55 protein-coding genes and 1 tRNA gene (2 of these 56 running past the window's edge) are annotated in these 57,671 nt (G+C 43.8%); 30 read left to right on the forward strand and 26 right to left on the reverse strand.

What is annotated here, in order from left to right; genetic code table 11:
* Both R7E42_RS13975 and R7E42_RS13980 read right to left on the reverse strand, forming a co-directional pair.
* Positions 1 to 334, reverse strand: the 5' portion of a protein-coding gene (locus R7E42_RS13975) for a hypothetical protein (protein WP_213908086.1). It extends 146 nt beyond the left edge of the window; 334 of the gene's 480 nt are visible here — the first part of the coding sequence; its start codon is at positions 332 to 334; its stop codon lies beyond the left edge, outside the window.
* Entirely contained in the window at positions 331 to 1,494 is a 1,164-nt protein-coding gene (locus tag R7E42_RS13980) for a dsDNA nuclease domain-containing protein (protein ID WP_318072770.1), read from the reverse strand. Before R7E42_RS13980 ends, R7E42_RS13975 begins: the two co-directional genes overlap by 4 nt.
* Positions 1,495 to 1,768: 274 nt before the next feature.
* Between R7E42_RS13980 and R7E42_RS13985 the strand changes: the two genes are divergently transcribed.
* Positions 1,769 to 2,791, forward strand: a complete 1,023-nt coding sequence (locus R7E42_RS13985) for a tyrosine-type recombinase/integrase (RefSeq protein ID WP_213908087.1) — start codon at positions 1,769 to 1,771, stop codon at positions 2,789 to 2,791.
* 236 nt (positions 2,792 to 3,027) lie between these two features.
* Here R7E42_RS13985 and R7E42_RS13990 read toward each other — a convergent pair whose 3' ends face one another.
* Positions 3,028 to 3,363 carry a Grx4 family monothiol glutaredoxin gene (locus R7E42_RS13990; RefSeq protein WP_017635833.1) on the reverse strand — a complete coding sequence of 112 codons (336 nt, stop codon included), beginning with the start codon at positions 3,361 to 3,363 and terminating at the stop codon, positions 3,028 to 3,030.
* 285 nt (positions 3,364 to 3,648) lie between these two features.
* On the opposite strand from R7E42_RS13990, the gene sodB reads away from it, so the two are divergent.
* The 3 genes from sodB (at position 3,649) to R7E42_RS14005 (ending at position 5,769) form a co-directional block, all read left to right on the forward strand.
* Positions 3,649 to 4,233 carry a superoxide dismutase [Fe] gene (sodB, locus tag R7E42_RS13995; protein WP_005396533.1) on the forward strand — a complete coding sequence of 195 codons (585 nt, stop codon included), beginning with the start codon at positions 3,649 to 3,651 and terminating at the stop codon, positions 4,231 to 4,233.
* Positions 4,234 to 4,387: 154 nt separating this feature from the next.
* The gene (locus tag R7E42_RS14000) at positions 4,388 to 4,891 is read left to right on the forward strand and encodes a VC2046/SO_2500 family protein (protein ID WP_033907342.1); all 504 of its coding nucleotides are present in this window, start codon (positions 4,388 to 4,390) and stop codon (positions 4,889 to 4,891) included.
* A 134-nt stretch (positions 4,892 to 5,025) separates the two neighbouring features.
* Complete coding sequence (locus R7E42_RS14005) at positions 5,026 to 5,769, forward strand: SDR family oxidoreductase (RefSeq protein ID WP_005380732.1); 744 nt, start codon at positions 5,026 to 5,028, stop codon at positions 5,767 to 5,769.
* Positions 5,770 to 5,912: 143 nt separating this feature from the next.
* On the opposite strand, the gene adhE is transcribed toward R7E42_RS14005, so the two are convergent.
* On the reverse strand, positions 5,913 to 8,615 hold the full coding sequence (adhE, locus tag R7E42_RS14010; protein WP_005380731.1) for a bifunctional acetaldehyde-CoA/alcohol dehydrogenase: 2,703 nt from the start codon (positions 8,613 to 8,615) through the stop codon (positions 5,913 to 5,915).
* A 650-nt stretch (positions 8,616 to 9,265) separates the two neighbouring features.
* Here adhE and R7E42_RS14015 point away from each other — a divergent pair.
* Both R7E42_RS14015 and R7E42_RS14020 read left to right on the forward strand, forming a co-directional pair.
* Entirely contained in the window at positions 9,266 to 9,904 is a 639-nt protein-coding gene (locus R7E42_RS14015; protein ID WP_005380729.1) for a YchE family NAAT transporter, read from the forward strand.
* 35 nt (positions 9,905 to 9,939) lie between these two features.
* Positions 9,940 to 10,803: an ion transporter gene (locus R7E42_RS14020; protein WP_005380728.1), complete on the forward strand. Its 864-nt coding sequence runs from the start codon at positions 9,940 to 9,942 to the stop codon at positions 10,801 to 10,803.
* A gap of 57 nt (positions 10,804 to 10,860) precedes the next feature.
* Here R7E42_RS14020 and asd read toward each other — a convergent pair whose 3' ends face one another.
* Positions 10,861 to 11,976, reverse strand: a complete 1,116-nt coding sequence (gene asd, locus R7E42_RS14025; protein WP_005380727.1) for an aspartate-semialdehyde dehydrogenase — start codon at positions 11,974 to 11,976, stop codon at positions 10,861 to 10,863.
* Between the two features lie 431 nt (positions 11,977 to 12,407).
* Between asd and nhaC the strand changes: the two genes are divergently transcribed.
* Entirely contained in the window at positions 12,408 to 13,841 is a 1,434-nt protein-coding gene (nhaC, locus tag R7E42_RS14030) for a Na+/H+ antiporter NhaC (protein WP_005380726.1), read from the forward strand.
* Between the two features lie 91 nt (positions 13,842 to 13,932).
* On the opposite strand, the gene R7E42_RS14035 is transcribed toward nhaC, so the two are convergent.
* The 3 genes from R7E42_RS14035 to yejK form a co-directional block, all read right to left on the reverse strand.
* Positions 13,933 to 15,096: a chemotaxis protein gene (locus R7E42_RS14035; protein ID WP_213911059.1), complete on the reverse strand. Its 1,164-nt coding sequence runs from the start codon at positions 15,094 to 15,096 to the stop codon at positions 13,933 to 13,935.
* 104 nt (positions 15,097 to 15,200) lie between these two features.
* On the reverse strand, positions 15,201 to 16,529 hold the full coding sequence (locus tag R7E42_RS14040) for an Hpt domain-containing protein (protein WP_238844206.1): 1,329 nt from the start codon (positions 16,527 to 16,529) through the stop codon (positions 15,201 to 15,203).
* A gap of 82 nt (positions 16,530 to 16,611) precedes the next feature.
* Entirely contained in the window at positions 16,612 to 17,610 is a 999-nt protein-coding gene (gene yejK, locus R7E42_RS14045) for a nucleoid-associated protein YejK (RefSeq protein ID WP_005380723.1), read from the reverse strand.
* Positions 17,611 to 17,695: 85 nt separating this feature from the next.
* Here yejK and R7E42_RS14050 point away from each other — a divergent pair, with 85 nt between their 5' ends.
* From R7E42_RS14050 to R7E42_RS14060, 3 genes are all read left to right on the forward strand, one after another.
* The gene (locus R7E42_RS14050; RefSeq protein WP_005380722.1) at positions 17,696 to 17,923 is read left to right on the forward strand and encodes a YejL family protein; all 228 of its coding nucleotides are present in this window, start codon (positions 17,696 to 17,698) and stop codon (positions 17,921 to 17,923) included.
* Between the two features lie 22 nt (positions 17,924 to 17,945).
* Positions 17,946 to 19,754 carry a DUF3413 domain-containing protein gene (locus R7E42_RS14055; protein ID WP_005380721.1) on the forward strand — a complete coding sequence of 603 codons (1,809 nt, stop codon included), beginning with the start codon at positions 17,946 to 17,948 and terminating at the stop codon, positions 19,752 to 19,754.
* A gap of 154 nt (positions 19,755 to 19,908) precedes the next feature.
* A tRNA-Ser gene (locus R7E42_RS14060) sits at positions 19,909 to 19,999 on the forward strand.
* Between the two features lie 194 nt (positions 20,000 to 20,193).
* Here R7E42_RS14060 and R7E42_RS14065 read toward each other — a convergent pair.
* Positions 20,194 to 21,117, reverse strand: coding sequence for a histone deacetylase (locus tag R7E42_RS14065; RefSeq protein WP_213880849.1), 924 nt, complete (start codon positions 21,115 to 21,117; stop codon positions 20,194 to 20,196).
* A 271-nt stretch (positions 21,118 to 21,388) separates the two neighbouring features.
* Between R7E42_RS14065 and R7E42_RS14070 the strand changes: the two genes are divergently transcribed.
* Positions 21,389 to 22,078 (forward strand): SDR family oxidoreductase, encoded by a 690-nt coding sequence (locus R7E42_RS14070; protein WP_054575561.1) that lies wholly within the window; start codon positions 21,389 to 21,391, stop codon positions 22,076 to 22,078.
* A 183-nt stretch (positions 22,079 to 22,261) separates the two neighbouring features.
* A complete protein-coding gene (locus R7E42_RS14075; protein WP_005380717.1) occupies positions 22,262 to 22,468 on the forward strand; it encodes a hypothetical protein in 207 nt (68 codons plus the stop codon).
* 44 nt (positions 22,469 to 22,512) lie between these two features.
* On the opposite strand, the gene R7E42_RS14080 is transcribed toward R7E42_RS14075, so the two are convergent.
* Together R7E42_RS14080 and R7E42_RS14085 are read right to left on the reverse strand one after the other, a co-directional pair.
* On the reverse strand, positions 22,513 to 24,480 hold the full coding sequence (locus R7E42_RS14080; protein ID WP_054575560.1) for a DNA topoisomerase III: 1,968 nt from the start codon (positions 24,478 to 24,480) through the stop codon (positions 22,513 to 22,515).
* Between the two features lie 103 nt (positions 24,481 to 24,583).
* The gene (locus R7E42_RS14085; protein ID WP_005380711.1) at positions 24,584 to 25,132 is read right to left on the reverse strand and encodes an NAD(P)H nitroreductase; all 549 of its coding nucleotides are present in this window, start codon (positions 25,130 to 25,132) and stop codon (positions 24,584 to 24,586) included.
* Positions 25,133 to 25,305: 173 nt separating this feature from the next.
* On the opposite strand from R7E42_RS14085, the gene R7E42_RS14090 reads away from it, so the two are divergent.
* Complete coding sequence (locus R7E42_RS14090; RefSeq protein ID WP_318072771.1) at positions 25,306 to 26,622, forward strand: MFS transporter; 1,317 nt, start codon at positions 25,306 to 25,308, stop codon at positions 26,620 to 26,622.
* A 59-nt stretch (positions 26,623 to 26,681) separates the two neighbouring features.
* Here R7E42_RS14090 and R7E42_RS14095 read toward each other — a convergent pair whose 3' ends face one another.
* The gene (locus R7E42_RS14095; protein ID WP_213876325.1) at positions 26,682 to 28,694 is read right to left on the reverse strand and encodes an NADPH-dependent 2,4-dienoyl-CoA reductase; all 2,013 of its coding nucleotides are present in this window, start codon (positions 28,692 to 28,694) and stop codon (positions 26,682 to 26,684) included.
* Positions 28,695 to 28,918: 224 nt separating this feature from the next.
* Here R7E42_RS14095 and sppA point away from each other — a divergent pair, with 224 nt between their 5' ends.
* Positions 28,919 to 30,769, forward strand: a complete 1,851-nt coding sequence (sppA, locus tag R7E42_RS14100) for a signal peptide peptidase SppA (RefSeq protein ID WP_238970015.1) — start codon at positions 28,919 to 28,921, stop codon at positions 30,767 to 30,769.
* A gap of 164 nt (positions 30,770 to 30,933) precedes the next feature.
* Positions 30,934 to 31,947, forward strand: coding sequence for an asparaginase (gene ansA, locus R7E42_RS14105; RefSeq protein WP_017635822.1), 1,014 nt, complete (start codon positions 30,934 to 30,936; stop codon positions 31,945 to 31,947).
* A gap of 95 nt (positions 31,948 to 32,042) precedes the next feature.
* Here the strand turns inward: ansA and R7E42_RS14110 are convergent, their stop codons facing one another.
* Entirely contained in the window at positions 32,043 to 32,327 is a 285-nt protein-coding gene (locus R7E42_RS14110; RefSeq protein ID WP_005380700.1) for a YeaC family protein, read from the reverse strand.
* Positions 32,328 to 32,428: 101 nt separating this feature from the next.
* Here R7E42_RS14110 and R7E42_RS14115 point away from each other — a divergent pair, with 101 nt between their 5' ends.
* Positions 32,429 to 33,250, forward strand: coding sequence for a DUF2989 domain-containing protein (locus R7E42_RS14115; RefSeq protein ID WP_274342311.1), 822 nt, complete (start codon positions 32,429 to 32,431; stop codon positions 33,248 to 33,250).
* A 117-nt stretch (positions 33,251 to 33,367) separates the two neighbouring features.
* Here the strand turns inward: R7E42_RS14115 and msrB are convergent, their stop codons facing one another.
* Positions 33,368 to 33,775: a peptide-methionine (R)-S-oxide reductase MsrB gene (gene msrB / locus R7E42_RS14120; protein ID WP_042522504.1), complete on the reverse strand. Its 408-nt coding sequence runs from the start codon at positions 33,773 to 33,775 to the stop codon at positions 33,368 to 33,370.
* 337 nt (positions 33,776 to 34,112) lie between these two features.
* Between msrB and gap the strand changes: the two genes are divergently transcribed.
* From gap to R7E42_RS14170, 10 genes are all read left to right on the forward strand, one after another.
* Positions 34,113 to 35,108, forward strand: a complete 996-nt coding sequence (gap, locus tag R7E42_RS14125) for a type I glyceraldehyde-3-phosphate dehydrogenase (protein ID WP_005380697.1) — start codon at positions 34,113 to 34,115, stop codon at positions 35,106 to 35,108.
* A 156-nt stretch (positions 35,109 to 35,264) separates the two neighbouring features.
* A complete protein-coding gene (locus R7E42_RS14130) occupies positions 35,265 to 36,149 on the forward strand; it encodes a D-hexose-6-phosphate mutarotase (protein WP_033907352.1) in 885 nt (294 codons plus the stop codon).
* Positions 36,150 to 36,347: 198 nt separating this feature from the next.
* A complete protein-coding gene (locus R7E42_RS14135) occupies positions 36,348 to 38,384 on the forward strand; it encodes a methyl-accepting chemotaxis protein (RefSeq protein WP_225495499.1) in 2,037 nt (678 codons plus the stop codon).
* Positions 38,385 to 38,480: 96 nt separating this feature from the next.
* Positions 38,481 to 39,308: a 23S rRNA (guanine(745)-N(1))-methyltransferase gene (gene rlmA / locus R7E42_RS14140; protein ID WP_206959624.1), complete on the forward strand. Its 828-nt coding sequence runs from the start codon at positions 38,481 to 38,483 to the stop codon at positions 39,306 to 39,308.
* Positions 39,309 to 39,406: 98 nt separating this feature from the next.
* The gene (locus R7E42_RS14145; RefSeq protein ID WP_213973454.1) at positions 39,407 to 40,354 is read left to right on the forward strand and encodes a ChaN family lipoprotein; all 948 of its coding nucleotides are present in this window, start codon (positions 39,407 to 39,409) and stop codon (positions 40,352 to 40,354) included.
* Between the two features lie 251 nt (positions 40,355 to 40,605).
* Entirely contained in the window at positions 40,606 to 40,965 is a 360-nt protein-coding gene (locus R7E42_RS14150) for a hypothetical protein (RefSeq protein ID WP_005380688.1), read from the forward strand.
* 398 nt (positions 40,966 to 41,363) lie between these two features.
* On the forward strand, positions 41,364 to 42,941 hold the full coding sequence (locus R7E42_RS14155; protein ID WP_005380687.1) for an alkaline phosphatase: 1,578 nt from the start codon (positions 41,364 to 41,366) through the stop codon (positions 42,939 to 42,941).
* 136 nt (positions 42,942 to 43,077) lie between these two features.
* Positions 43,078 to 43,377 carry a ribbon-helix-helix domain-containing protein gene (locus tag R7E42_RS14160; RefSeq protein WP_005380686.1) on the forward strand — a complete coding sequence of 100 codons (300 nt, stop codon included), beginning with the start codon at positions 43,078 to 43,080 and terminating at the stop codon, positions 43,375 to 43,377.
* Positions 43,378 to 43,517: 140 nt separating this feature from the next.
* The gene (locus tag R7E42_RS14165; RefSeq protein WP_005380685.1) at positions 43,518 to 43,913 is read left to right on the forward strand and encodes a VOC family protein; all 396 of its coding nucleotides are present in this window, start codon (positions 43,518 to 43,520) and stop codon (positions 43,911 to 43,913) included.
* A 17-nt stretch (positions 43,914 to 43,930) separates the two neighbouring features.
* Positions 43,931 to 44,215: a putative quinol monooxygenase gene (locus tag R7E42_RS14170; RefSeq protein WP_274342312.1), complete on the forward strand. Its 285-nt coding sequence runs from the start codon at positions 43,931 to 43,933 to the stop codon at positions 44,213 to 44,215.
* 69 nt (positions 44,216 to 44,284) lie between these two features.
* On the opposite strand, the gene R7E42_RS14175 is transcribed toward R7E42_RS14170, so the two are convergent.
* Both R7E42_RS14175 and R7E42_RS14180 read right to left on the reverse strand, forming a co-directional pair.
* Entirely contained in the window at positions 44,285 to 45,964 is a 1,680-nt protein-coding gene (locus R7E42_RS14175; protein ID WP_005380681.1) for a mechanosensitive ion channel family protein, read from the reverse strand.
* 191 nt (positions 45,965 to 46,155) lie between these two features.
* The gene (locus R7E42_RS14180; protein ID WP_005384948.1) at positions 46,156 to 46,596 is read right to left on the reverse strand and encodes a YcgN family cysteine cluster protein; all 441 of its coding nucleotides are present in this window, start codon (positions 46,594 to 46,596) and stop codon (positions 46,156 to 46,158) included.
* Between the two features lie 188 nt (positions 46,597 to 46,784).
* Between R7E42_RS14180 and R7E42_RS14185 the strand changes: the two genes are divergently transcribed.
* The 3 genes from R7E42_RS14185 to aqpZ all read left to right on the forward strand — a co-directional run bounded on the left by R7E42_RS14185 (position 46,785) and on the right by aqpZ (position 48,347).
* Positions 46,785 to 47,033: a GlsB/YeaQ/YmgE family stress response membrane protein gene (locus R7E42_RS14185; RefSeq protein WP_005380625.1), complete on the forward strand. Its 249-nt coding sequence runs from the start codon at positions 46,785 to 46,787 to the stop codon at positions 47,031 to 47,033.
* Positions 47,034 to 47,170: 137 nt separating this feature from the next.
* Entirely contained in the window at positions 47,171 to 47,419 is a 249-nt protein-coding gene (locus R7E42_RS14190) for a YkgJ family cysteine cluster protein (protein WP_017820793.1), read from the forward strand.
* Positions 47,420 to 47,648: 229 nt separating this feature from the next.
* On the forward strand, positions 47,649 to 48,347 hold the full coding sequence (gene aqpZ / locus R7E42_RS14195; RefSeq protein ID WP_274342313.1) for an aquaporin Z: 699 nt from the start codon (positions 47,649 to 47,651) through the stop codon (positions 48,345 to 48,347).
* Positions 48,348 to 48,398: 51 nt separating this feature from the next.
* On the opposite strand, the gene recR is transcribed toward aqpZ, so the two are convergent.
* From recR to R7E42_RS14230, 7 genes are all read right to left on the reverse strand, one after another.
* Entirely contained in the window at positions 48,399 to 48,998 is a 600-nt protein-coding gene (gene recR, locus R7E42_RS14200; RefSeq protein WP_005380619.1) for a recombination mediator RecR, read from the reverse strand.
* Between the two features lie 30 nt (positions 48,999 to 49,028).
* On the reverse strand, positions 49,029 to 49,358 hold the full coding sequence (locus R7E42_RS14205; protein ID WP_005380618.1) for a YbaB/EbfC family nucleoid-associated protein: 330 nt from the start codon (positions 49,356 to 49,358) through the stop codon (positions 49,029 to 49,031).
* Positions 49,359 to 49,440: 82 nt separating this feature from the next.
* The gene (gene dnaX / locus R7E42_RS14210; protein ID WP_182016276.1) at positions 49,441 to 51,546 is read right to left on the reverse strand and encodes a DNA polymerase III subunit gamma/tau; all 2,106 of its coding nucleotides are present in this window, start codon (positions 51,544 to 51,546) and stop codon (positions 49,441 to 49,443) included.
* A gap of 8 nt (positions 51,547 to 51,554) precedes the next feature.
* Positions 51,555 to 52,100 carry an adenine phosphoribosyltransferase gene (gene apt, locus R7E42_RS14215; RefSeq protein WP_005380615.1) on the reverse strand — a complete coding sequence of 182 codons (546 nt, stop codon included), beginning with the start codon at positions 52,098 to 52,100 and terminating at the stop codon, positions 51,555 to 51,557.
* 162 nt (positions 52,101 to 52,262) lie between these two features.
* Positions 52,263 to 52,649, reverse strand: coding sequence for a YbaN family protein (locus R7E42_RS14220; protein ID WP_080276930.1), 387 nt, complete (start codon positions 52,647 to 52,649; stop codon positions 52,263 to 52,265).
* Between the two features lie 33 nt (positions 52,650 to 52,682).
* Complete coding sequence (locus tag R7E42_RS14225) at positions 52,683 to 52,814, reverse strand: hypothetical protein (RefSeq protein WP_005380608.1); 132 nt, start codon at positions 52,812 to 52,814, stop codon at positions 52,683 to 52,685.
* A gap of 223 nt (positions 52,815 to 53,037) precedes the next feature.
* On the reverse strand, positions 53,038 to 54,144 hold the full coding sequence (locus tag R7E42_RS14230) for a response regulator (protein WP_005380606.1): 1,107 nt from the start codon (positions 54,142 to 54,144) through the stop codon (positions 53,038 to 53,040).
* A gap of 289 nt (positions 54,145 to 54,433) precedes the next feature.
* Here R7E42_RS14230 and R7E42_RS14235 point away from each other — a divergent pair, with 289 nt between their 5' ends.
* A complete protein-coding gene (locus R7E42_RS14235) occupies positions 54,434 to 55,309 on the forward strand; it encodes a LysR family transcriptional regulator (RefSeq protein WP_005384959.1) in 876 nt (291 codons plus the stop codon).
* A 66-nt stretch (positions 55,310 to 55,375) separates the two neighbouring features.
* Here the strand turns inward: R7E42_RS14235 and purF are convergent, their stop codons facing one another.
* The 3 genes from purF to R7E42_RS14250 all read right to left on the reverse strand — a co-directional run.
* Complete coding sequence (gene purF, locus R7E42_RS14240) at positions 55,376 to 56,890, reverse strand: amidophosphoribosyltransferase (RefSeq protein WP_213966707.1); 1,515 nt, start codon at positions 56,888 to 56,890, stop codon at positions 55,376 to 55,378.
* 36 nt (positions 56,891 to 56,926) lie between these two features.
* Positions 56,927 to 57,418, reverse strand: coding sequence for a CvpA family protein (locus tag R7E42_RS14245; protein WP_005380590.1), 492 nt, complete (start codon positions 57,416 to 57,418; stop codon positions 56,927 to 56,929).
* 61 nt (positions 57,419 to 57,479) lie between these two features.
* Positions 57,480 to 57,671: the end of an SPOR domain-containing protein gene (locus tag R7E42_RS14250; protein WP_274342315.1), read on the reverse strand. The gene runs 402 nt beyond the window's last position; 192 of the gene's 594 nt are visible here — the last part of the coding sequence; the start codon falls outside the window, past its right edge; the stop codon is at positions 57,480 to 57,482.

The following is a 57,671-nucleotide window of genomic DNA, read 5'->3' on the forward strand; positions in this document are numbered from 1 at the left end:
TTTTTCTATTATTAATAGAGATGAAGCCCGCACTTTCCAGAAAGGTCATAGCATTTATAGTTCTGATTCTTAAGTTAGCAGACCATCCAATTTTTTGCTTAGACGTTTTAAATGCGGGCATTGTTTTTTCAATACACTCACCAACCAACTGTCCTAACTCTTCAACTCGGGGCTTACGTCTATCTTTAGCTAGAATTAAAATAGTCAAGCAAATAAATGGTAATTGAAAAAGTGCTTCATTATCCAGTAAGCCGACTTGTTCATCTTTGTAACTAACATTTTCTAAGCGAAGATTTATTCGCTCAGCTTCTTCAAAAAATAATTCAAAGTTCATGATTTTCTCTTAACTATTTCTGAAAATATAGCACCTACAATTAAATTATTATCTAGGCCCATTAATGCACCTTCGTCATACAAATGAGAAATAAGCTTTTTTATAGGAACTCTTAAATCATTAATGTTAATTAGTCCTCCGTTAGACTCTAAATTATCATTTAATAATTCACTTACCTTTTTCGTAACATAGTTTAAATCTAATTCAAAAATATTGTGCCTATTATTTCTTCGCCACAAATCCCAATCGAGCTTACATTTTGAACAGTATTCCACGATGCTATCATCAGCTCCAGCGTCTTTTAAAAACCTTTGTATGATTGATATATTTTTAATGGCAGCGCTATCACCTCCACTTTTCAAACATAGATAAGCATCTCTAGATATACTTAAAATAGAAAGAAGATCATCAATAGATATTCCAGATTGTTCTTCTATTGACTCAAGTGTCCAGTTCTCAATTTTTCCACTTGATTTCTTTGTTACCAGTTCTAAAAGCTTTTTTATGATTTCTTGATTGTCAGTGTAACTCAAGTCAACTTCGCTATAGTCATAGATAGCTTGTCTAACTATTGCTTCGTAATTATTATTTTTTGACTTAAGATATTGGACATCATTTTCAAACTTTAATTTGGATAAGTTCTCTTTAATCTTAGAGTCACTTAGTTCAACTTCTTGCGATATACAATTATTAAAATTATCTATTAATATCTTAGTATATTTATTGGAAAACTCACCAGATTGTATATCCTCAAGGACATTTTCAATATGATCATCATTGTTAATGTTGGTCTGAAAAACTACTGAATTGCAATTTTCATCAAAAATAACAGTATGTAATAATAACTTTCCTATAAAACTATCTTTTATAGAACTTGGTGATTGCTTGCTGCCTCTACTCTTAATTCCAAATACATCAAGTAACTTCCAATTTTGATTCTGTTTCGCTTTAGTCTTAACTTGAAAGAAATCGTATCCACCACCATTTACTCTTCTCTTTACAAAGTCGTCATGCAGATCACAATAGATTCTATCAACTTCAGTACCCTCCAGAATCGTTAAAGCAGCTATCGATGCGGACCTTACTTGAGCTTGATAACGCTCAAATGAATCTCGGCCAGATTGCTCTCTTGGTTCTGTAGTGTGTAATTCTTTACTCATTATGTAGTCAACCAGATTCGGACACTTAAACAAAAGTCTACGCATATAAATCAAGCCAATATGCATCTGATAGATATTACACCACATGAAATAATTTAATACATTGTTCAAGATAAGGTTTATCCGAGTTCCTAGAGCTCCATCAAAATCTACAACAGCAGTAACCATCGTTCCTACCCACAAATTGTCTGTTTAAAGGCTTCACATTCACACATTGATTTTATCAACCACATTGATACTGTATATAACAACAGTATTAAATAAGTATAAACTAATGTCTATTCGCAATTTAAAAGATGGATCTAAAAAATCTTGGTTATGTGAATGTTACCCACAAGGCCGCACTGGTAAACGCGTTCGTAAACGCTTTGCAACTAAAGGGGAAGCTACTGCATTTGAACTGCACCTAATGAAAGAGGTGGATGACAAGCCATGGCTAGGTTCGAAACCTGATCACCGCAGATTATCTGATTTAGTCGAATTGTGGTTTAAGCTGCATGGTAAGAATCTCAAGTCAGGTGCTCATACTCTCCTGCGCCTAGAAAGTATGGCTTTCGACTTGGGAAACCCTATCGGTTCGCAACTTAATTCAAAGCAACTTGCCACTTATCGAGCTAGCCGTGCCAACAAAGGCAGAGGCCAGCAACACAAAGAACTTTCTATCGCTTCGAATAACGTGGATTTTGGGTTGCTAAAAGCGATGTTCAATAAGTTAATAAAGCTTGGTGAATGGAAACTACCGAATCCGGTTGGCGGTATAGAGGCAATAAAGAAGCCAGAGTCCGAACTTGCGTTTCTAACCGAACAGGAAATTCGCTACTTGTTTGAAGTGGCTCAACAAAGCCCAGTTGGTGATGAACTAACGAAGATATATAAAATATGTCTAGCGACAGGAGCACGAATCAGAGAAGCGATTTATCTGAAAGGCACTAACCTGACGAAATACCGCATCACCTACAACAATACCAAAGGCAAACGGAACAGAACGGTGCCGATTTCTGAAGAGTTGTATAACCAAATTTATAAGCCAACCAATGGCCGGCTTTTCACTTGCGGTTACGGCGTAGCATACAAATGGCTAACTAAAGCCCTACCCCATTTACCGGAAGGTCAAGCGACTCACGTCTTACGTCATACCTTCGCAAGCCACTTTATGACAAATGGTGGCAACATTCTTGTATTGAAGGAAATCCTCGGCCATCAGCATATCGATCACACGATGATTTACGCTCATTTTTCACCAAATCACCTGAGTGATGCCGTACGCTTTAACCCACTAACAAATCTTAGTATCTAGCCGGCAATTATGGCGACAAAAAGGCGGCACAGGTCAGCTTTTATCGTTATTCATAGGTCACAGTCGGATTGATGAGTTACTAACACTCTATATATCGCAAGGGATAGCAACGATTAGGAAGGTTAGGCAAGGTGGCGGCACATAGTAAAGCTTTATGTTCATTCCACTAACCTAAAAAGAAAAAGGAGCCAGTACGGCTCCTTCGTATTCTATCGCTAAATGTGAGTATTTACGAATTACTCAGCTTGATCTTCAGCGCGCGCTGCTGCTTCTTTGATTAGAGGCTGCAGTTCACCTTTTTGGAACATTTCTAGAATAATGTCACAACCGCCGATAAGCTCACCTTCAACCCATAGTTGAGGGAAAGTTGGCCATTGCGCGTACTTTGGTAACTCAGCACGGATATCTGGGTTTTGCAGAATGTCTACGTAAGCGAACTTCTCACCACATGCCATTAGTGCCTGTGACGCTTGAGAAGAGAAACCACAGCTAGGTAGTTTCGGTGATCCTTTCATGTACAGCAGGATTGAGTTTTCAGAGATCTGCTGTTTGATTTTGTCGATAGTTTCCATCGCTTCCTCATTCATGGGTTTGAACTTTATTTATTTGCCACATTCTACTCAATAACGACAGAATAAAAACCATATAATTAATAAGGCTTAATTTTAGGTTGCTTATTGGCGAGCAATGCAGCACTTCACCACTGCTAACCTCTTAAAATATTTTCATATCGGGGTTTTAATAAAGTAAAAACTTGCTAAAATACTTAGCAAGTCAGCCTTAAAGGCGACATAGCTATAAAAAAACACTGGAAGCAATCGAAAGGTCATCCTTTCAAATCAATGGAGAATCGAGTAATGGCATTTGAACTACCAGCTCTTCCTTACGCGAAAGACGCACTAGAACCACACATCTCAGCAGAGACTCTAGACTACCACCACGGTAAGCACCACAACACTTACGTTGTTAAGCTTAACGGTCTTATCCCTGGTACTGAGTTCGAAGGCAAAACTCTAGAAGAGATCATCAAGACTTCTACTGGTGGCGTATTCAACAACGCAGCGCAAATCTGGAACCACACGTTCTACTGGCACTGTCTTGCTCCAAATGCGGGCGGCGAGCCAACTGGCGCAGTTGCAGACGCAATCAACGCAGCATTCGGTTCTTTTGAAGAATTCAAAGCGAAGTTTACTGATTCAGCAATCAACAACTTCGGTTCTTCATGGACTTGGCTTGTTAAGAAAGCTGATGGCTCTCTAGAGATCGTTAACACTTCTAACGCTGCTACTCCTCTAACAGAAGAAGGTACAACACCACTTCTAACTGTTGACCTATGGGAACACGCGTACTACATCGATTACCGCAACGTACGTCCTGATTACATGAACGGCTTCTGGGCTCTAGTAAACTGGGACTTCGTAGCTGAGAACCTAGCGAAGTAATATACTTCCCCCTAAGTTCAATTTAGTCTTATTCAAAAGCTCGCTATTTAGCGGGCTTTTTTTTTTCGCCTTCCCTAGCACCTTTAAATAATTCCCTCTTTTACTAAAGTTCTTCTTATCCACGCCGTTAAAAGAGCATCGAGCGAGGAACATCATGCAAATTCATACGTTAGACAAAGCTGCAATTATCAACGAACTTCAGTTCGGTAATGGTATTAACCATGCCGTACACGAAGGTCGTCGTGCGGATTTCTCGCTGATTCTGTCTATGTTCTCTAATGATGTTCGCGATGTGGTCCCAGTTGAAGAGGTCCAGGAAGTCATCACCAGTGACAGTATTCTTCGCCAACAATTGGGTTTATCGCAACCTCAAGCTCTTCGTTCTGATAGCAGCAGCTATGAACTCGCAGCTGAACAAGCGAAACAGTTTCACGATGCAGGATTGCCTTCCGCAAAGCTGAGCCATTACCTAAAACCAGATGCGCTGACTTACCTGCCTGAAGACACATTCAACCTACCAGAGGAGGTTTATCACAACCTATCTGGTCATGAGCGACGCAGATTGGGCGAACGCAACAAACAACTGATCCCAGATGCTGGGCTATATAATCAGCTAGTGACGGCTCAACGTCAGCATCAAATTCAAGCTAAAGCATAGAGATCCGCTTTTTATCCAATAGCTTGCAATACCTACACGTCAGAAATGTGACGTCTTACAAATTACCGCACAATAGTCCTCACTCGAAAGCGTTAGTTTGAAGCCTTTCACACTGAACTCAACGAATTTCAACCATGCTATTAGCACAAACCACTGGTGTATTGTTTTTCACATATGGATACAGTGAAGGTGCTATGGATATCAAAGAATCAATTATTCTCGTCACGTCTGCAGGTTCGGTTATAGGAAGAACCTGTGCAAATCACTTTGCTCACCTTGGAGCAACGTTGATTCTTTGTGACCAAAATTCTAGCGCTTTGAGAGCGAGCTATGAGCAAATCAGCGCTTTCACTGACAAAGTGTATGCGATGAATGTGTGTAGTGATAACACAACGTCCATTAACTTATTGTTTGACCAGATAGAATCACAGCTACGTGCGACACCAGATGTGATTGTTAATTGCTGGACCAGCTCTCCTATGCCTGGCTTAATGGCGCCAGAACCAATGAGTACTTACATTGATCACTTGTCGTCTGCGGCACGCTTCCTTTATACCTACGGCCAAGTAGGAGCAGAGCGCTTTCGAGCCAGAAACAAGAAAGGCGTCATTGTTAACGTCATTTCTCATGACAACCATGAAGACTTTACGGGAGTTGAAAGCATGGCGGCGTTGGTGTCAGGTTTTACTCACAGCTGGGCAAAAGAACTCACACCATTCAACATTCGAGTGGGCGGCGTTATTCCCTCGGTAAATCATACAAAAGAAGAGCTCAACGAGAGACACTGGGCTGAGATCCAAGACGAACTAGTCCGCAACACAGCATACATCGTCGCGAATGAATACTTCAGTGGCCGAGTAGTTGCGACCGAAGTGTAAGCATACACAGCAACTCTGTTTTCCCAAGCCAGATGTAACTCCTGCACCAAAATAAAAAAAGCCCCAGTCACTTGACTGGGGCTTTAACCTTTTCCCGATTAAGGTTCCGTGCTAGCGAAAACCTTGCTCACTCGATTTTTTAATTACGCGTCAGCTTTTTCTTTCTTTGCTTTAGGTGCTGCTTTTGCTGCTTCTTGGTCTGCTTTCTTCTTGATAACAGTTGTACCTTCGAAAGTTTCGCCTTCAACAAATGCTTTACCGTAGTAAGAAGCCATCAACACATCTTTAAGTTCGCTGATTAGAGGGTAACGTGGGTTCGCACCAGTACATTGGTCATCGAACGCTTCTACCGCTAGCTCATCCAGTTTCGCTACGAAATCTGATTCAGCAACACCTGCCGCTTGGATAGACATTGGGATGTCTAGGTTAACTTTTAGTTCATCCAACCATGCTAGTAGACGTTCAATCTTCTGAGCAGTACGGTCACCTTCTTGGCTTAGGCCTAGGTGGTCAGCAACTTCAGCGTAACGACGACGTGCTTGTGGACGGTCGTATTGAGAGAACGCAGTTTGTTTAGTTGGATTGTCGTTCGCGTTGTAACGTACCACGTTAGAGATAAGTAGTGCGTTAGCTAGGCCGTGTGGCAAGTGGAACTCAGCACCCAGTTTGTGAGCCATTGAGTGACAAACACCTAGGAATGCGTTCGCAAATGCAACACCAGCGATAGTAGCTGCGTTGTGTACTTTCTCACGAGCGATTGGGTCATTTGCACCGTTCGCATAGCTTGATGGTAGGTACTCTTTTAGCATCTTAAGTGCTTGAAGAGCTTGGCCATCTGAGTATTCGTTAGCAAGAACAGAAACGTAAGCTTCTAGAGCGTGAGTTACTGCATCGTAACCACCAAATGCTGTTAGAGACTTAGGCATGTTCATTACTAGGTTCGCATCAACGATTGCCATGTTTGGCGTGATTTCGTAGTCAGCTAGTGGGTATTTCGCACCAGTCTTGTCGTCAGTAACAACCGCGAATGGAGTAACTTCTGAACCAGTACCTGAAGTTGTAGTGATACATACAAGCTCAGCTTTTTTACCCATTTTAGGGAACTTGTAGATACGTTTACGGATGTCCATAAAGCGCATTGCTAGTTCTTCAAAGTGAGTTTCTGGGTGCTCGTACATTACCCACATGATTTTCGCTGCATCCATTGGTGAACCACCGCCTAGCGCTAGGATAACGTCAGGTTGGTAGCTAGCCATTTGAGCCGCACCTTTTTCTACTACAGACAGTGTTGGGTCAGCTTCAACATCGAAGAATGTTTGAACTTCCATGCCTTGAGCTTTTAGTAGGCTTACTACGTCATCTGCGTAACCGTTGTTGAATAGGAAACGGTCAGTTACTAGGAATGCACGTTTCTTACCTTCTAGGTCGCCCAGCGCGATTGGAAGGCTACCACGACGGAAGTAGATTGACTTAGGTAGTTTATGCCACAACATGTTTTCAGCTCGCTTCGCTACAGTTTTCTTGTTGATTAGGTGTTTAGGACCTACGTTCTCAGAGATAGAGTTACCACCCCAAGAACCACAACCTAGCGTTAGAGATGGCGCAACGTTGAAGTTGTACAAGTCACCGATACCACCGTGAGTAGTCGGGATGTTGATTAGGATACGAGCTGTCTTCATCTTGTCACCGAAGTAACGGATACGATCAGCGTTAGTATCTTGGTTAGTGTAAAGACCAGATGTGTGGCCGATACCACCAATCTCAACCATAGTTACCGCTTGAGCAACCGCGTCTTCGAAGTTGTCAGCACGGAATAGACCTAGAGTTGGAGATAGTTTCTCGTGAGCGAATGCGTCATCGTGAGATACTTTACCCAGACCTTCACCAACAAGAACTTTAGTGTCTGCTGGAACTTTAACGCCTGCCATTTCAGCGATTGCTGCTGCTGGCTGACCTACGATTTTCGCGTTTAGCGCGCCATCGATAAGAAGAACTTTACGAACTTTATCAGCTTCTGCTTTGCTTAGGACATACGCTTTGTGAGAAGCAAAACGCTCTTTCACTTCGTCGTATACTTCGTCAACTACGATTGCAGCCTGCTCAGAAGCACATACTACACCGTTGTCGAAAGTCTTAGACATAAGGATAGAAGCAACAGCACGTTTGATGTCTGCTGTTTCATCGATAACAACAGGAACGTTACCTGCACCTACACCGATTGCTGGCTTACCAGAAGAGTAAGCGGCTTTAACCATGCCTGGACCACCAGTTGCAAGGATAAGAGCGATGTCATCGTGTTTCATTAGAGCGTTTGAAAGCTCAACAGAAGGCTGGTCGATCCAACCGATGATGTCTTTTGGTGCGCCTGCTGCTACTGCTGCATCTAGAACGAGTTTAGCTGCATCGTTAGTTGAGTTTTTCGCACGTGGGTGTGGTGAGAAGATGATACCGTTACGAGTCTTCAAAGAGATTAGAGATTTGAAGATCGCTGTAGAAGTTGGGTTAGTCGTTGGTACGATACCGCAGATGATGCCTACAGGCTCAGCGATAGTCATAGTACCTAGGTTGTCATCCTCTTCTAAGATGCCACACGTTTGTTCGTCTTTGTATTTGTTGTAGATAAACTCAGAAGCAAAGTGGTTCTTGATTACTTTATCTTCAACAATACCCATACCAGATTCTTCTACCGCTTGTTGAGCTAGCGGGATACGGGCCTGGTTAGCTGCAAGCGATGCTGCACGAAAGATTTTATCTACTTGCTCTTGAGAGTAAGTAGCGAACTCTTCTTGCGCTTTCTTAACGCGAGCAACCATTGCATCTAGTTCAGCCATATTAGTTACAGGCATAGGGAATCTCCTAAAATTAACAAATATTAAAAACTTTTTACTAAGGCTATTACTTATCGTTTTTACTGTTTATCAGTCACTTAGAAAACAAACGTCTTAGTAAATTGCTTTCAGGACTGAGTATAATATTTCAGAGTGTGAAAAAAATTGACTTGGATCAGTTCTCACCACCTAAATACTACCAAAGTGGTGCCTCATCACACCAAAATGACATAAATCACTGATAAACAAATAAATTAACTCTCATTTTTTATTGAGCAAAAAAGAAGCAAATGGACAAATAAATAAAAGAAACTACAACAACCTGTAAAAAAGTTTCATTTTTGACCAACAAAATTACATGTAGGCCCAATTCTTTGTGCTACTGAGAGTATATCGAACCGAATACATCTCTCTACAAACTACCTTGGTTTTTATCAAAAATGTGCGAATGTTAACGTTTATGTAAAACAGTGCAATTTATCAGCAACTTTATACGTAACATTTCCTTTCCAGATTAGATACAGTTTATTAAAGAATTAGTTTTTCTCACTTAAATGGCAGGGAATGCGTTAGTTTTTTTCATTTCTTACAACCTAACTTTTGCCTTACATTACGCCCAAATTACCCCTTCTCCTTTTCACTAATGTGAACTTTGATGAGTACGCAACATGCAAACTTTTGAACTTGCTATCTTCTTGCAGTTTTTTCTCGGTTTGGTCGCCGCAGTAAACCCTGTTGGTATCATGCCTGTGTTTGTGTCACTAACCGGGCATATGACACCAGACGAAAAGCGCAATACGGCAACAACAGCAAATGTGGCTGTTGCGATCATCCTGATCATTTCGCTTTTTGCTGGTCAGTTACTGTTAGACATGTTCAGTATTTCTCTGGATTCGTTTCGTGTCGCTGGCGGGTTGCTATTACTTAGCATCGCATTCTCGATGATGAGCGGTAAACTGGGGGAAGATAAGCAGAACAAACAAGAGAAAACGGAATACGTCAGTCGTGAACAGATTGGTGTGGTCCCTCTTGCAATGCCTTTAATGGCAGGTCCTGGTGCAATCAGTTCGACTATTGTTTATGGTGCACGCTACCCAAGCATGTTCGATACCGTGGGCATTAGTATTACGATTGGTTTGTTCTGCCTTTGTTCATGGCTATTATTCCGTTCTGCCCCATTGATCGTACGATTTTTAGGTCAAACTGGAATCAACGTCATTACTCGTATCATGGGTTTGATATTGGGCGCGCTTGGCATAGAGTTCATTGCGAATGGCTTACGCAACTTATTTCCAGGATTAGCCTGAGTTTCTATAAAATTGTATGATAGAGCGATTCAACAATGGATCGCTTTGTCATGACGACTGACTCTCTTAAACATACTCTATATGTCACCATTTTTGGTACTCATACCAAAGCTGGTAAAACGTTCGATATTGCTCTCATTATCGCGATCATCAGTTCGTTAATCGTACTGGTGTTAGATTCGATACCCTCCGTTCGGGCCGAGTGGGAAAAAGAGCTGAAGTTTATTGAATACACATTTACTGGCCTATTCACGATTGAATACCTTCTAAGGCTTTATTGCTCTCCTAAACCTGCCGCCTACGCAAAGAGTTTTTATGGTGTCGTCGATTTACTTGCGATTTTGCCCACCTATTTAGCACTCTTCTTCCCATCCGCTTCGTTTATGGGTGTGATCAGGGCGCTGCGAGTGATGCGAATATTCCGCATACTCAAGTTAGTCCGATACCTCCAAGAGTCCAATATCCTCTTACGTTCACTGCTTATGGCGCGCAGAAAGATTTTTATCTTCTTTAGTTCCGTCGCCATTATGGTAACGATTTTCGGCTCATTGATTTTTATCATTGAAGGACCTGAAAACGGATTTACTAGCATTCCTAAAAGTATTTATTGGGCGATCGTGACCATCACAACGGTTGGTTATGGTGACTTGGTCCCTCAAACAGACCTAGGTAAAGGGCTTGCATCACTCACCATGTTACTGGGTTATTCCATTTTGGCGGTACCTACAGGTATTTTCACTGCCGAACTGCACCAAGAGATGCAATCGCACAAAGTATTGGTGAAATGCCCAAACTGCTCCCACGCAGGGCACGACTCTGACGCAATTTACTGTAAACATTGTGGTAGTGAACTGGCCGATCCAGACAAAAGAGTCGTTCGAACGGAAGACGACGCATGAAAAAAGAGCTCCCTAAGGAGCTCTTTTATTTTGTCATCAAATAAAGGATTGATGTGATTATGCTTTCTCAGACAGAATAATTCGCAGAGTACGACGCAACGGCTCCGCAGCACCCCAAAGCAGTTGGTCACCAACAGTGAAAGCATTTAGGAAATCATCACCCATTGCCATCTTACGTAGACGACCCACTGGTACAGACATTGTGCCCGTAACTTTTGCCGGTGTTAGCTCTTGAGCAGTGATGTCACGGTCGTTAGGAATCACTTTCACCCAATCGTTATGAGTGGCGATGATTTCTTCGATTTCGTCCATTGGTACATTTTGTTTAAGCTTGATAGTAAGTGCTTGAGAGTGACAACGCATCGCGCCAATACGCACACAAGTACCGTCAATTGGAACAGGTGAACTTTGAGAACCCAAAATTTTATTCGCCTCAGCGCCCGCTTTCCACTCTTCTTTACTCTGACCATTATCGCGCTTCACATCGATCCATGGGATCAACGAACCAGCTAGTGGCACACCGAACTTATCGGTAGGGAAAGAGCCGCTGCGCATTGTATCCGCGACTTTCTTATCGATATCTAGGATAGAGCTTGATGGGTTTGCAAGTTCAGAGCTAACAGAGTCATTGATAACGCCCATTTGCGAGATCAATTCACGCATATTTTGCGCACCAGCACCAGATGCGGCTTGGTAAGTCATTGCGCTTGTCCACTCAACAAGGCCTTTCTCAAATAGACCACCTAGCCCCATTAGCATTAAACTAACCGTACAGTTACCACCGACAAATGTGTTCGTGCCACCGTGGATGCCTTGTTGGATTTGCTTTAAGTTCACTGGATCAAGTGTGATGATCGAATCTTCAGCCATACGTAGCGTAGAGGCCGCGTCAATCCAGTAGCCTTTCCAACCAGCCTGACGAAGTGCAGGGAAAACTTTTTCTGTGTAGCTACCACCTTGACAGGTGATTACCGCATCAAGCTGTTTTAAGCTTTCAATATCATACGCGTCTTGCAGTAAGCCTGCGTCTTTTCCTAAGTTAGGAGCAGGAATACCAACTTGAGAAGTACTGTAGAATACTGGTTCGATTAGGTCGAAGTCTTTCTCTTCAACCATACGCTGCATAAGGACTGAACCAACCATACCGCGCCAACCAACTAAACCAACTCTCATCGTATTAACTCTCCATGTATTAAAAAACCTACCCCATAGTTAATTTTTCACAGCAAAATCTCAACCCCTATTTTGTAAATAAGCGCGTTTTTTAACCTTTTCCTCTGAAAAACCGGGTTACACGAGATTTTTTAGTGTTTGGTTTGCGGTTTTAACCATTTTTCAAGTAGGGAAAGCACTTTAGCCCCCTAATTGGTCTTACCACTCAATGAGAAAATAACACATGAAGCACAATAATTTCACATTACACAACATTTAAAACCAAAAAAGTTAAAACAAACCAACAGTTAATTTCACAAGCAAACGTTTTTACCGACGAACATCAAGATAAAACACCAAATGTTCGAAATATAATTTTTGTTAATGTATGTTATGCGCGATTACAACAAGGAGCGCCTTCCTCTATTGCTCCAAGATTGACAGAGGCACATATGAAGCAAGTTACACCACGCCTACCAAGCTTGATACAGGTATTTATCTCGCTCGGTTTATTTCTCCTGCTGGCATTTTCGTTCACAGCCAAGCTAGACCTACCGATTCAGCTAGCGCTATACATCGGTTGGTTCATTGTCATGATATTGGGCATAAAGCTTGGCCATCAGTATAAAGATCTGGAAAAAGCAGCACTAAATGGCATTTCCAATGGACTTGGAGCCGTTTTAATCCTTTTGGCCGTTGGCGCGCTTGTAGGTACTTGGATCTCTGGTGGTATTGTTCCAACCATTATTTACTACGGCCTTAAAGCAATCCACCCTTCCATCTTTTTGCTCGCGACCATGATCATCTGTTCATTGACTGCGCTAGCGACTGGCACATCTTGGGGTGCGGCTGGCACGGCAGGTATTGCAATGATGGGTATCGGTCAAGGTCTTGGTGTTCCTGCGCCAATCACTGCAGGTGCCGTACTTTCAGGCTGTTACTTTGGTGACAAAATGTCGCCTCTATCGGATTCAGTAATCCTTGCTTCATCTATGTCTAACGTTGAAGTGATGGAACATATTAAAGGCATGTTGCCGATAGCACTCATTAGCTACATTATTACAGGCATTATGTTTACTGCATTTGGCTTCCACTACGCAGGTCAAGTTGACATGAGCCAGGTAGACTCTGTCATTAAAGCGATGGAACAGCAGTTCTACATCACCCCTTACTCATTTGTTCCTGTGATCATCGTATTGTCACTTCTAGCGATGCGTATGCCTTCATTCCCAGTGATCAGTTTTGGTTCTCTGCTAGGTATTATTTGGGCAGTGATGATCCAAGATGTCGATTTCCTAACCGCGTTCAACACGGCTTGGGCTCCGTTTGCAATCTCATCTGGCGTAGATTTCATTGACTCAATCCTTAACCGTGGCGGCATGTCTTCAATGCTTGGGTCGGTAGCGGTTATCGTATTCGGCCTTGGTTTTGGCGGTCTACTAGATAAAGTAGGCGTGCTAGAGACTATCGCGAAGCTGTTTGAAAAACGCGTTCAAAGTGCAGGTTCATTGGCAACAAGCACAATTGGTACGGCCTTTATGGGCAACGTATTTGGTTCAGCGATGTACGTTTCACTTATTCTGACCCCAAAAATCTGTGCGAAGAACTATGACCGTCTAGGCTACAAACGTAAGAATTTGTCTCGTAACGCAGAATTTGGCGGCACGCTAACCTCAGGTATGGTCCCTTGGAGTGACAACGGTATCTACATGGCCAGTATTTTGGGTGTTGCTACACTGTCTTATGCCCCGTTCATGTGGCTGAGTTTTGTATGTATCATCGTAACGATCTTCACTTCTTACATGGGTTGGTTTGTTGATAAGTGTGAACCAACAGCAGAAGCAGTTGAAGAAGCTGAAGGCGAATTAAAGCAGCAAACCGCTTAACTTCGCAGAGATAGGAAGAACCTCCCTTCCGAATTCAATACTAAAAAAGAGCGCTTTAAAGCGCTCTTTTTTTTATTTCCAAAACAAATCGTTAGCTTTGTTTTACTGGCGTTTTTACGGCTGCACGCTTCCCAAACCAATAGCCCAAGCCAAGCGGTGCAAAGAATATAACGGCAATGAACAGAATAAAGTAGATGATGGTACTTTTGACAAGTTCAATCAGCTTAGTCATTGCGAGATTCACAACCTCTTGCGACACTCGATCCATATCTTGAGCAAACTTCTCGCGCTCATGGGTAATGATCTGTGCGATTTCTTGACGTTCTCTGGCAACCATCAGCTCTATAGCTTGGCGTTCTTCACCCAACTGAGATAAACGCGCCTCCGTCCTTTGATCGATATCGTCAACCAAAGGTTGTAACTCCAGCGCCATTTGTTCTGCCAAATAACGCATGTACTCTGGGTTGTTATCGATAAAATCCCTCATCGAATCAGCGGTAACTTGCAAACTATTGAGCGCCGCATTGACTTTTTCGATACTGGCAGAGCTATTCAAGGCCAACAACTGCGCTTTCCACGTCATAATTTTTGGTGTCTGTTCTGATACCAGACTTAGACGATCAGAGACATCCCCAAGTGCTTCTGGCATCGTGCCTAGCGTTGTAACGGCTTCCTCTTCGCTAATTTGGTTTGCATCTAACCACCCACGGTAAGCCGGAGTCCTAATCATGCTTAAATCAGCGAATGGATGCTGCTTGGCGAACTCTGCAACAAACGTTTGTGTCTTGATGTATGCTTCTTTCTTCAATAAAGATTGAGCCAGTTTATCTACCTCTTTCGCTAAATAAACGGAAACTAACTTGGCCTCATCAGACGCAAAGAGCTCATTACCCGAAGCGGTAGTAAAGAACTGTTCCATTTGTAGCGTGAAAGTCCATGTATCAATCAGTGCAGCCATTGGGGACACTTGGTATGCAGAAGCTTGGATGCCTTCTTCAGCATTTATCTTCCAAAGTAAAATATAAGATTGATGAACTTTATCATGAGGCTCATATTGTTCGTGTAGTGCGTCTGCTGCTTGCTCAACCTGAGCAAAAAACTGCTGCGCATACTCACGAGTCAAAAGACGCATATTGAGCTCTTGTTTGGTAAGAGGGACGGTTTGACTCTCGATCTTGACTTCGAGCAGGGAGCACCCTGAAAGCATCATAACCAGCCCTATCAACATCATTGAAGACATTCGGCGAACGGACATGAAAACACCTTTAACAAATTGTATAGAACAGGAATAAAGCGAACTAAGTCATATAGTTCGAGCCTTTATTACCTCAACTCTTATGACATTAAGTCAGAGCAATATCAATCTGTTAGCGCTTCTGTTATCTTTTCACTATTGAGAACATTATTAGCAAAAAGTATGGTTTGTTTTAGGACATCATCTAAACATGCCAACTTCTCTTCCGGCACTTTTTGCCCTTGTTTAATCAACAGTTCAATATCACCCGAAATACAGTGCAGTGGCATTGCACCTAAACTCCCTGAGACCCCTTTAAGGCTGTGTGCGGCTCTTTGCGCTTGCTCTTTATCCTCTTCTAACAGCTGATACATTTTAGTGCCATCGCCAGAGTGGTCCTGAATAAAGACCTCCAGTAACATCCGCACAGCGCCCTCGTCACCAGACAGAGAATCTAACATTTTATTGATATCTATGTACGGCTCACGTTCCACTACTTCCACTTGTGATGAATTCACCTCATTACAGCTTTTTTCGTTCATTTGGACGTTTTGAAAATTTTCTGACTGAGCTGAGGGAACAGTGTTAGCTCCATTTTCATCATCGCCAACTTGCTCTGACTTTTTATCATCGGTTCTGGGTAGTGGTATCGGTTGAATCGTTTTTGGGGAGAAGGCTCCCCATGAAATGAGGAAAAGGAGCAAACCACTGATTACAGACAACCAAACAATAAAAGTCATTAGCTTCTGTTCCAACTGATCATTTATCGAAGTTAACTGGTTCGGGAAATCTGGATTAAGCAGTTGATTGGATAAATAACTGCCCTGTGCCTGAGCAGATAGTGCGCTTGAGGTTTGAGCAAGCTGGCGCTGAAGAGCACTTCGCTCTTCGGGAGAGAGCGTCTCTGATTCAATAAAAAGTCGGTCTAAGTCACGGTAAGTATCGCTATTCGTTGCAGAGTCACTAAAGACAGACTCAAAAACAAGCGCACCTAAGCGATAGTACATTGCCTGAATTTGATCAGAGTTTTCTGTTCGAGCACGGCTGCTTCGTAACTGTTCTGCTAACGAAACCAATTCACTGTCACTTCTTACAAAAGCTCGAGCACTTTCTAAAAATCGGTCGGTCGTATAAAGCAATTGAGTGATGTCTGGTGTGATTTTCCCTTCAGAAAACTCACTTTCAAGCTGTAAGCGAACTGCATAAGCCAACTGAAGTTTCAGTGAAATTTGGTCGACGTGTTTAACACGGTAAGGCAGATCGAAGTTAAAAAAGTGCCTGACTTCTTCAACTTTACTTCCTAACTCATTTACAGTCGAAATCGTTTGAATCGTTTGTTTGGCTTGCAGCCAAATGCCAAGTGCTAAAACACACCACAAAACGAACCAGAACCAAACAAACCGCCGTATTTCTTCTTTTAGCTTCAGCAACACTTGCCCCTCGCATATCTCCATTAATTACAAGCATATACTATGGATGTTTCTTATTCACATAAAAAAAGAGAGCCGTTTGCTCTCTTTATTTAACGATATGATTTTAATTGCGACTTAACTGATCTTTTAGATTTGGAGGCGTCCCTTTAATCGTTAAGGTATCCGTCTCTGGATCATAAAAAATACGCTCGCCAAGTAAGAGACTATCGAAGCTAATATTCAAACCACCACCAGCTCCAACAAATTTAGTCAGTTTGCGAACCGTCGCACGATCACCTGGGAAAGACTCTTCAAGTTCGTACCCTTGCTCTTTGGTGAAATCCATAAAGCTCGTGCCATCTTGGCTTTGAGGAAGCTCTCCGGAAAGCTCTGAGATTTGAACTTCATCACCGGATTTAATTTGCTCATTGCAGTAGTCGTAAACTTGTTTCTTGTACTCGTTCACTTCTTGCTTTTCTAGCTTCGAGTCAGCACAAAAATCATCCACCGCCTGCATCAACACTAAGTTTTGTTGTTTAGTATCTAAGCCAATATCCGCTTGCAGAAAATCTAGGAAGAAGTCCGCCACTTTACGGCCAACGCGTCCTTTAATGTATTGCAGATAACGATTGGATTCCTTGTCGGTCTCGTAGCTCGACAGGTCGATGCGTGCGGCAATATCCATTTTGGTGATATCTAAGTAATCTGTCGCACTGATGTCCAAACCTTCGGTCACTTTTAAACTTTGATTCATTGGTAGGATACCGATGAACAAGTAGTCCGTTGCTAAACTCTGATACTCTGCGAAAACCAAGATACCTTCATCCGCAAATGGGTACTTAATCAACTCTTCTTTCAAGCGATTTGCACTAATTTGTGAGAAGTCGTAAAAATCTCGCTCTCCTTTGCGCATTTCTTGAAGCCAAAATTGAAATTCGCTGTCTGACTGGAAAGCGCCAAAACCTTTACCAGCTTTAGAATGGAATACTCGGTGAAGCTCAGCGACTAAGTTTTCTGTAGATGCATCGTTCTCTAATGATGCTGGACGAAAGTTTACAACCAGCTCGTCCTGATCGTTTTTGCACAGTTGATGCAGAATAACGTTTGAAAGATGAAGACTCATAGTGATTTTATCTTGCTACAAGGTTTTAGTTGATGGGCATTGTAGGTTATCATAAGCCGCTTTTACTATCATTATTAGAGTCTTTATGCCGATTACATCTAAATATACTGACGAGCAAGTAGAAAAAATTCTTGCTGAAGTAGCAACAGTTCTTGAAAAACACGCTGCTTCTCCTGAGTTGACGCTAATGATTGCCGGAAATATCGCAACCAATGTCTTAAATCAACGTGTTGCTGCTTCACAACGCAAAGCGATTGCTGAAAAATTTGCTCAGGCGCTGATGTCTTCTTTAGAAACACCAAAAACACACTAATCACGGACAATAGAACACATACATGGTAGACAGCGGAAACTCATACGGCGAACGTGTATCTCGACTAGTTGGTTGGGGTCACTGGTTTGCATTCTTCAATATCGTTGCATCGATGTTGATAGGCACACGCTACATTGTTCAGTCTCCTTGGCCCGAGACGTTACTTGGTCAGTTTTATCTGGCGGTTTCTTGGGTTGGTCACTTTGGCTTTCTAGTTTTCGCACTTTACTTGCTTGTTCTATTCCCGTTGACGTTTATCCTGCCATCGCGGAAGTTGTTCCGTTTGGTGGCAGTGATTTTCGCAACCGTTGGGCAAACCATATTATTAATTGATACCCAAGCGTATCAGTCGATCAATTTGCACTTAACTCCCGTTGTCTGGGAGTTACTATTCAGCGAAGACAAAAGTGCGCTCAGCACTGACCTACAACATTTATTTGTTGTGATGCCGCTGATCTTCCTTATTCAACTCGCACTATCCGAATGGGTATGGCGAAAACAGCGCAAACTATCTCATAAGCACGTAGGACGCCCTCTCGCGGCCGTCTTTTTCCTCAGCTTTATGACCAGCCATTTGGTTTACATTTGGGCAGATGCATATTTTTACAACCCAATTACTAGCCAGCGTTCAAACTTCCCTTTGTCTTATCCGATGACGGCGAAGAGTTTTATGGAAAAACATGGTCTACTTGACCGTGAGGAATACCTAAAACGTTTAGCAGAAAACGAAGGCAACGTAGAGTTAGTCAACTACCCTCTTGAAAAGCTTGAGTTTAACCGCCGAGTTAATAAGCTCAATGTGTTGATGATCAGCATAAACAATTTACGAGCGGATGCGCTTAACCAAGAAGAGATGCCTAACCTCTATGAGTTTGCTGAAAACAATCAGAACTTCCGTAATCATTACAGCTCAAGTAATGATACATACGGGGCCTTTGGTTTGTTCTATGGCTTACCGACCAGTTATGCATCAAGCATCAAGGCGCAAGGTGCTTCCCCAGTATTGCTCGATGTACTGAAAGATCAGGGCTACAACTTTGGTTTATTCAGTGGCAGTGGGTTTGAAGATGATCTCTACTCAGAAATTATTTTCCGCGACTTGAACTTAGCGGAAGACCTAGATGGCACGCAAGCTCATACCGATAAACAATCTATCGCAAACTGGAATACATGGTTAGCAGAGAAAGCAAGTCAGCCATGGTTTAGTTACATCGAAGTCACCACCGTTGATAATTTTGAATCGATTCCTTCAAATAATGACGAAGAAATGCCCGCAAGTGAGCGATTCAAAAAAGCTTATGAATATGCAGTGAAGTCGGCGGATAGAACTATCGCCGGTATTATTGATGAACTAGAAACGACGGGACAACTGACAAACACCATCGTAATCATCACTTCTAATCACGGTAGTGAATTTAACGAAACCAATACGAACAGCTGGGGAGCAAACAGCAACTACAGCCGTTATCAATTACAAGTTCCGATGGTGATCCATTGGCCTGGAATGCTAGCTGGCGAATTTAATCACAGCACAAGTCACTTGGACCTCTCAGTTACACTGTTGCAAGATATGCTCGGCGTATCTTCCAACCCATATGATTACAGTAGTGGTCGCAACCTATTCGATGAAAGTCGTCGTCGCTGGATCTTGGCGGGCGATACTCGCGAGCTTGCCTTAATTACTAGCTCACAAACCACAGTGATCGATAAGTTTGGCAACTACAAGCTGTATGACAAAAACTACAAACGACTTCGAGATGATGCACCGAAGTTGCCAGTTTTGATGCAAGGTTTAACTGAGTTACAGCGTTTTTATTCTAAAAACGATTAATACCTAGCAATCCATATACTATTCAAACTCCCCTTTTTGGGGAGTTTTTGTTTATTTAAACAACACAAACCACAAATTTGCGCAGTAAACATCCAATCAGTTCAACTAGGGGTTTACAACATTTTCAAAGCCTTATATTATGCGCCTCAACAACGGAGAGATGGCTGAGTGGTTGAAAGCACCGGTCTTGAAAACCGGCATACGTTAATAGCGTATCTAGGGTTCAAATCCCTATCTCTCCGCCACTTTTAGAAAAAGCCCGCTAAGAAATTAGCGGGCTTTTTCGCATCTCCAGACTTAAAAGATTTGTACAAATCACTTATCACTTCTTGAACGCAACTAAGCACTCCGCCACACTCCGAAAGAACCCACAAAAAAATTAATGCCCTTTTCGTTCGTTCCAGTGTTGAATCAATTTGATATTTACATCTAGTTGTATCTACTCATCAATAAAGACTTCTTTAGCGGCATTGATAAGCTGCAAATGAATTGGGACGAGGTCAGCATGATTCGTTCGATATCCACCTCCAACGACAGCTGCGACAGGGATACCTCGAGATTTCACTGTTTGCATTAAAAATCTATCACGTTCTAAAATCCCTTGAGTCGACACATCAAAATATCCAAGCTCATCGTCTTGATGTATATCGACACCAGCATCGTAGATAACTAAATCAGGGCGATGAAGATTAAGTGCCATATCGACCACTTCTTTAAACGCCATTAAAAAATCCTCATCACCTGTCCCTCGCACCAAAGGCACATCGAGGTCAGACTGAGGCTTCCTCGCTGGGAAGTTTTTATCACAGTGGAAAGAAAGCGTGATGATATCTGGCTCATCGTCACATAAAGTTGCTGTTCCATCCCCATGGTGAACATCACTATCAATGATCAATACTTTATCGACATGCTCGACTTCGAGCGCTTGCCTGGCCGCGATCACTAAGTCATTAAATAAACAAAAACCACTGCCAAACTCTTTGTGTGCGTGGTGATACCCACCACTCAAATGAATGGCCACACCGTACTCAAGTGCCTTTTTTGCGGTCATAGCCGTGCCCGCTGCTGAAGTTAGCGTTCTGGTAATGAGAGACTCACTCCAAGGAAAACCTATTCGGCGCATCTTCGCAGCTGGCATGTTTCCACTAACAAGTAACTCGACGTATTCCTCGTCATGAACACGCTTTACTTCCCCAACAGTTAATGCTTCGGGCTGGAAAAACTGCGCGTGCTCTTTCCAGTTATCTTTCTCTATATGCACCAATACCGATTCATAGAGGTACTGGTATTTCATAATTGGGTAACGATGCCCCTCTGGCAACTCAAGTTGAGAATAAATCGGGTGGTAGATAAATGGCAGCATGAGAAATTCTTAATAACAATGGTAACGAAATAGTATCAACTTCAAGGGTTGAATAAAACGCAATTTAATTGATAATGATTTTCAATATCAATTAAATTTAATATACATATGAATTCTACTTTCTTTGCTATTCTCGGCGCACTGTTTGGCTCTCTTTGTGCTCTGTCCCTATTTTCATCTCTTGTTGTTGGTGCGTGGTGGTTGGTTGATTTTATGGTGCTTAGCTAACACAATGACTTTCAACTGAAATCAAAAAAACATAGGTGTTTGTATGAGTCAAACCGTCTTTATTACCGGAGCAAATCGCGGCATTGGCCTTAGCTTAACTGAGCTGTACCTGAAGCAAGGCCACCAAGTACATGCTACTAGCCGTTCCTTAGAGAACAGTTCAGAACTACAAACTCTAGCCTCACAATTCAGCAATCTAGTTTTGCACGAACTGGATGTCACGCACTACGAACAAGTCGCTAAGCTTGCCGATAAACTCCCTGCCATCGACTTACTCATCAATAATGCAGGATATTACGGCCCCAAGGGATATGGCTTTGGAAATACTGACGTAGAAGCATGGCGTAAAGTCTTCGAAGTAAACACCATTGCTCCGTTAAAACTGGTTGAGTACTGTTACCCTCGCTTACAACAAGGCAAGATGAAAAAGATTGCTTGTATCTCATCAAAAGTCGGCAGTATGACCGAAAATACGTCCGGCGGCGGCTATATTTATCGCTCATCGAAAGCGGCGCTTAACTCGGTTGTGAAAAGCTTAAGTAATGATTTAACACCTGAAGGATTTACCGTTTTAGCGCTTCACCCTGGTTGGGTAAAAACGGCGATGGGCGGGCCAAATGCTTTGATAGATACGCAAACCTCCGCGCTAGGCCTAGCGAACGTGATAGAACTGAGCACACCGCAGCTTTCAGGTCGATTTATTAACTACGATGGTACTGAGTTACCTTGGTAGCAGCATTAAGACACAACCATCACTAAACCAAATACCATCAAAGCCAGGCTTCATAATCGTGACTTGGTTGGCAAACATAATGTTCATCAGTGATCCACCAGCATAATTCGCGCAATCTAACTTGAATTTATCTACATCCAATCCAGACTTAGGAAAAAGTAGAACAAATAAGGAGAAAGCACGATGGCAGCAGATAGGGATTTGGTTAATTTTAGCGAAGAGCACGAACTAAATTACTGCTTGAGAAGTGCTGGTAAACGCCAAACTCAAGCGAATCGAGATACATTAGTTGACTTGGGCAACCAGGTGAAAGAGGTACTGGACAAACGCGTGTTAACTCAAGGTGAAGTAAGAGGCGCGATCCAAAACCACGGTGATCTGTTCGAGTAATCTATTTTCAAGCATGCGCGGAGTTTAATTACGCCGCGCTTGTCCTATGCCTGCTTACCTTTGGTTGCACGAGATTTAGTCGCGCCACCATTCTTTGAATAACTGCGCTTTTTACGTTTAAACGCAGGACGTTCCACCTTGGGTAGATGACGTAATGAATCAGGGATAGGGCCTGCTTTTACTTGTGCCATCAAGCTATCAATGCGTTGTTCCAGTGCTTGCATGAACGGCTGATATGCTTGATTTCTCTCTGCCATACCTTGTAACTGGTGCTCCCAATGAGCCGTCATATCAGGGTATGTTGAATCTTCTGGCAAGGCATGAATGAGACCTCTTCCCGCAGGAGAACTGAGAATTGACTTACCTTGACGCGTAAGCAGTTGGCGTTTGAACAGCGTGTCCAAAATACCAGCGCGAGTCGCTTCCGTGCCTAGCCCATCAGTGTCACGAAGGATTTTTTTCAGTTCTTTATCCGCAACATAACGGGCGATCCCGGTCATCGCTTGCAACAGCGATGCCTCGGTAAAATGCTTTGGTGGCTCGGTTTTTCGGTCTTTTATTTCCCCTTCACGACAAGTTAACACGGTGCCTTCGGGTAGCGGTGGCACGGCATCAATACCTTCATCTTCCTTGTCAGTTTTGCCCATTAGCGCTTTCCAACCCGGCGAAACTAACTGACGACCTTTCGCGACAAACGTACCACCAGCGATATCGAAAACCAATTTCGCTTCTGCGTAAACCGCCGCCGGATAGAACTGCATGAGGTACTGGCGCGCAATCAACTGATACACTTTCATCTCATTGCCGGAAAGCGCATTCACATTAGCTTGCTTCGGTGTAGGGATAATCGCATGGTGCGCATCCACTTTTTTATCGTTCCAGGCTTTGGACTTTAATGTTAAGTCTGCTCCCTGAACGGCAACTTGCAACTCTTTTGCGTTATTCGCAATAGCAGTTGTCACCGTCCCTGCTTGTGAGTAGTGTTCCATCGGCAAATAGCGACAATCTGAACGCGGGTAAGTGATCAGCTTGTGCTTTTCATACAATGCCTGACAAGTATCTAGTACTTGTTGCGCACTCATACCATAGCGCTTCGCGGCATCGATCTGTAAAGCAGATAACGAATAAGGTAATGGTGCTGATTGCTTGGTTTGCTTTTGTTCCGACTCTGTCACTTTTGCGGGTTGATTTGCAATACGGTTTGCAACATTTTCTACCAACTTACGGTTTAATACTCGACCTTCTTCGTCCTGCCAAGGCTTGCATGCCTCACTTGGCTTCCAACGAGCACGAATATCAAAAGTACCATTGGGATCTTGATATGGGATCAGAGCATGTAGGGTAAAATAGTCCTTCGGGACAAAGTTTTCGATTTCTTCATCACGACGCACCACTAAGCCAAGAACTGGCGTTTGCACTCGCCCTACCGAGAGAACACCTTGATACCCTGCTTTTTGACCAAGCAAGGTATAAGCACGAGACATGTTCATACCATACAGCCAATCAGCCCGAGAGCGGGCCAATGCTGAAACTGAAAGTGGGATAAACTCGCGATTACTGCGCATAGAACTGAGTGCGCGTTTAACCGCAGGTAAGTTCAAGTCGGAAATCAACAAACGCTGTGTAGATTCCTTCTTGGTTTTAGATAACTTGCAATAGTCGAGAACTTCATCAACTAACAGCTGACCCTCTCGATCTGGGTCTCCTGCATGAATGACTTCGTTAGCTTCTTTGAGCAATTTACGAATCACTGTTAATTGCTTACTTGCACTTTTCCTCGGTCTGAGCTGCCATTGCTGCGGAACAATTGGTAAATCTGCCATATTCCACTTTTTGTAACGCTCATCGTAAGCGTCGGGTTCGACTTGTTCGAGCAAGTGGCCGATACACCAAGTAACGATATCCCCGTTCCCACAGCGGATGAATCCTTGATCTTTCTTTTGAGGGTTTGGCAGTGCAGCGGCAATCGCACGGCCTAAACTTGGTTTTTCAGCAATAAACAGACGAGACATAACGTTTGGGAAATAAATATAATTAGGGCCACATTATCGAATGTAGCCCTAATAAATCAAGAAAAACTGTATAAATAAACAGTCAGTTTATTTAAGTTTTCAGTTATAGAAATTCAACAAACTGAGAAAGGTCACGCTCAGGAACTTTCATCGGTGTACAACCAGGCGTGCCTAAGTACAAGAAACCAACAATCTCATCGTCACCTTCTAAACCAAATGCTTGATGAACTTCTGGATGGAACATCCACTTACCTGAGCGCCAAAATCCTTGAAAGCCTTGTGCTACGGCTGCCATTTGCATCGCTTGTACAGCGCATCCCGCAGATAAGTGTTGCTCTAGTGCTGGTACTTTCTCATGTTCTGTTACTTTAGCAATAACAGTGATCACCATTGGTGCGCGAAATGGGGCATTCTTTACCTTTTCGACCACCGCTTCATCACTATTTTCAGCTTCTGCCGCTTTTACCAAGATATCTGACAGTTTTTTCAAACCATCGCCCTGTGCGATAACGAAACGCCAAGGGGTTAATCCCGCATGGTCAGGCGCACGAAGGCCAGCACGAATGATGTTCTCAAGAGCTTTACCTTCTGGTGCAGGCGCGGATAACTTCGCGATAGATCGGCGATTGAGCAAAAGATCGAGAGCGTCCATGAAAGAATCCTTATTGAATATCGTTGTTATTTTGTTTACGCCACTTTAGCACAATCTGCTCCTGCGAATAACAACCGGTTTTCTGCGGGCTTGATAACGTGCTTCACTTAACATCAATCTGGGTTTAATGTTAATTTATTCGCGAAATGAATAAGTTGAACATAGGCAGGTTGATGAACAAGGACAAACAAAACAGCATTTACGAAAAGATCGTTAATGACGAAGATGCCCGTGCCTGTAAGGCGATTCCTGAATCAGCTTGTCATCAAGTTCCCGGCAACTTTCTTAAAATCATTCTCGCTCAGTTTTTAACGAAAGTCGGCGATGCGTTAATCAATCCTAAAGTCACGTTGCCGTGGATACTACAAAGTCTCGGGGCTCCGGTTTACTTAATTGGTTGGCTGGTTCCTATTCGTGAGTCAGGATCCCTTATCCCACAACTTAGCATCGCGCACTACATCCGACGCATTCCAGTAAGAAAATGGGTCTGGGTAATTGGCAGTATCTTGCAGGCTCTTTCCATATTTGCAATCGGATTGGTCGCATTAACTCTAACAGGAGCAGCTGCGGGTTATGGTGTGATTGCATGCCTTGTGATCTTCAGCCTCTCACGCGGTTTAAATTCCGTCGCATCAAAAGATGTATTGGGCAAAACCATCCCTAAAAACCAACGAGGTCAAGTCAACGGCTGGTCTTCAAGCGCTGCTGGCCTGGTTACGCTGCTTTTCGCGAGCCTTCTGGCACTAGCCTGGTTATGGGACGTAGAGCCGACAGAGCGCTTTTACGGTCTGAGTTTAGGCTTAGCGGGCGTCATATGGCTCATCGCGGCATTCGTCTATGCGCGAATTAATGAGTATGCCGGTGAGGTAGACGGTGGTCGAAATGGCGTCCTCGAAGCATTTAAACAACTCGCGTTACTTAAGACAGACGTGACCTTTCGTCGATTCGTTATCACGCGGACACTATTTTTATGTTCTGCGCTGAGTGCACCGTACTACGTTGTGCTGGCACAGCAATCTCTGGATGGACAGCTCTGGGTGCTAGCTCTCTTTATGTTTGCGAGTGGCTTAGCCTCCTTTGTGTCAGGTCCTTTCTGGGGAAGAATGTCCGATCGCTCTAGCCGCAGTGTGATGGTCATCGGCGCAATGATGAGCGCGCTACTTGGTGTTGTGTTATTTGTTTACGATACATGGGTCACCGCTAGCCAAAGCTTCCTATTCGTGATTCCTCTGCTTTACTTTTGTGTTTGTATTGCCCACGACGGAATACGAGTCGGACGAAAAACCTATTTAGTTGATATCGCAGAAGGTGACAAACGAACGAGCTATGTAGCCGTGAGTAACACAGTGGTTGGGATAATGCTGCTTCTAATGAGCTCTCTTGGTGTTATGTCGAACTTCTTGAGCCTTTCAGCTGTGGTGTTAGTGTTCTCTTTGATTACTTTTTCTGGCGTGGTAATGGCCAAACAACTGCCAGATATCAGTGACTAGTTCTATACAAAAAAGCTGCGCTCAAAGCGCAGCTTTTATGGTAAACACACATTAAAAGGCTAGAGTTTTACCGCCAATTTAACACCTTGACGAATCGCACGCACAGCATCAAGTTCACCCGCATGGTCAGCTCCGCCAATGATATGAATCTTATCTCCAAGTTCAGACCATTTATCTTCAAACGGACGTACAGACTCTTGCCCAGCACAAATGATAACTTTGTCTGCATTAAGTACCTGCGCGCTTCCGTCTACATGAATGTGCAAACCTTGATCATCAATTTTATCGTAAGACACACCACCGACTAAATGTACGCCCCGTTTTTCAAGGGTACGTTTATGGATCCAACCTGTCGTTTTACCCGGACCTTTACCTACACGACCTTTACGACGCTGAAGTACCCAGACTTCTTTATCGCTAACCGCATCAGGGTAAGGGTATAAACCACCCGGCTGAGACATCTCCTTGTCGATTCCCCATTCATGCAACCAGTCATCCAACGTTTGTCCAACTGGCTCTGTGAGCATGGTCGCGACATCTACGCCAATGCCACCAGCACCAACGATAGCCACTTTCTCACCGACTGGCGTTTTGTCTCGAATGAGAGTTTGATAGTCGACGACTTTCTCTGGGTTATCAATTCCATCAATATTGACTTTACGTGGCTCAACACCCGATGCCATCACTATCTCATCGTATTCTGTGAGTAAGTCATAGTTCGCTTCCGTCGATAAGTGCAGATTCACGCCTGTTTCATCAATACGGTTAGCGAAATATCGTATCGTCTCTCGAAACTCTTCCTTACCAGGGATCTGCATCGCAAGACGGAACTGACCACCGATGCGGTCGTTCTTTTCGAACAGATCAACCTTATGGCCACGTTCAGCCAGTGTGGTCGCACAAGCCAAGCCCGCAGGTCCAGCACCAACAACTGCAATGTTTTTCTTTTTAAAGGCTGGTTCAACAACAATTTCGGTTTCATAGCACGCTAGAGGGTTCACTAAGCAACTGGCGCGCTTACCTTTAAACACGTTATCTAGACACGCCTGATTACAACCAATACACGTATTAATAAACTGCGCTTTTTCCTGTTCGGCTTTAGCAACAAAGTAAGGATCGGCCAAGAATGGGCGCGCCATCGAAACCATGTCGGCATGACCTGAAGATAAAATACGTTCTGCTTCATCTGGCGTATTTATACGGTTGCAAGTGATAATAGGAACCGAAACGTGAGGTTTAACTTTTTCCGTAACCCATGTAAACGCACCGCGTGGTACTTGAGTCGCAATGGTCGGAATTCGAGCCTCATGCCAACCGATACCCGTATTAATAATCGTGACGCCAGCCTCTTCAAGTGCTTTCGCCAATTCGATAACGTCTTCAAAAGTGCTGCCCTGCTCGACAAGATCCAGCATAGAAAGACGGAAGATGATGATGAACTTGTCACCTACCGCCTTGCGTACCGCTTTAACAATTTCTAGCGGAAAACGCATACGTTTTTTATAGCTGCCACCCCATTCGTCGTAACGCATATTAGTACGTTTACATAAGAATTGGTTTATCAAGTAACCTTCCGAGCCCATTAACTCGACGCCATCATAACCAGCAAGCTGTGCTAACTCCGCACTATTAGCAAACGCGTCGATGGTTTTCTTTATCTGGCGGTCGCTCATTTCACTCGGAGCAAACTTTGCAATTGGCGCTTTAATGCCAGATGCACTTTGCGAGAATGGATGCATTGCATAACGCCCAGCATGGAGAATTTGCAACGCAATTTTACCACCGTGCTTGTGCACCGCTTCTGTCACAACTTTATGGGCTTTAGCATGTTTTGGCTTGCTGAATTCAGCACTCAACGGGTGTAAACGACCGCGTAAGTTAGGAGAAAAACCTCCGGTTACAATCAGTCCGACACCGCCTTTCGTGCGTTCTTCATAAAAAGCAGCGAGCTTGTGTAATCCTTCTTTGTGCTCTTCTAAGCCCGTGTGCATTGATCCCATCAGAACTCGGTTTCGTAATTGTGTGAAACCGAGGTCCAGTGGCTTTAATAGGTTTGGGTACATGGCAGACATCACTTAACATCCATTGTTATTATCATGGTCTGACCAGATTAAGCCTGCTCAACCAAAAAATCAAACAAGCGTTTACATTTTTGTAACACTGATCAATCTCGTGTGAAAATATGCCAATTGTTGAGTGGTCGTGATAAGCTAAAAAAATGTTATCTTTTGAGATCTTAGAGATAAGAACCCATACTTTGTTAGACTCGGCGTAACTATCTCGTTATGGAGACAAGATGAAAAAACTCTTCAAATTTATTGGTTTGATATTTAAAGGGATATGGAAAAGTATCACTTTCATCAGACTCGCACTGGCAAACCTAATTTTCTTGCTGATGATTGCCGTTTTCTACTTTGCCTTTACTTATACCGGAGACGGTCAACCTGTCGTCGAAAAAGAATCGGCATTGGTGATGAACCTTTCAGGCCCAATTGTCGAACAAAGACGTTATGTAAACCCAATGGACTCTTTTGCTGGTTCCCTTTTGGGTAATGAGCTACCGAAAGAAAACGTCCTTTTCGATATCGTTGATACTATTCGCTACGCGAAAGACGATCCTAAAGTGTCTGGATTAGTGCTAGCACTGCGAGACATGCCAGAAACAAATCTCACGAAACTACGTTACATCGCGAAAGCGTTGAACGAATTTAAAGCGTCAGGCAAACCCGTTTACGCCGTAGGTGATTTCTACAACCAAAGCCAATATTACTTGGCAAGTTACGCCGATAAAGTTTATCTGGCACCTGATGGTGGTGTATTGATTAAAGGTTACAGCGCTTACTCAATGTACTACAAAACGTTACTTGAAAAGCTTGACGTTTCTACTCATGTTTTTCGCGTAGGTACTTATAAATCCGCTATCGAACCGTTTATTCGTGATGACATGTCCGATGCGGCGAAAGAGTCAGCAACACGTTGGGTTACTCAATTATGGAGTGCTTTTGTTGATGACGTAACAACAAACCGAAACATTGATGCGAAAGTGCTTAATCCAACCATGGATGAGCTGATTAACGAGATGAAGTCTGTAAATGGAGATATTGCTCAGCTCGCAGTCAAACTGGGGCTAGTGGATGAACTTGCGACACGCCAAGACATTCGCACTCTATTTGCAAAACAGTTTGGTAGTGACGGCAAAGACAGCTACAACGCGATTGGTTACTACGACTACCTTGCAACGATTCGTCCCGATTACACACTACCTCAGCACGACATCGCCGTTGTTCTAGCAAGTGGCGCGATTATGGACGGTCAACAACCTCGCGGAACTGTTGGTGGTGACACGGTCGCAAGCTTGCTGCGTCAAGCACGCAATGATGAAAAAGTGAAAGCGGTCGTGTTACGAGTAGATAGTCCAGGAGGCAGTGCCTTTGCTTCTGAAGTGATTCGTAACGAAGTAGATGCTCTGAAGCAAGCAGGTAAGCCGGTTGTTGTATCCATGTCGAGTTTGGCCGCTTCTGGTGGTTATTGGATTTCAATGAGCGCAGACAAAATCGTTGCTCAGCCAACAACCCTGACGGGCTCCATTGGTATATTTAGTGTCATCACCACGTTTGAAAAAGGCTTTAGCAAGTTAGGTATTAACACTGATGGCGTTGGCACATCGCCGTTCTCAGGTGACGGTATTACCACTGGCCTTTCTGAGGGCGCGTCTCAAGTGTTCCAATTAGGTATCGAGCACGGTTACAAGCGCTTTATTTCTCTAGTTGGCGAGAATCGCGATATGTCTCTAGAGGAAGTTGACAAAGTTGCTCAAGGTCGAGTTTGGACTGGCCAAGATGCACTATCCTTTGGTCTTGTCGATCAAATGGGTGACTTTGATGATGCTGTAGAGCTAGCGGCGAAACTAGCGAACGTAACCGATTACGGCATTTACTGGGTAGAAGAGCCTCTTTCACCTACTGAACTATTTCTACAAGAGTTTATGAAACAGGTGAAAGTCTCTCTAGGTATTGATGCAACAAGCTTGCTACCAAAAAGTCTTCAACCCGTAGCTCAACAATTCGAACAAGACGCAAGCTTGCTCCAAAGCTTCAACGATCCTAAAGGTCAATACGCATTTTGTTTGAACTGCCAAGTGCAGTAGTTTTTCCATCAATATTACAAAGGGCACTTCTACTTGAAGTGCCCTTTTTATTAGGCTTTGCATCTCCTCAGATGACTTTCTGATGCTGTGCGTATAGCCTCGCATCTCAAGGTTATTTAGGTATATAATCCCCGCCTCTGTTCCCCTACACGAAAGAAAAAACGATGACTAGAAAACACATCTACATCGCTTACACCGGTGGTACCATCGGAATGCAAAAATCCGACCACGGCTATGTGCCTGTTGCTGGCTTTATGGAAAAGCAATTAGCAAGCATGCCCGAATTCCATCGTCCTGAAATGCCGGATTACACCATCCACGAATACGACCCTCTGATTGACTCATCAGATATGACACCTGCTGACTGGCAGCAGATTGCGAATGATATTCGTGACAACTATGACAAATACGATGGTTTCGTTATCCTACATGGTACTGACACCATGGCGTACACAGCGTCCGCATTGTCTTTCATGCTTGAAAACCTTGGTAAGCCAGTGATTGTAACGGGTTCACAAATCCCTCTCGCAGAGCTGCGTTCTGACGGCCAAGCAAACCTATTAAACGCGCTACATATTGCGGCAAACTACCCGATCAACGAAGTAACTTTGTTCTTCAATAATCAATTGATGCGTGGTAACCGCAGTACAAAATCTCATGCAGACGGTTTTAATGCCTTTACTTCACCAAACCTTCCTCCACTATTGGAAGCTGGGATCAATATTCAAGTTAGCAACAGCGTAACCGTTGGTGCACAACCAGAAGGTGAGTTTAAGGTTCACAACATCACGCCACAACCAATCGGTGTGATCACCATGTACCCTGGTATTTCACACGAAGTTATCCGCAACACGCTTCGTCAGCCCGTGAATGCGATGATTCTTCTGACTTTTGGTGTCGGTAATGCTCCTCAGAACCCTGAGCTGCTTGGTCACCTGAAAGAAGCCTCTGAGCGCGGCGTTATTGTCGTAAACCTAACTCAGTGTTTGGCAGGTAAAGTGAATATGGGCGGATATGCCACAGGTTGTGCGCTCGCAGACTCTGGTGTTATCAGTGGCTTTGACATGACGCCCGAAGCGGCGCTGGCAAAACTACACTACCTTCTAAGCCAAAACCTTTCTTACGAAGAAGTAAAAGAGAGAATGCAACAAGTACTGCGTGGTGAAATGAGCCTGTAAGTTCAAGCTTTCTGCGATCTAAAAAGCCCAATACAATTTGGGCTTTTTTCTTTCAAAATCAAAATAATAAAATTTTGAGAAATAAGGCGTAAGGATTAATCAATGTTCGGATTCACACGAACAATATCGCTCTCTTCTCCGCTGAATTGTTTTTTAAGCTCTTGTTTTGATTTAAAACTGATTTCACCACCGGCTGCAACCGTCATATGCTGCGCATCAGTATTATGTTTTGATTGATACAACATCACAGCTTGCATACACGAATCTCGCTGCTCTTTAGAAAGTGTTGTACCCTCAGGCCATCTTCCCGTTTCTACTGCATAGACTAAGCGATCATAAACTTCTGGAGTCATCGCTTGTAATAGTTGTTCTGCGTCCATAGTGTACCTTCTTATTACATTCTATTTACAGAACATAACGGGTTAAGAAACTGAGTCAAGAATACGAAAATGAATTGGTGTAACGGATCACAAGCAAAGCCATGAAAAGAACAAACTGGTTACTTCTCAGCCTCGCATGTTTTGTGCTATCGGGCTGTTTTGAAGGTAACGTGACAACCGAAGAGTTGTGCCAAAAAACACCAGAACTGCGTTGCGAGCAGCTCAATATGGATGACGGCCAATGTCGAATTCCAAGAACAAATTTGGTTTGGCATCGGTTTGAGCAATTGAAAAACCCATCGGAAGCAAACCAAATCATCAAATACGGTCTGGTCGCTGAATATAGGAAATGCTTAGAACTCGCCTCCCAGATCACCCCTATTGATCAAAGTGCTCTCAAAAGACAACGCTTTAATGCATTGGTACACAGTATTGATGAGCTAGAGCGCATTGTAAACGAGTTAAAAGGTTCAGAAGACCCGGCTACTTTGTATTTCTTATGGTCTCAAACGGGAGATACTCAAGCTCGGCGCACATTTTTACAAATGGAAGGGTCTCCCCAATTAAATAATGCTGAGATGCAATATGCATTAGCCACTTTTTATACCAACCGAGATACCAAGAAAACCCTGGAGCTTCTTAATAACGCGTTGTCTTTATCTGATGAAGACAACATCAATCCGGTCATTCTCAAGTCAATGGCAAGTATTCATCAAGGGCTTGGAGACAAAGAGCAAGCGTATCTATGGGCAATGGTCGCGAAGAGATTCGACGTACCGCTTGCTGATGAAAAGCAGCTCCAACGTATGTTCAATTTCAGTCATCCAGAGCGATATAAGCAGTTGGATGAATTAGCCGAATCGGTGGCGAAAGCCATAGAGAAAGGTATCTATTCCCCAACAATGATACCCAGTGAGATATAAACGAAAAACTCCCGCAATGAGCGGGAGTTTTTATTTAAGTCGAGCGACACTCAGATCACTGTTGAGCTTGAATCATCCTGAAAGGATAAAACAATCTCGAGCACAATTTTGTCGTTATTATTCTGATTTGTTGAAAATTAACGACACAGAATTAACACAAAAACGCTCTCCTGTGGTCTGTGGGCCATCTTCAAAAACGTGCCCTAGATGGCTATCACACGTTGCACAACGAATCTCTGTACGTACCATTCCGTGACTTAGATCTTCTAAATAGCGCACCGCTTGATCGTTGATAGGCGCATCAAAACTTGGCCATCCGCAGCCAGAGTCATACTTGTTATCAGAGACAAAGAGAGGGGCATTACAACAAGTACAAGCATAAACACCAGTTTCCTTATTATGCAGTAGCTTACCGCTGAAAGGAGGCTCTGTACCTTGCTCTCGGCAAATACGGAACTCTTCATCAGACAGTTGCTCACGCCACTGTTCATCTGACTTCGTCACTTTTTTCCCGCTTTGTTCCACGACTTTCGGCTCCTTATTTACTGTTCTTGGTATTGACTTTTTTAGCAAAAAACTTGCTTCTCTTAACACTTGTAGCACATACTTTCTCACCAGGACACCATGAGTAATTAATTTGATAAGAGCACTTATCTCACCAGTTATATTACGCCAACTGGGCTACAGAAGAATCAGTTAAAAGTTTAAAAAACGTACATTTGCAAAGAATTGTTAAAAAAAGCGTCGCTTTTTTTTGACTTTAAACAAGTTAAGTCCGATTATCACTTGCAGATGTTTACTGGATTCTGTAATTTTACTACCAGTTATCTTTAATCAGAAATTAAGTTGTGGAGCAACTATAATGACTATCAAAGTAGGTATTAACGGTTTTGGCCGTATCGGTCGTTTCGTATTCCGTGCAGCGCAAGAGCGCAACGACATCGAAGTAGTAGGTATTAACGACCTTATCGATGTAGATTACATGGCATACATGCTTAAGTATGACTCAACTCACGGCCGTTTCAACGGTACTGTTGAAGTTGAAGGCGGTAACCTAATCGTTAACGGTAAAACTGTACGTGTTACTGCAGAGCGCAACCCTGAAGACCTAAAATGGGACGAAATCGGTGTTGACGTTGTAGCTGAAGCAACTGGTCTTTTCCTAACTGACGAGACTGCACGTAAGCACATCACTGCTGGCGCGAAAAAAGTTGTACTAACTGGTCCTTCTAAAGACGCTACTCCAATGTTCGTTAACGGCGTAAACTTCGACACTTACGCTGGTCAAGACATCGTTTCTAACGCTTCTTGTACTACTAACTGTCTAGCGCCTATCGCTAAAGTTCTTAACGACAAGTTCGGTATCGAATCTGGTCTTATGACTACAGTTCACGCAACTACAGCAACTCAAAAAACTGTAGATGGTCCTTCTGCTAAAGACTGGCGCGGTGGTCGTGGTGCTTCTCAAAACATCATCCCATCTTCAACTGGTGCTGCTAAAGCTGTAGGCGTTGTACTTCCAGAAGTAAACGGCAAACTAACTGGTATGGCTTTCCGCGTACCAACTGCTAACGTTTCTGTAGTTGACCTAACTGTTAACCTAGTTAACGGTGCTTCTTACGAAGACATCTGTAAAGCGATGAAAGAAGCTTCTGAAGGCGAACTAAAAGGCGTTCTAGGCTACACTGAAGATGCAGTTGTATCTCAAGACTTCATCGGCGAAGTTTGCACTTCAGTATTCGATGCTAAAGCTGGTATCGCGCTAACTGACAAATTCGTTAAGGTTGTATCTTGGTACGACAACGAAATCGGTTACTCAAACAAAGTTCTAGACCTAATCGCTCACATCTCTAAGTAATTAGAAAGTTAGCAATTAGCGAATAACTTCGTTAAAGAAAAGGCGGCTCTAGAGTCGCCTTTTTTGTATCTGGAATTTGAGAGAATGCAGGCTCGATGTTGCATTTAATGTGCGAAGCGCGTCTAAAAGCTCTCCCCCAGCGATAGGAAACTACACATGGATTTAAAAACTCTCCCAGCCCTAACGGTGCTATCTGATAACGTCACTATCGTTGAAGTTGATCAGATAAAAATCGTCCGCGTGATTCATGACAAAGCAACGGCAGGCATCTCGCTACACGGTGGTCATGTCGTGTCGTTCACGCCTGAAGGTCAAGAAGATCTGATCTGGATGAGCGAAAAAGCTGTCTTCGATGGTAAAGCTGCTCTTCGCGGTGGTATTCCGGTTTGTTGGCCTTGGTTTGGGCGTATTGCTGCTCCAGCTCACGGCTTTGCCCGCACCGCAGAATGGGAGTTGGTTGAACATCGTGAGAACCATAACGGTGTGATTGTTGAACTTGCTCTGTTCCCGACAGAAGAAATCCACGATATTTGGCCCCATATGTTTGACGCTCGTTTGGTGATTGAAGTGGGCGATGAGCTAAAAGTGACGCTCAAAGTCATGAACATTGATGACGAGGCTTGGACCTTCTCTGGCGCATTACATACTTACCTAAACGTTGGAGACATTAAGCAAGCACAAACGACAGGCATGGGTGCCGAGTACATTGATAGCTTGAAAGCTGATGCGGTATGCCAAGGTGGTAATGTTCTACAACTAACTGACACGATTGATCGCGTTTACACGCAACCAGAAGCGAAAATTTTGGTAAAAGACCCGGTATTGGATCGTACGCTAAGCGTACACAACCAAGGCCACAACTCAGCAGTATTATGGAACCCTTGGGCAGAAGGTGCGCAAAGCATGGGTGACATGGCTGACGATGGTTATCAAACCATGTTGTGTGTGGAGTCTGCTGTTCATGCACCAAGTATTGAGCAAGGTCAAACGCTCCAACCAGGTGAGACACATGAACTTGTCACTGTCATTTCAGCGCAGTAAGAATCACCATATAAAGGCCGGGGATACCCGGCTTTTTTTGTAATAAAAGCTCTGCTTAGATGGTCCTATCTTTACTAACTTATTGGTTACTGGTCACTTTTGACGGTTTCATTAATAAATATCAAAAAAATTGATCATATAAACCGATAGCATACCGATACAAAACTCATAAATAATAAAAATATCAGGAATTAGTCTATGTTAGAGAGATACCGAAATCAAAGTGTCGGATTCCAGTTGAAACTGGTGATTACTTTGTGTCTATTCATTGCTTTCAGCAGTATTGCAGCGCTTGTTTACCGCAACGCTTCCGATGTTCTATTGGAAAGCACGCTGAAAGAACACCAATCTAAAGTAGAATCAATGGCAAAAACCATTGCTGGCCAATTCGATGCTTACCTGCACACCGCTAAAGTCCTCGAATCTACTTTTCGCAATGGCTACCTTGCCGGTGTCTATGTCGAAAATTACACGGTTGACTTCATGGGACATGAAGTACCAAACATCACTCAATACAGTGAAAGCTTAATTAATGACACCAAGTTGGTCGACAGTTTCACACGTGATACCGGCGCTATAGCAACGCTATTCGCACCATTGGGTGACGACTTTATTCGGGTGTCCACCTCCCTAAAAGATCCACAAGGTCAACGAGCGGTCGGAACCACGCTAGGCATCAACCATCCTGGTTATCAGCAACTTAAAGCAGGGCAACCGTATTACGCTCAAATTAAATTGTATGGCGAGCGCTACATTACCTACTATGCCCCAATCAAAGATGCGACAGGAAAGGTAGTAGGCCTATCGTTTATTGGTTTACCAGTAGACCAAGCGACACAAACCTTATTCGATGCACTCGAAGAGATAAAATGGGGCGACACTGGTTACACCATTATCGTTGATAACGACGAAAACAATCTTGGTAAATACCTACTTCATCCAGCAAAAAGCGGCTCAGATTCGTCAATACTAGAAGTCGCCGACTACAATGGTCACAAGCCTTTTGGTCAGATTTTCGAACAATCTAGTGGATTAATTCGCTACCCTTTCGAGTACCAAGGTAACGTAGGCGAAAAGTATCTTGTCTACACAGAGGTTCCAGGTTGGAATTGGAAACTGCTAGGCGGTACGTTTATCAAAGAAGTTACAAAAGGTAGCGACACGCTTCTCACACTCATTGCCATCATTTCTTCGGTAGCGGCAATCATTACTTTTGTTGTACTGACGCTTTTCTTGAATCGCAGCTTACAACCTCTCACGACTCTAAACTCATACATGACTCGCTTAGCGGGCGGCGAAGTCAGCTTGAACATTCCAGCGTCTCGTAAAGCATCAAAGAATGAAATTACGAACCTGAGCTCGGGTGTCGCCAGTATGGCAAGTCAGCTCAATGAACTTGTTGGTAAGATCCGTTCAACAAGCGACTTAGTGGAGAGCAACTCCACCAGCGTTGCCAACGATGCACATAGCAATTTGACCCAAGCCGACCGACAACAACAAGAAGTCGAGCAAGTTGTGACAGCGATTGAAGAAATGGCCTCTTCCGCTCAATCTGTCGCACAACAAGTCGAAAGCATTGCGGAAAACGTACGCTCAGCAAATACTGATAGTCAGTCTGGTCTCGCGATTGTTGAAGGCGTATGTATCGACGTTGCTCAACTTAACGATCAATTGGATCAATCAGCAACGGCTATCGAGCAAGTAAATCGCGATAGCGAGAGTATTCAAACCGTCACTAAAATGATTGATGAAATTGCTGAGCAAACCAATTTACTTGCCTTGAATGCCGCCATTGAAGCAGCACGAGCAGGTGAGCAAGGCCGTGGCTTCGCTGTTGTAGCAGATGAAGTGCGCACACTTGCGCACCGAACCCAAAGCTCAGTTCAGGATGTCGTGGAAATTATCGAGAAACTAAAAGGGTCGACTCATAATGCAGTTAATATGATGACAGACAGCCAACGCAGTGCAAACCAGGTCTTGGACAAAGCACAAGACGCGGGCACAGCATTAGAAGCCATCGCAGTACAAGTGCAGTCGATAGCCTCTCAAGCCGACGCCATTGCAGCGACTTCAGAAGAACAAGCTCAAGTTTCACAAGAAATTGCAGCAAATGCCCATTCTATCAGTGAACTTAACCGAGAAAGCCGCAACACGAGCGCAAAAACCTCGCAAAGTGCCATTGAACTTCAACAACAAGCACGAAACTTGAAAGAGCAAGTCGACTTCTTCCACTAATACTTAATAAGAGCCGACCCAGTCGGCTCTTTTTGTTTCACTTGAGACCATGCTTTTTGATAGAATTTGCCGCCCTACTTTCTGTTCGAGATCGTCATGAACTATCAATGCCCTCTATGCCACCAAGCTCTAGCGTTAAATGAAAAAACGTTTAAGTGCGAAAACAATCATCAGTTTGACTTAGCAAAAGAAGGCTACGTTAACTTGATGCCAGCGCACCACAAACGTTCTAAAGATCCTGGTGACAACAAAGAGATGATGCAAGCTCGTCGTCGATTCCTTGAAGGAGATTACTACAACCCAATGCGCCAAGAAGTGGCGCAGCTGTGTGCAACATACACTGAGGGGAGCACCCATCAATTATTAGATATTGGTTGTGGTGAAGGTTACTACACAGATCAAGTACAAAAGACGATAGAAACACAAGCGAACCATGCCACGATTTATGGCTTAGACATTTCCAAAGTTGCCATTCGTTACGCGGCGAAGCGTTACACGCACTGCAACTTTAGTGTGGCTTCTAGTCACCGACTTCCCTTCGCAAATGAATCCTTAGATGCCATTTTGCGCATTTATGCCCCGTGTAAAGCTGAGGAGCTGCAGCGCGTTGTAAAAAACGACGGCGTTGTTGTCACGGTTACTCCTGCTAGCCGCCACTTATACCAACTGCGTGAGCGCATTTATCAAGAAGTTCGTCTTCACAATGAAGAACCAGAACATATTGCAGGGTTTGAATTAGAGCACCAGCAGCATCTTAACTATGTTATGGACTTGAAAAACGGAGCCGCAATCGATTTATTGCAAATGACGCCATTCGCATGGAAAGCAACCGATGCTCTTCGTGAAGAGTTGAAATCCGCTACACTTTTCCAATGTGAGGCTGATTTTATGTTGCGTGTATATCGCAAAAAAACACTCAATTAATAAGTCAAAAAAAACAACAAACGCAAATAGTTATCATTTATATTGATTCATTGCTCAGCCTCCATTAATATCATCCGGACATTTTTGGAGGCTTTTCAATGCGCTTTTCTACTTTGAGCTTGCTCTTTGCAGGCTTACTTACTGGTTGCTCTTCATATACGCACACCAACTCTCACGCAACCTCAGCGGAAGTCACTAGTTTTTACGACTACCAACTATACACCCCTTCTGGCGAGCACATCGCTCTAAGCAAACTGCCAATTGAGCTGCAACAAGCAGATGTCATTCTTATTGGTGAATGGCACACACACGCCGGCGTTCATCGCTTTCAAACCGATATGCTCAAACAACTTACGTCCTACAACCGCTCACTCGCGTTATCTATGGAACAATTTACCCGCGACAAACAACCTGTTGTTGACGCTTACCTACGTGGGGAGATCGGCGAACAGTACTTAATGAAACAAGCCAACGCTTGGCCCAATTATGAAAGCGACTATCGCCCTCTCGTGGAGTTTGCTAAGCAGAAAAATCTCCCGGTCATTGCAGCAAATGCACCAAAGAGCATTGTTCGATGCATTGGTCGACAAGGGCTAGATTACATTAACAAGCTCGATGATGATCAGCGGATGTTCATTGCACAAGCCATCAACACTGGTAGTAGTCCGTACAAAGAAAAGTTCATGGCATCCATGCATCACGGTAAGCCAGAGCAGACGGAAAAACAGTTTGCAGCTCAAGTTACTTGGGATGAAACTATGGCGGAATCTATCGTTAGCTATCTAGACGACAACCCAGGCGTTCAGATTGTCCATGTTGCGGGCAAGTTTCACACCGAGCAAGGGTTGGGTACGGCAGCATCAATCTTAAGCCGCAACCCGAGCTTAAAAGTGATTGTAATTAGCCCAACAGATAACGTGCTTTCTGATAATACAGACTATCAGTTAGAGGTTCTCGCACCACCAGTACGGTATGTACAAGATGCTCACCGCATGGCGGCATATCAACATCTAACTAAACGCAATAACGATCTTCAATGTAAGTAGCTGGTCTTCAATTTAAGTTACTACCTTGTCGTTGCGTTGCATCATCACACCGCTCCGAGTTCATCGAGTGACAAGGGTCTGCTTCCTGCTGGTCTATTTTTTGCTAATGATCACCAATAGAAACTAGAAGCGGCAAAAGCAGACCTGTTTTTATCCAAATAGCTTCAGAAATAAACTTTGCCGCCGATAAAAATATAACTGCTTTTTACCCGCACTCAGTGACCGAGTGTCGATGTTCCAAGGAGTATTCGATGAATCCAGTAGGAAGCACTTCTGTTAATAGCTATGCCAAACAATCTGTCGCCTCTAAACAAGCAAGTATTGCACAAGAAGAAACTAGTGCTTCGCCGCTGAAAGTCGAACACAATAAGGTGACGCTTTCGACCGAAGGCAAAGCGCTACTTGCCGCTCTGCAACAAATCGAGCACGACAGCAAGAAAATAGAAGCAGAAGATAAATCTGTTGGTGAAAAGGTCGAATCTTTCACGCATGGTGCGCTTGGCATGGATCACCCCGATAAAATCGAGAAAGAAGAGGATGGCTCATATTCTGCGGGTCAATACCTTTCTGCGGCACTTACCGTTGGTGGCATCATACTGGCATTAGTCTGATAACCAGTCTGATAATCGTCACGACAACAAATCCTATTTGAACCAAACACTTACTGCAGCCCATAATTTAATAAGCCAAAGAACGATATGATGCAAACGTAAGTGAATTCGACCGCTCTTGTGGCCCGATAATATATGCTCGTTTATTGCTCCCTAAACTAGGTTTCTTGTGAAGGCACTGAATGGATAACTTTAGTCCATGCTTTCAACTCCTAAGCGTAATCCAAGCCCACGTTTGTGGGCTTTCTTCTTTCCAAACTAACGAACGTTAGAGAGCGACTCATTTTTTCTGCAAAACCAAACAAAAACGACAATTTGGTTAAACTTTTATTACCGACACAAAACTTTCATAAATCATTGCTTTAATGCCTGCGCTTTCAATAAACAAGGAAAATATAATGAAGCGCTTAGTATCTCCAATCGTTACGGCAGTGGCTGCATCTACCCTCTCTTTCAACGCACTCTCAGCTGAAATCAAAAACGTCATTTTGATGATCGGCGACGGCATGGGTCCTCAACAAGTTGGTTTACTCGAGACCTACGCAAAACACGCACCTAACTCGGTTTACAAAGGCGAAAGCACAGCGTTATACAAACTCGCTCAAGAAGGTGTGATTGGATCATCACTAACCAATCCAGAAGACGCAATTGTCGTCGACTCTGCGTGCTCAGCTACGATGCTAGCGACAGGAATCCCTACCGCTTCTGAAGTCATTGGCATTGATAGCCAAGGCAACCATGTCGAAACTATTTTGGAAAAAGCCAAAAGTAAAGGTAAAGCGACAGGGCTCGTCTCTGATACGCGTATGACCCACGCAACGCCAGCAGCATTTGCCGCTCATCAACCACATCGCTCCCTAGAAAACAATATTGCGGCGGATATGCTCGAAACAGGCGTAGACGTGATGATGTCTGGTGGACTTCGTCATTGGATTCCAAAGTCGACAAACGACAAGGGAGAGACATACGAGCAACTTGAAAAACTCACTCAAGGTAATGTCTACCTAAAATCGAAACGCAAAGACGAACGCAACTTGCTTGCCGAAGCGCAAGACCAAGGCTATAGCTTAGCTTTCAGCCGCGATATGCTCACACAAGCTAAAGGTGACAAATTACTTGGACTTTTTGCTTACTCGGGCATGAACGATGGTATTGCCTACAGTCAAAGCAAAAACGATCCAAAACGCACGCAGCCATCGCTGAAAGAAATGACCACCAAAGCAATCGACATTCTTTCAAAAGACAAAGACGGTTTTTTCTTGATGGTTGAAGGCGGCCAAATTGACTGGGCTGGCCACAGTAACGATGCAGGTACGATGCTGCATGAAATGCTTAAATTCGATGAAGCGGTAAACTCAGTTTATGAGTGGGCAAAAGGCCGTGATGACACCCTGATCATTGTTACTGCTGACCACGAAACCGGCTCTTTTGGCTTTAGCTACTCATCAGCAAACTTGCCTAAACCACAAAAACGCGACGGCGAAGCATTCAAAAATCAGGATTACGCGCCAAACTTCAACTTTGGTCAGTTCGAGATCCTCGATGGTTTATACAACCAAAAGAAAAGTTACTACGGCATGATCAGTGAATTCCAAGCGCTTGATAAGAAAGAGCAAACTCCAGAGAAGTTTGCGGAAGTCGTGAACGCAAATAGCGATTTTTCGATTACGCCTGAGCAAGCAGAACGCGTATTAGCAAGTAAACCAAATCCATACCGACTCGCTGGACACAAATACTTAAGCGAAGAGAACGTACCGACAATCAATGACTTTGATGCTTTCTTTCCTTACAACGACCGTGGCAACTTGCTAGCGCGTGAGCATGCAACAAAGCAAAACACAGTATGGGGGACGGGTACTCATACGCATACTCCTGTCAACGTATTTGCTTGGGGACCTGCAGAAACTATCCTTCCGGTATCAAAAATCATGCACCACTCGCAACTAGGCGAGTACTTGAAGCAACAAATTAAATAATCAACTTGCACTTACTTCACAACTCGTGATGTTTCAACGCTCTCGCAAGGGAGCGTTTTTTTATGCATGAAAACAGTTGACGTTTTAAATCGTACACCACAATAATTATGGGTCTTTAATTATATGAATAAAGAAAATGTGCGAAATCTTTGCTAAGCAACCCCAAGACAACTATCAGTTCATCACCCGCTCTATCCGTATTGATGGTCACGCGACCAGTGTAAAACTTGAAGCGAGCTTTTGGACAATTCTTGAGGAAATCGCTAGTGCTCAAAACATGACGGTTCCTAAATTCATAAGCACTGTTTATCAAGAAGCACTCGAATACAATGGTAAAGTGAACAACTTTGCCTCCTTACTTCGATGCGCTTGCCTCACTTACGCCCGCCAACCTCAAGAGACCACTCGTCAAGCACTTGCGCAACTTAACAGTTAATAGCAACCAACCGAGCAATAACCATCCTAGGCTATGCATCCGTATTATAAACCCTTGAGCATCTTCTAATTTGTCGTACTAGAGTACTACCCAGACTCCTTTTGAAATCGCTAACCTGTGCGGACTATCAAGGAGTACCTATGACAAAAATGATTCACACCATGATCCGAGTAAGTGATCTGGACCGCTCTCTACAATTTTACTGTGACGTACTTGAACTAGAAGTCGCTGATCAATACATCTTTGATGGCTTTTCTCTAACCTATCTAGCCAACCAAGAAACTGGCTTTGAATTGGAACTGACGCACAATCACGACCAAAGTGAGCCCTACACTCACGGCTCAGGTTACGGCCACCTTGCCGTCAGCGTGGAGGACATTGAACAAGCCCACAAACGCATTAAATCTCTCGGCATTGAAACTGGTGACATCAAAGCCTTTGACCATCAACAAAAGCATTTAGCAACGTTCTTTTTTGTAACCGACCCTGATGGTTACAAAATTGAGTTCCTGCAACGCCAAGGGCGTTACCTATAACAAAAAGAGTAAACATTATGATTCACTTGACGGCTACCTTTCATGCACAACCGGGAAAAGAACAAGAGTTGAAAGAGGTACTTACCCAAGCGCTCGAACCTACTCGCAATGAAGAAGGTTGCGTTCGTTATCAATTGTTCCAAGATAAATACAATGCATGCCACTTCGTTTTTCAGGAGCAATTTAAAGACCAACAAGCATTTGAGCTTCATGGTAAAACAGAACACTTTGCTCTTTTGATTAGCCAGATCGACAACTTGTTAGAATGCGAGCCAAAACTGGTGTTCTTTAACGAACTGTAACTATAGCGCTAACCGAAGATCAAAAAAGGCACTCTATCTAGAGTGCCTTTCACTAGTTGGGAGCTGTGATTAAGCGTCTTGCTTCTCCACCATATGCAAATGCACATCTTGTTGTGGGAAAGGAATCGAAATACCTTCTCGGTCGAAGCGTAGTTTCACTTCTTTTGTCACATCCCAGTATACATCCCAGTAATCATCCGTTTTTACCCAAGGACGCACAATAAAATCTACAGAAGACGTATTTAATGTATGAACTTTGATCATTGGCTCTGGAGTGCGAAGTACCGAAGGGTGAGAGGTAATGATATCAGACAATACTGACTCCGCTTTTAAGAGGTCATCCGCATAGCCAATGCCAAACACCATATCCACGCGGCGAATGCGTTCATGCGTGACGTTCTTAATAACATCTCCCCAGATTTTGCTGTTAGGCACAATAATAATTTGGTTATCAAACGTACGGATTGTGGTGTTCACCAAACTCATATGGCTTACCTTGCCATCCACACCGCCAGCATACACAAAATCACCAACATCAAATGGGCGATAAATAAGCAGCATCATACCCGCCGCGAAGTTGGATAACGTGTCTTGCAACGCGAAACCAATAATCACACCAGCAATACCGAAACCGGTTAGGATTGGCGCTAGGTTCAAACCAAGCTGAGATAAGCCCACCATGATACCGATCACCCACACGAATTTGCCGGACATCGAGATAAAGAAGTCCTGCATCAAGTGGGAAAGTTTTAAGTTTTTCGATGCAACTGCTTTACGGACGACTTTGCGAGTTAACTTAGCCAGTCCGCGAGCGATCAATAAAATCAGCGCAAAAACAAACAACTGGAAGATATGCTGCGGTGCATTCTCGGCAAACCAATCCAGTGCCGAGTTGGACCAGTGACTCAGTATTGACCACACAACTTTGGTATTCAGTAAATCATGGGTGATATTACCCGTCACTTCAAAAATTTGGCGTTTGTATTCAGACGTTTCTAAACCGACTTTATCACCAATTGAAATCAGGTTGCGTAAGCTTTCTGTCGCAATATTTAGCCTTTGTTTAGTAATGAGCTGACTAAGTTGCAACGACGCTTTTTCCGACTCTGGGCTAGACGAAAGTTGGGAGCCAATGATCTCACTTTGCTGACTCAAGTACTCAATTGAAGCAGACAGTAAGCGCATACGTTTATCAATTTTATCTTTTAGTTCCGCTTCTGCGCGCTCGTTTTGGGCCCCTAGCTCCTTCAACCAAGCGAGATTTTGCCAGCTCGAATCGAAGCTAACATCAAGATAACGCTGTAGCTCTCGATAATCATTAACAAGAGCAAGCTTCTCTTCATCCTTAGCCTTATTTAAATCCTCGACGACTTTCTTTATTTTTTCCGATAGATAGTTCGTCGCATCCTCAGAGTATTGTTCTTGTTTTTTAACTAGCAAGATCAGCTTGTCGCGAGAGATAGTTTCACGTTCAATCGCTGACGCTAACTGGCTTCTTAATTCTTCATTCTTTTGGAATAGTTGCAGTTGAAGGGCATCACGCTCGTCGCCACTCGCTTGCGAGAGGCTTTGGGATAAATCCACAATCTCTCGGTTCAAGTTGTCAATCGAGATTTCGGCAGCAGAAGGCTCTTGGATATCGTCAGTAGCAGTCGCATGAACAGCCATTGGGGAGAACATAATGACGGCAAGTGCGAATAATGTCACCCAAGATGTCAGGCGCAGTTTCTGGGGGAAATGAAACGTCATGTTTACCTCATAGGAAACAATCCTGATCAAAACAATCAGGAATAGAAGTGTAAAGCGTTGAAATCATACTCCTAAGTTTACAACACTAAATAATAAACTGAGCAGCATTTCGTTAGCGAGACGTCAAAGTTGGGAGCCCCAATAGCAAACAAGCCTTTCATTGATTAAATGAAAGGCTTGTTTTTATTCGACTAAGGACGGTTGGGATGATTTAAAATGTGGTCTTCCCAATCCACCACATCAATCTCGTAAACAACTTTGTTACGGACACTTTCCCCTGCCGCATGCATTGCGGACTTAGAGCCGGTAATCAACGGATGCCATTCTGGTAAAGGCTGCTTTTCTGCCAACAGACGGTAAGCGCACGTGTGTGGCAGCCAAGTAAAATCGTCGATGTCTTCTCGGGTCAGCTTGGTGCACTCTTCACCCGAAGTGAAACGGTTTGGGTAATCCTTACATGAACACGTTTTACTGTTCAGCCAGCTACAAGCCACATTGGTATAGTAGATTTCATCGGTATCTTCATCCATCAGCTTATGCAAACAACATTTGCCACAACCATCACAGAGAGATTCCCATTCCTCTTCTGTCATCTGCTCTAACGATTTACTTTGCCAAAATGGAGTGCTCATACTTCAGGTCTCACCAAGGGAATTTAGGGGGCGATTTATACTCTTCTCAACGCAAAAGTTCAAGTTTTGAGAAGATCTTGCATCCTTCCCACATAACGGTGGAGATATTCAACTACTTTCGTTTTACTGTTCTATCCTTAAACAAGTTTCCATTACTCAATTGATCAAGAAGGCATTAAGGAGTTTTCATGGGTATTATTTCTTGGATTATTTTGGGCTTAATCGCCGGCGCACTTGCTAAATGGCTCATGCCAGGAAAAGATGGGGGCGGTTGGATTGCAACAATGTTACTTGGTATTGCAGGGGCATTTGTAGGTGGCTTCCTTGGCGGCATTCTCGGTTTCGGCGGAGCTACTGGCGTCAACATTGGTAGTATCATTACCGCAACACTAGGCGCATTTATTCTGTTGTTTGTTTATAACCGTTTCTTAAAATAATCACGATGATTTAAAAGCAAAAAACCAAAAAGGGAGCGTAATGTTAAGCGCGCCCTTTTATTTTTTTCTTTCTTCACTCTTCCAATCCACGTCAAAATGACCATAATTGCCCCCTTAATTTTTAAGAGGTTTACATTATGGATTGTCGATTAGGATGTGGAGCGTGCTGTATTGCGCCAAGTATCTCTTCACCAATACCAGGAATGCCCAAGGGCAAACCTGCAGGTGTTCGTTGTGTGCAACTCAACGACGACAATTTGTGCAAGCTATTTGGTAAGCCTGAACGCCCTAAAGTCTGTCACGATTTTAAACCGTGTCCGATTGTATGCGGCAACACCAATCAAGAAGCACTCGACAACATCACTGAATTAGAACAATTGACGTAATGCGACTCTAGACCACACGTTTAAAGTTAGTACCTCGGTTGTTTCTCTCCGCGGCAGTAATCAAAGCAAACTCAAGATTTAGCACTTTCCCCCTCTGCTTTTTATCTCACCCTTGAGAACTCTTGCCACATAGCGTTCCATTTGCGGTTTTCGCGCGATCTCCCTTACAATTTATTGACAATTCTCGACTATGTTCAGCGGGTCATTTAATTAAAGATCAGGAAAGAACATGAATAAGTATTTGGCTGAGGCTGTTGGTACGTTCTGGCTAGTGTTAGGCGGCTGTGGTAGCGCGGTGTTGGCTGCGGGTTTCCCTGAAGTGGGTATTGGTCTGTTGGGCGTTTCTTTGGCATTCGGTTTAACCGTTCTGACGATGGCATTTGCTATCGGTCATATTTCAGGTTGTCACTTGAACCCTGCAGTGACAGTTGGCCTTTGGGCAGGCGGTCGTTTTGAGACAAAAGACGTTGCTCCCTACATCATCTCACAGGTGAGCGGCGGGCTTATCGCAGGTGGCGTGCTTTACGTTATTGCATCTGGACAAGCAGGATTCGATGTTGTGGGTTCTGGCTTTGCCGCCAATGGTTATGGTGAACACTCTCCAGGCCAATACTCGATGATCGCTGCACTTGTGACTGAAGTTGTCATGACGATGATGTTCCTGATTGTCATTATGGGTGCAACAGACAAACGTGCGCCACAAGGCTTTGCACCTATCGCAATTGGCCTGTGTTTGACTCTCATTCACCTGATCAGCATTCCTGTCACCAATACGTCAGTAAACCCTGCTCGTAGCACGGCAGTCGCAGTATATGTGGGTGACTGGGCGGTTTCTCAGCTATGGCTGTTCTGGATTGCTCCTATTGTGGGTGGCGTGCTTGGTGCGGTTATCTACAAAAATCTTCTTGGTAAAGAATCGAACGATTAATCGTTCCTAACTCCCAAAATCAAAAAAGCCGCTGAATTCAGCGGCTTTTTATTAAATTCTGTGTCGACCTAATAGCGAATGTGACAACGTCGTGCCATCAACAAGCTCTAGCTCCCCACCGACAGGCACACCATGCGCGATGCGGCTGGCATCAACTTGGTGCTCTTTACATAGCTCTGCGATGTAGTGGGCAGTGGCTTCACCTTCAACTGTTGGGTTTGTCGCCAAAATCACTTCGGTAATATCACCGCGACGTAAGCGGTAATCAAGGACATCCAATCCAATATCACTTGGACCAATACCATCTAATGGCGACAAATGCCCCATAAGAACAAAATACCGACCAGAATATTGGCCTGTTGCTTCAACGGCTGCGATGTCTGCCGGGCTTTCTACCACACAAATTTGACCATTTTCTTGGCGTTTTGGGTTGGTACAAATGTGACAGACTTCTTCTTCGGTGAAGGTTCGACACTCAGTACAATGACCTATTTCTGTCATTGCCTGACTCAGCGCATCTGCAAGCTGCAAACCGCCTTTTCTATCGCGCTGTAACAAATGAAAGGCCATACGCTGCGCTGACTTGGGGCCAACCCCAGGTAGACAACGTAAGGCCTCCATCAATTGCTCCAGCATATGACTGGTACGCATTAAAAGTCCGCTTAATTAAATATCAGCAGATTAGAATGGCATTTTCATGCCTGGTGGTAGTTGCATACCGCCAGTTACAGAAGCCATTTTCTCTTTTTGAGTTTCTTCAACACGACGGGCTGCATCGTTGAACGCCGCAGCGATCAGATCTTCAAGCATTTCTTTGTCGTCTTCCATCAAACTTTCATCGATGTCAACACGACGTACGCTGTGACTACCAGTGATAGTAACTTTAACTAGGCCAGCACCAGACTCGCCAGTTACTTCCATATTCGCGATTTCTTCTTGAAGCTTTTGCATGCGATCTTGCATTTGCTGGGCTTGCTTCATTAGGTTGCCCATACCGCCTTTACCAAACATGTTTATCTCTCTGGTTTAATGAGGTGTTGCATCAATTAATGGGGTTATACCTTTGGGTTTTCAACCCCATTCCATTCGATTATTAGATAGGGCGCACACTATCTTTATCAAGCTCTGCAGCAAAACGACGTTCAATAAATTGAACATTTGGATCGTTTTCTAAACTGTTCAGCGCTTGCTGTAATTTCTCTTGGTAGAGCCTATCTCTCAGTTCAAGTGGTGTTTCTCCACTCTCCCCTATTTCGATGCTCATGTGGCACTCTTCACCTAACACGGTATTAAGTGCTTTGAGCAATTCGGCTTGAGCTCTATCAGTATTCAAATGAGCTTGGCTGCTTCTCAATAGTAACGAAACGGTTGTTCCTTCCTTACTATAATGAGAGTTTAGCGCAAGTTGCTCTACCAGCTTAGGGATCTCCATTAAGCTGATGAGCTTCGCCCATTCATTATGTTCTAATGACTCATCGATGAGCTTTTGTGCCATTTCAGGCGTTTTCTCATGCTCAAGTGCCTGCTTGAGCTGCGTAGGTGTCAGTTTTGTATTTACTTTTGTCTCAACAGGCTTGCTTGGACGCCAGCGATACGCTTCCTCAACTTGTGGCTCCGTCGACTTCGGAGCTGAGTTTGGCGACACCTGCGCGGAATTGCCATGCAATTGCGCTACTCGGTCGATAACCGATTCTGGTTGTGCAGATGCCGCTTTAGGCTTTTTTGAGCCACCATTTTGAGGAGTGTTCTGTTGTAGGCCTTGACGCTGAGAACGTAATTGGTGACGTAAACCGCTTAGACCACCGCGCGCTGGTGTTGAAACGCTCTCTTGCATTTGCTGAGGTGGCGTTTCATGCTGCGGCGCTGGGTTTTCACTCATCGGCGGCGCCATATCATACTGTGGTGGAACCGTCTCATATCCACTCGCTTGATACTCAGGTTGCGAACTGGATGAAGGTTGAGGCGCCACTTGTGGTGTGCTTTGTGCTGGACTCGGCTGCTGAGCTCGAGGAGCAGCGGCTGTCTGAGCTGGCGCAGCCTTTGGTTGACTGGTACTTTGAGCCGGAGATGACGCTGGCTCGCAGTTACTAGAAACAACATTTGCCCCACTGTTATTTGATGGGCGGAACGCCATCATACGCAGCACAATCATTTCCAAACCGACTCGCCCATTTGGCGAGAGGGTCAAATCTTCACGACCTTTCAATGCAATTTGATAGTAAAGCTGAACGTCTTGCGGGCTTAGAGCTTTACTCAACAGCTCAATTTTCTCTGCATCTGGTTGTGCTCGGTCTAGCGACGCTGGCAGCGCTTGATACATCGCAATTCGATGAAGCTGTGTTGCGACTTGCTGCAACAAACCATCCCACTCAACACCATTTGCCGCTAATTGTTGGATTTTATCCATAGCTTGTTGAGGTTTCTTGCTGCTGATTGACTCTAGTAAGTGAATCGCTTGGTCGGTATCAATCGTCCCCAACATGTGGCTGACAATATCGGCTTGCACCGCACCGTTACCTAAAGCAATTGCTTGATCGGTCAAGCTAAGAGCATCACGCATACTGCCATCTGCAGCATGTGAAATCATACCCAGTGCTTTTGGTTCTGCCGATACTTGCTCTTGACCTAGGATGTAATCAAGTTGCTGGTGAATATCATCAACGCTGATTGGTTTCAGATGAAACTGAAGACAACGCGACAATATAGTGACAGGCAGCTTTTGTGGATCAGTTGTTGCGAGTAAGAACTTCACATACTCTGGCGGCTCTTCCAGGGTTTTCAACAACGCATTGAAAGAGTGACGCGATAGCATGTGCACCTCATCGATGAGGTACACTTTAAAACGTCCACGAGCAGGTTTGTATTGAACGTTGTCTAACAGTTCACGAGTGTCTTCAACTTTAGTACGTGATGCTGCGTCGATTTCAAGAAGATCGACAAAGCGACCTTCATCAATTTCACGACAAGTATCACACTTACCACAAGGTGTCGCGGTAATGCCGGTTTCGCAGTTCAAGCCTTTGGCAAACAGCCTACCGATACTCGTTTTACCCACACCACGAGTCCCGCTGAACAGATAAGCATGGTGTAAACGGTTTTGCGCCAGTGCGTTTTCCAACGCCGTCAGGACATGTTTTTGTCCGACAACTTGGTCAAACTGATTAGGACGCCATTTTCGCGCTAAAGCTAAATAACTCATTGAATGTATTAATGTCCTTCAAAATCGCAGATGCTGTACACGTTTAGACCTAGTGCTTCTAAACGTTTATCGCCACCGATTTCTGGTAGGTTGATAACGAAGGCAGCGTGCTCAACTTCACCACCCAGTTGGCGAATCAGCTTAGTCGTCGCTTCAATAGTACCGCCCGTTGCCAATAAATCGTCGACAACCAGTACTTTGTCGCCTTCAACGATGGCATCTGTATGGATTTCTAGTGTATCAACGCCGTATTCAAGCTCATAAGATTGAGCAACAGTAGGGCGTGGTAGCTTGCCTGGTTTACGCACTGGTACAAAACCAACACCTAGCTCAAGCGCTAAAGGCGCGCCAAATAGAAAGCCACGAGCTTCCGTACCCACAACCTTGGTAAAGCCCATATCTTTGTAACGTTCAACAAGTAAGTTGATCGTCGCTTGGTATGCTTTCGCGTCTTCAAGAAGGCTCGTCACATCACGAAATAGAATGCCTGGCTTTGGGTAGTCTTGGATGCTTTTGATGCTAGATTTGATCAGTGAAATTGTTTCTGTAGTCATAATACCGATTTACTTAGATTGGCTCATCGCCCTCTCTAATCGCAGTATCACGAGGGCAACGAACAATAGGTTTTCACCACTATGTGCTTATTTTCGTAAAAGTCACAGGCGCTGAAAATACAAACGCCCACTCGAAGAGCGGGCACACTATTCTCTACAATCTTAGTGATTTTCTTCTCGGTCAGCAACCAACTCAATCACAGGCAGACGCATAAACCAGCTGAGTAAAACGATTAGCATCACTAAAAGACCAATTTTTACCCAAACGAGGGGGACAACAACGATTGAAACCATGAAACTAAGCGCAATAAAAATCGCACCACGCTTTTTTACTTTTGAAGTAACAGCCCGATGCTTATGCCAATTGTCGAGAATGGGTCCAAACGTTTTGTGGTTATGTAACCATTGATGAAATGCGGGGCTACCACGCATAAAACATGCGCTAGCAAGCAAAATAAAAGGTGTGGTGGGTAAAAGTGGAAGGGCTATGCCGGCTATGCCGAGCACAATACAGAGTCCACCAACAGTATTGAAAAAGTAACGCTTAATACGAATGGTGAACTCCGGTACAAAATAGCTAGATTAAAAGCCTGCGTAACCATTCATTACACGAAGCCAGGTTAGCGTTGCAGGAAGTGTTGGTATCAAAAGAACTGCAATAAAACCTAAAAAGTAAAAAATATTATAAGGCTCTTTAAAATCTTTGTCTGCCATGATGTGTCTTCTCACTAGTTGACTTTGCTTCTCCCAAGGCACAGCGTTAAATTATCGTTGCACAAATGGGTCATTATTGTTTTAAGCGCTGACTATACATTAAACAGCCAAATCTAAACACCAGTAAAAAGTAAGGTTATTGAACTAAACGTATGTTGTTTTGGTGGTTCTAAAAAGATAATAAGCAGCGTAAGGACGCTGCTTATTGGTTTGCAAGTCATAATTATACTAGTCGGGATTTCCGGGTAATACTTAAACTAAAACTTGAAGAACCTAAACACCCGATAGACAACTGTCCTGCAACACTAAGCGGTAAATCGCGGGTGATGAAGTTTTTCATACTTCCTCCCCCTAAACGGTTACCTGCTGCGATGTGTTGATTCGTATTTCCGTCAGACCAATGGCTATCTAAACCCGCAGGCAATATAGAGACCGAGGATGAAGCGAGGTCGGCGACACCAAACACAGCATTGACTGCACCCGCACACTCCGAACACTCAATTCCTTTTTCAATGATCCCTACCATGTCCTTGAGATCAGCACTGAAACTTTTCAAGTTACGGAGATAATCGTCAAACAATGCCCTAACGAGCAATGTCGTCGCAACTCCATCATTAGCTTGGGAAGCAGAATCAACGAGATAAAACGCAAATTGACCATTCATTAACCAACGATAATCGAAAACCAAGGGCATCACATCCGTCGATTGCAATAAACGGTACGAGCAGCGCCAATCTCCCTGAGCAGCATCCTTCTCTGGCAATAGCGCTTGCAGTAAATCTCTTGCCGCACTCGGATTCTGTTGTAAATATTCCAGATGCCAATACAGCTCTTGTTCATCTGGGATTTCACCACCATCATCAACCCTGAACCACTGACTTGAAAAGTCACGTTGTTCTGAGAAGTGGCTATCGGTATCTTCTAGCGTATTCTCTATCGCCTGAGATAGGTGCTCATAATTACCTATCGGTTTAGGAAGAAAATCTTTAATACCAAATCGCAACGCTTTCGCGACATCGGACATTTCATCCGTGCCTGATACCACGATAAGCGGCATATATGGGTATTCGAGACTAACTTCTTCGACGAACTCGATACCATCTAAGACCGGCATCGATAAATCACATAAGATAAGATCGGGTTGGCATTCCCTGAGTTGTTGAAGCGCTTCTAGGCCGTTTTCTGCTTCTACTACTTTAAAACCCTGACTTTCTAAATAGGCATTGGTTACTTTACGAAATATTGGATCATCGTCCACCAACATTATTAGTTTTTGATTAATCACTTCCTGTGCCGAGACCATTGCCGTTTGACTGTGAGTCTTAAACATACCTTTATCCCTCACAAAGCTCAGTCAAAAAAACAGATTTATTATTAAGTCATTATTTTTGTTGTGTTTACTTCCAGCAAAACGTGTCACAGCAAGACCTGAGGCCGCTTCGCCTTGTTATAAAACTTAGCTCGGAAACTGCATTAATACAAATATTACGGCGTATAACAGTATTTACTCAAACAGGGTTGCTGTGTTCAAATGATGCAACATGTTGACTTAAAGCAAGCTTTGATCACAAAGTTAATTATAAATTAACCGTAATCGGTAATTTAATGTGTCTGGAAATATGAAATTAGATGACTTAAACCTGTTTCGACTGGTTGTCGAAAATGGGAGCTACACCGCAACTTCGCGAAAAACCATGATCCCGGTTGCGACCATCACCCGACGCATTCAAGCGCTAGAAGACTCTGTCAATCTTCGACTATTGAACCGTCATGCTCGCAAACTTTCGCTCACTGAAGCAGGGGAACGTTTTTACCATGAGTGCTCTCCTTTACTACAAAGGCTAACAACTGCGGCAGAGGAAATCACTGACGACTGCCGAGGAGCATCCGGCAAGATTAAGATATCCGCGCCTTATAACTTAACTAAACGAATGATGATGCCGATGTTCAACAGCTTTATGAAGCAGTACCCGGACATCAACATTGAGCTAACGACAGAGAATAATGCGGACAAGCTTGACCCTACTGAATGGGATGTAATTTTTCGAGTGGGACCGCAACGCGACTCTAGCCTCATCGCGCGTAAGATTGGCGAAGTGAAGGATATTCTCGTTGCAAGCCCTGACTATCTAACCTCGAATCCTGCGCCTCATCATGCAGAAGAGCTCTCTAACCATTCATTGCTAAAAGGGTACCCGCTTATTAAGTGGACCTTGATTAATAGCAAAGGCGAGTCTGTGGTGAATGTTGATCGTGGTCGTTTTCAAGCAAACGCGCTCAATGTGGTGCGCAGTGCTTGCTCCGAAGGTTTAGGCATCACACTAATGCCAGATGTCATGATCAAAGAGTACATCGAGAGCGGCGATTTGGTACGCGTACTGCCAGATTGGAGTGCAAACCCGCGCGACATTTATATGCTTTACAACCACAAAGACCACCTGCCAGAGAAAGTTCGCCTCTTTATTGACTTTGTGATCGCTTATAACATTCACTAACTAGATAGCGAAAACAAAAAACCAGAGCCGAAGCTCTGGTTTTTTTACGACTTAAGAAAGCGCATCCTATGCGCCTTCGTTATGAAGCTCTAGATTTGCTAAGTCCTGTTGGATTTCAAGTTGTGTTTTCGCATCATCGTTACGAAGACCATCTAAAAAATCTAGGTATCGTTGGTCAATATCACCCGTTACATATTCCCCGTTAAACACGGATGTATCGAACTGAGTAATATCTTGGTTTCCAAGACCGACTGCCTCTACCAAATCTTCTAGACGTTGATAAATAAGCGCATCGGCACCAATCTGCTTACAAATTGTATCGTTGTCACGGCCATGGGCAATAAGCTCTGTAGCACTTGGCATATCAATGCCATATACGTTCGGGAAACGAACTTCAGGAGCCGCTGAGACCATGTACACTTTCTTGGCACCAGAATCACGAGCCATCTCAATAATCTGCTCTGACGTTGTACCACGAACAATAGAGTCATCCACCAGCAACACATTCTTACCTTTGAATTCCGAACGAATAGCATTCAACTTGCGACGTACTGATTTCTTACGTTGTTGCTGGCCAGGCATGATAAAGGTACGTCCAACATAACGGTTTTTCACGAAACCTTGGCGATAAGGGATATCGATCGCTTGAGCGATTTGCAGTGCAATGTCGCAAGACGTTTCAGGGATAGGAATGACAACATCGATATCAAGGTTTGCGTAATCTTCACGAATACGTTCGCCCAGCTTTTTACCCATTTCAACGCGAGCGCTGTATACCGAAATTTTATCGATGAACGAATCTGGACGAGCAAAGTACACGAACTCGAAAATACAAGGGTTAAGCTTAGGATTATCTGCACACTGCTTCGTGTAAAGCTCACCGTCAAACGTTGCGTAAATCGCTTCACCAGGTGCAACATCACGGACGAAATCAAAACCGACCGCATCCAATGCCACCGATTCAGACGCAACCATGTACTCTGCTCTGCCGTTAACTTCACGCTTACCTAAACACAGCGGGCGAATACCGTGTGGGTCACGAAATGCAATCATACCATGACCAATGATCATAGCTGTCACAGCATAAGCACCGCGAATTGTGCGATGAACATTGGTGACTGCGCGGAATACGTCTTCGGTCGTGACATTTCCTTTTACTGAGTCAATTTCGTGCGCCAGTACATTTAGTAATACTTCAGAGTCTGAAGTGGTATTGATATGACGGCGATCTTTTTCAAACAGCTTCTGACGAACTTCGTTAGCGTTGGTCAAGTTACCGTTGTGGGCAAGTGTAATACCGAAAGGAGAGTTTACGTAGAAAGGTTGAGCTTCTGAAGCGCTTGAACTGCCTGCTGTAGGGTAACGAACATGACCAATTCCGACCTCGCCTTGCAGGCGCTGCATGTGTCTTGCTTCAAATACATCCTTGACTAAACCGTTCGCCTTACGCAGACGAAAACGATTGCTTTCTATGGTACAAATACCAGCGGCATCTTGGCCACGATGCTGTAACACCGTTAACGCGTCATAAATAGACTGGTTTACAGGCGTTGTGCCCACGATTCCAACAATACCACACATGTCCTAATCCTCGATTTGCGACAGTAGCTGGCACTACTAGATAGTGCCAGACAGAAAACTTGATGTTGCTTGTAAATGCTCGAAGAATGGGGCGATGATACGGCTGAACTCAGGGATCAACTGTGAATCTTTCCACCAATCCGAGCTTGGGAATGCAGTAAACGCATCCATAAAAAACAGCACCGCAGAAACAATTAAGACTCCGCGTAGACCACCAAATACAATCCCGAGAATTCGGTCCGTACCTGATAGCCCTGTTTTTTGTACCAGTTGACCAATGACGTAATTCACCACTGCACCAACTACCAAGGTTGCGACAAATAACGCCGCAATCGCCGCTCCGTTACGAAACATATCATCTTCGATGTTGGTGAAGTACACCGCCAATTTGGCATAGTAATTACTGGAGATAAAAAACGCTCCGAACCAAATCACCAAAGACAAAGCTTCTTTAGCAAAACCGCGAACTAAACTGATCAGAGCTGAAAATCCGATCACACCTAAAATGATAAAATCTATCCAATTCATCTTTTCTTCATCTTAAGTTGGCGCGCATTTTAACAGAAAAAATGCCGACGCAAACGTTTTCTTATGGATTTAATGGCTTAAATTTAAGCAATTGACCTTTTGATCCTGTAATTTTTTGTAATTCTTGAACTTGTCGTTCAAGTTTACTTTTTGACACATCAGGGCCAACAATCACTCTCGTAAACTCGTTTTCTTTCTTTGTGTGTGCTTGATAACCACGCTTTTGCAAATCCGCGACAAGCGCGACAGCATT

Source organism: Vibrio sp. Vb1337, assembly GCF_033338715.1.
GTDB classification, from domain to species: Bacteria; Pseudomonadota; Gammaproteobacteria; order Enterobacterales; family Vibrionaceae; genus Vibrio; species Vibrio alginolyticus.

What these genes read in the sequence shown, in the direction of transcription:
- R7E42_RS14110 (WP_005380700.1), bottom strand. Translation starts at nt 32,327, where the DNA reads ATGGACGCAGAACAACTATTACAAGCGATGACTCCAGAAGTTTATGAT.
- R7E42_RS14040 (WP_238844206.1), bottom strand. Translation starts at nt 16,529, where the DNA reads ATGGAGATATGCGAGGGGCAAGTGTTGCTGAAGCTAAAAGAAGAAATA.
- R7E42_RS14155 (WP_005380687.1), top strand. Translation starts at nt 41,364, where the DNA reads ATGAAGCGCTTAGTATCTCCAATCGTTACGGCAGTGGCTGCATCTACC.
- R7E42_RS14225 (WP_005380608.1), bottom strand. Translation starts at nt 52,814, where the DNA reads ATGGCAGACAAAGATTTTAAAGAGCCTTATAATATTTTTTACTTTTTA.
- R7E42_RS14145 (WP_213973454.1), top strand. Translation starts at nt 39,407, where the DNA reads ATGCGCTTTTCTACTTTGAGCTTGCTCTTTGCAGGCTTACTTACTGGT.
- sodB (WP_005396533.1), top strand. Translation starts at nt 3,649, where the DNA reads ATGGCATTTGAACTACCAGCTCTTCCTTACGCGAAAGACGCACTAGAA.
- nhaC (WP_005380726.1), top strand. Translation starts at nt 12,408, where the DNA reads ATGAAGCAAGTTACACCACGCCTACCAAGCTTGATACAGGTATTTATC.
- R7E42_RS14235 (WP_005384959.1), top strand. Translation starts at nt 54,434, where the DNA reads ATGAAATTAGATGACTTAAACCTGTTTCGACTGGTTGTCGAAAATGGG.
- R7E42_RS14175 (WP_005380681.1), bottom strand. Translation starts at nt 45,964, where the DNA reads ATGACGTTTCATTTCCCCCAGAAACTGCGCCTGACATCTTGGGTGACA.
- R7E42_RS13985 (WP_213908087.1), top strand. Translation starts at nt 1,769, where the DNA reads ATGTCTATTCGCAATTTAAAAGATGGATCTAAAAAATCTTGGTTATGT.
- purF (WP_213966707.1), bottom strand. Translation starts at nt 56,890, where the DNA reads ATGTGTGGTATTGTTGGAATCGTGGGCACAACGCCTGTAAACCAGTCT.
- R7E42_RS14075 (WP_005380717.1), top strand. Translation starts at nt 22,262, where the DNA reads ATGGCAGCAGATAGGGATTTGGTTAATTTTAGCGAAGAGCACGAACTA.
- gap (WP_005380697.1), top strand. Translation starts at nt 34,113, where the DNA reads ATGACTATCAAAGTAGGTATTAACGGTTTTGGCCGTATCGGTCGTTTC.
- R7E42_RS14150 (WP_005380688.1), top strand. Translation starts at nt 40,606, where the DNA reads ATGAATCCAGTAGGAAGCACTTCTGTTAATAGCTATGCCAAACAATCT.
- ansA (WP_017635822.1), top strand. Translation starts at nt 30,934, where the DNA reads ATGACTAGAAAACACATCTACATCGCTTACACCGGTGGTACCATCGGA.
- recR (WP_005380619.1), bottom strand. Translation starts at nt 48,998, where the DNA reads ATGCGTACCAGTCATATGCTGGAGCAATTGATGGAGGCCTTACGTTGT.
- R7E42_RS14035 (WP_213911059.1), bottom strand. Translation starts at nt 15,096, where the DNA reads ATGTCCGTTCGCCGAATGTCTTCAATGATGTTGATAGGGCTGGTTATG.
- R7E42_RS14085 (WP_005380711.1), bottom strand. Translation starts at nt 25,132, where the DNA reads ATGGACGCTCTCGATCTTTTGCTCAATCGCCGATCTATCGCGAAGTTA.
- adhE (WP_005380731.1), bottom strand. Translation starts at nt 8,615, where the DNA reads ATGCCTGTAACTAATATGGCTGAACTAGATGCAATGGTTGCTCGCGTT.
- R7E42_RS14190 (WP_017820793.1), top strand. Translation starts at nt 47,171, where the DNA reads ATGGATTGTCGATTAGGATGTGGAGCGTGCTGTATTGCGCCAAGTATC.
- R7E42_RS14070 (WP_054575561.1), top strand. Translation starts at nt 21,389, where the DNA reads ATGAGTCAAACCGTCTTTATTACCGGAGCAAATCGCGGCATTGGCCTT.
- R7E42_RS14230 (WP_005380606.1), bottom strand. Translation starts at nt 54,144, where the DNA reads ATGTTTAAGACTCACAGTCAAACGGCAATGGTCTCGGCACAGGAAGTG.
- dnaX (WP_182016276.1), bottom strand. Translation starts at nt 51,546, where the DNA reads ATGAGTTATTTAGCTTTAGCGCGAAAATGGCGTCCTAATCAGTTTGAC.
- R7E42_RS13980 (WP_318072770.1), bottom strand. Translation starts at nt 1,494, where the DNA reads ATGAGTAAAGAATTACACACTACAGAACCAAGAGAGCAATCTGGCCGA.
- R7E42_RS14000 (WP_033907342.1), top strand. Translation starts at nt 4,388, where the DNA reads ATGCAAATTCATACGTTAGACAAAGCTGCAATTATCAACGAACTTCAG.
- aqpZ (WP_274342313.1), top strand. Translation starts at nt 47,649, where the DNA reads ATGAATAAGTATTTGGCTGAGGCTGTTGGTACGTTCTGGCTAGTGTTA.
- R7E42_RS14180 (WP_005384948.1), bottom strand. Translation starts at nt 46,596, where the DNA reads ATGAGCACTCCATTTTGGCAAAGTAAATCGTTAGAGCAGATGACAGAA.
- R7E42_RS14170 (WP_274342312.1), top strand. Translation starts at nt 43,931, where the DNA reads ATGATTCACTTGACGGCTACCTTTCATGCACAACCGGGAAAAGAACAA.
- R7E42_RS14165 (WP_005380685.1), top strand. Translation starts at nt 43,518, where the DNA reads ATGACAAAAATGATTCACACCATGATCCGAGTAAGTGATCTGGACCGC.
- apt (WP_005380615.1), bottom strand. Translation starts at nt 52,100, where the DNA reads ATGACTACAGAAACAATTTCACTGATCAAATCTAGCATCAAAAGCATC.
- R7E42_RS14095 (WP_213876325.1), bottom strand. Translation starts at nt 28,694, where the DNA reads ATGTCTGCCATGTACCCAAACCTATTAAAGCCACTGGACCTCGGTTTC.
- R7E42_RS14020 (WP_005380728.1), top strand. Translation starts at nt 9,940, where the DNA reads ATGGATCGCTTTGTCATGACGACTGACTCTCTTAAACATACTCTATAT.
- R7E42_RS14185 (WP_005380625.1), top strand. Translation starts at nt 46,785, where the DNA reads ATGGGTATTATTTCTTGGATTATTTTGGGCTTAATCGCCGGCGCACTT.
- R7E42_RS14245 (WP_005380590.1), bottom strand. Translation starts at nt 57,418, where the DNA reads ATGAATTGGATAGATTTTATCATTTTAGGTGTGATCGGATTTTCAGCT.
- R7E42_RS14005 (WP_005380732.1), top strand. Translation starts at nt 5,026, where the DNA reads ATGCTATTAGCACAAACCACTGGTGTATTGTTTTTCACATATGGATAC.
- R7E42_RS14205 (WP_005380618.1), bottom strand. Translation starts at nt 49,358, where the DNA reads ATGTTTGGTAAAGGCGGTATGGGCAACCTAATGAAGCAAGCCCAGCAA.
- asd (WP_005380727.1), bottom strand. Translation starts at nt 11,976, where the DNA reads ATGAGAGTTGGTTTAGTTGGTTGGCGCGGTATGGTTGGTTCAGTCCTT.
- R7E42_RS14160 (WP_005380686.1), top strand. Translation starts at nt 43,078, where the DNA reads ATGTGCGAAATCTTTGCTAAGCAACCCCAAGACAACTATCAGTTCATC.
- R7E42_RS14130 (WP_033907352.1), top strand. Translation starts at nt 35,265, where the DNA reads ATGGATTTAAAAACTCTCCCAGCCCTAACGGTGCTATCTGATAACGTC.
- R7E42_RS14115 (WP_274342311.1), top strand. Translation starts at nt 32,429, where the DNA reads ATGAAAAGAACAAACTGGTTACTTCTCAGCCTCGCATGTTTTGTGCTA.
- rlmA (WP_206959624.1), top strand. Translation starts at nt 38,481, where the DNA reads ATGAACTATCAATGCCCTCTATGCCACCAAGCTCTAGCGTTAAATGAA.
- R7E42_RS13990 (WP_017635833.1), bottom strand. Translation starts at nt 3,363, where the DNA reads ATGGAAACTATCGACAAAATCAAACAGCAGATCTCTGAAAACTCAATC.
- yejK (WP_005380723.1), bottom strand. Translation starts at nt 17,610, where the DNA reads ATGAGTCTTCATCTTTCAAACGTTATTCTGCATCAACTGTGCAAAAAC.
- R7E42_RS14050 (WP_005380722.1), top strand. Translation starts at nt 17,696, where the DNA reads ATGCCGATTACATCTAAATATACTGACGAGCAAGTAGAAAAAATTCTT.
- R7E42_RS14135 (WP_225495499.1), top strand. Translation starts at nt 36,348, where the DNA reads ATGTTAGAGAGATACCGAAATCAAAGTGTCGGATTCCAGTTGAAACTG.
- R7E42_RS14055 (WP_005380721.1), top strand. Translation starts at nt 17,946, where the DNA reads ATGGTAGACAGCGGAAACTCATACGGCGAACGTGTATCTCGACTAGTT.
- R7E42_RS14065 (WP_213880849.1), bottom strand. Translation starts at nt 21,117, where the DNA reads ATGCTGCCATTTATCTACCACCCGATTTATTCTCAACTTGAGTTGCCA.
- sppA (WP_238970015.1), top strand. Translation starts at nt 28,919, where the DNA reads ATGAAAAAACTCTTCAAATTTATTGGTTTGATATTTAAAGGGATATGG.
- R7E42_RS14015 (WP_005380729.1), top strand. Translation starts at nt 9,266, where the DNA reads ATGCAAACTTTTGAACTTGCTATCTTCTTGCAGTTTTTTCTCGGTTTG.
- R7E42_RS14080 (WP_054575560.1), bottom strand. Translation starts at nt 24,480, where the DNA reads ATGTCTCGTCTGTTTATTGCTGAAAAACCAAGTTTAGGCCGTGCGATT.
- R7E42_RS14090 (WP_318072771.1), top strand. Translation starts at nt 25,306, where the DNA reads ATGAACAAGGACAAACAAAACAGCATTTACGAAAAGATCGTTAATGAC.